General features: G+C 75.0%; 57 protein-coding genes (2 of these 57 only partly in view). 33 read left to right on the top strand and 24 right to left on the bottom strand.

The features are described from left to right. The 4 genes from G339_RS0123035 to G339_RS0123020 form a co-directional block, all read left to right on the top strand. On the top strand, nt 1-471 hold the final stretch of the coding sequence (locus G339_RS0123035) for a glucosyl-3-phosphoglycerate synthase (RefSeq protein WP_019633429.1). 504 nt of this gene lie to the left of the window's left edge; the window shows 471 of its 975 coding nt (coding positions 505-975); the start codon falls outside the window, past its left edge; it ends in the stop codon at nt 469-471. 208 nt (nt 472-679) lie between these two features. Beyond that, nucleotides 680-1,909 (top strand): acyl-CoA dehydrogenase family protein, encoded by a 1,230-nt coding sequence (locus tag G339_RS0123030; protein WP_019633428.1) that lies wholly within the window; start codon nt 680-682, stop codon nt 1,907-1,909. 273 nt (nt 1,910-2,182) lie between these two features. Continuing rightward, nucleotides 2,183-3,322, top strand: a complete 1,140-nt coding sequence (locus G339_RS0123025; protein WP_019633427.1) for an NAD(P)-dependent alcohol dehydrogenase — start codon at nt 2,183-2,185, stop codon at nt 3,320-3,322. Continuing rightward, the gene (locus G339_RS0123020) at nt 3,319-4,755 is read left to right on the top strand and encodes an aldehyde dehydrogenase family protein (RefSeq protein ID WP_019633426.1); all 1,437 of its coding nucleotides are present in this window, start codon (nt 3,319-3,321) and stop codon (nt 4,753-4,755) included. Before G339_RS0123025 ends, G339_RS0123020 begins: the two co-directional genes overlap by 4 nt. A 3-nt stretch (nt 4,756-4,758) precedes the next feature. Here the strand turns inward: G339_RS0123020 and G339_RS0123015 are convergent, their stop codons facing one another. From G339_RS0123015 to G339_RS34960, 3 genes are all read right to left on the bottom strand, one after another. Beyond that, a complete protein-coding gene (locus G339_RS0123015; RefSeq protein WP_019633425.1) occupies nt 4,759-6,117 on the bottom strand; it encodes a flavin monoamine oxidase family protein in 1,359 nt (452 codons plus the stop codon). A 210-nt stretch (nt 6,118-6,327) separates the two neighbouring features. Continuing rightward, a complete protein-coding gene (locus tag G339_RS34965) occupies nt 6,328-6,864 on the bottom strand; it encodes a DUF6545 domain-containing protein (protein WP_019633424.1) in 537 nt (178 codons plus the stop codon). Nucleotides 6,865-6,880: 16 nt separating this feature from the next. Then, nucleotides 6,881-7,261 carry a hypothetical protein gene (locus tag G339_RS34960; RefSeq protein WP_019633423.1) on the bottom strand — a complete coding sequence of 127 codons (381 nt, stop codon included), beginning with the start codon at nt 7,259-7,261 and terminating at the stop codon, nt 6,881-6,883. Between the two features lie 454 nt (nt 7,262-7,715). Here G339_RS34960 and G339_RS0123000 point away from each other — a divergent pair, with 454 nt between their 5' ends. The 11 genes from G339_RS0123000 to G339_RS0122950 are packed head-to-tail and all read left to right on the top strand — an operon-like array spanning nt 7,716 to nt 19,176. After that, nucleotides 7,716-9,140, top strand: coding sequence for a hypothetical protein (locus G339_RS0123000; protein ID WP_205625615.1), 1,425 nt, complete (start codon nt 7,716-7,718; stop codon nt 9,138-9,140). A gap of 46 nt (nt 9,141-9,186) precedes the next feature. Next, a complete protein-coding gene (locus tag G339_RS0122995) occupies nt 9,187-9,867 on the top strand; it encodes a hypothetical protein (RefSeq protein WP_019633421.1) in 681 nt (226 codons plus the stop codon). Nucleotides 9,868-9,879: 12 nt separating this feature from the next. Continuing rightward, nucleotides 9,880-10,560 carry a hypothetical protein gene (locus tag G339_RS0122990; RefSeq protein WP_019633420.1) on the top strand — a complete coding sequence of 227 codons (681 nt, stop codon included), beginning with the start codon at nt 9,880-9,882 and terminating at the stop codon, nt 10,558-10,560. Beyond that, nucleotides 10,557-11,297 carry an alpha/beta hydrolase family protein gene (locus tag G339_RS34955; RefSeq protein WP_019633419.1) on the top strand — a complete coding sequence of 247 codons (741 nt, stop codon included), beginning with the start codon at nt 10,557-10,559 and terminating at the stop codon, nt 11,295-11,297. The genes G339_RS0122990 and G339_RS34955 overlap by 4 nt, the downstream gene beginning before the upstream one ends. Continuing rightward, nucleotides 11,290-12,123 carry a formyltransferase family protein gene (locus G339_RS0122980; protein WP_019633418.1) on the top strand — a complete coding sequence of 278 codons (834 nt, stop codon included), beginning with the start codon at nt 11,290-11,292 and terminating at the stop codon, nt 12,121-12,123. Before G339_RS34955 ends, G339_RS0122980 begins: the two co-directional genes overlap by 8 nt. Next, complete coding sequence (locus tag G339_RS37050; RefSeq protein WP_019633417.1) at nt 12,120-13,058, top strand: nucleoside-diphosphate kinase; 939 nt, start codon at nt 12,120-12,122, stop codon at nt 13,056-13,058. The genes G339_RS0122980 and G339_RS37050 overlap by 4 nt, the downstream gene beginning before the upstream one ends. Beyond that, nucleotides 13,055-14,374, top strand: a complete 1,320-nt coding sequence (locus G339_RS0122970) for an aminotransferase class III-fold pyridoxal phosphate-dependent enzyme (RefSeq protein ID WP_019633416.1) — start codon at nt 13,055-13,057, stop codon at nt 14,372-14,374. Before G339_RS37050 ends, G339_RS0122970 begins: the two co-directional genes overlap by 4 nt. Beyond that, nucleotides 14,371-15,048: an HAD family hydrolase gene (locus G339_RS0122965; protein WP_019633415.1), complete on the top strand. Its 678-nt coding sequence runs from the start codon at nt 14,371-14,373 to the stop codon at nt 15,046-15,048. The genes G339_RS0122970 and G339_RS0122965 overlap by 4 nt, the downstream gene beginning before the upstream one ends. Then, complete coding sequence (locus G339_RS0122960) at nt 15,045-15,245, top strand: (2Fe-2S)-binding protein (protein WP_019633414.1); 201 nt, start codon at nt 15,045-15,047, stop codon at nt 15,243-15,245. Before G339_RS0122965 ends, G339_RS0122960 begins: the two co-directional genes overlap by 4 nt. Nucleotides 15,246-15,259: 14 nt before the next feature. Continuing rightward, on the top strand, nt 15,260-17,911 hold the full coding sequence (locus G339_RS0122955; RefSeq protein ID WP_019633413.1) for a phosphoenolpyruvate synthase: 2,652 nt from the start codon (nt 15,260-15,262) through the stop codon (nt 17,909-17,911). Beyond that, nucleotides 17,911-19,176: an aspartate aminotransferase family protein gene (locus tag G339_RS0122950; protein WP_019633412.1), complete on the top strand. Its 1,266-nt coding sequence runs from the start codon at nt 17,911-17,913 to the stop codon at nt 19,174-19,176. Before G339_RS0122955 ends, G339_RS0122950 begins: the two co-directional genes overlap by 1 nt. A 7-nt stretch (nt 19,177-19,183) precedes the next feature. On the opposite strand, the gene G339_RS34945 is transcribed toward G339_RS0122950, so the two are convergent. The 14 genes from G339_RS34945 to G339_RS34925 all read right to left on the bottom strand — a co-directional run bounded on the left by G339_RS34945 (nt 19,184) and on the right by G339_RS34925 (nt 33,734). After that, the gene (locus G339_RS34945) at nt 19,184-19,666 is read right to left on the bottom strand and encodes a helix-turn-helix domain-containing protein (protein WP_019633411.1); all 483 of its coding nucleotides are present in this window, start codon (nt 19,664-19,666) and stop codon (nt 19,184-19,186) included. Between the two features lie 240 nt (nt 19,667-19,906). Then, nucleotides 19,907-20,887: a 2,3-diaminopropionate biosynthesis protein SbnA gene (gene sbnA / locus G339_RS0122935; RefSeq protein ID WP_026341697.1), complete on the bottom strand. Its 981-nt coding sequence runs from the start codon at nt 20,885-20,887 to the stop codon at nt 19,907-19,909. Between the two features lie 48 nt (nt 20,888-20,935). After that, the gene (locus tag G339_RS0122930; RefSeq protein ID WP_019633409.1) at nt 20,936-21,856 is read right to left on the bottom strand and encodes a zinc-binding dehydrogenase; all 921 of its coding nucleotides are present in this window, start codon (nt 21,854-21,856) and stop codon (nt 20,936-20,938) included. Nucleotides 21,857-21,891: 35 nt separating this feature from the next. Next, a complete protein-coding gene (locus G339_RS0122925) occupies nt 21,892-22,905 on the bottom strand; it encodes a TauD/TfdA family dioxygenase (RefSeq protein WP_019633408.1) in 1,014 nt (337 codons plus the stop codon). Between the two features lie 11 nt (nt 22,906-22,916). Further along, a complete protein-coding gene (locus G339_RS34940; RefSeq protein ID WP_019633407.1) occupies nt 22,917-24,521 on the bottom strand; it encodes an acetate--CoA ligase in 1,605 nt (534 codons plus the stop codon). Continuing rightward, nucleotides 24,518-26,365: an FAD/NAD(P)-binding protein gene (locus tag G339_RS34935; RefSeq protein WP_033324011.1), complete on the bottom strand. Its 1,848-nt coding sequence runs from the start codon at nt 26,363-26,365 to the stop codon at nt 24,518-24,520. The genes G339_RS34940 and G339_RS34935 overlap by 4 nt, the downstream gene beginning before the upstream one ends. Further along, nucleotides 26,352-27,290: a DMT family transporter gene (locus G339_RS34930; RefSeq protein ID WP_019633405.1), complete on the bottom strand. Its 939-nt coding sequence runs from the start codon at nt 27,288-27,290 to the stop codon at nt 26,352-26,354. The genes G339_RS34935 and G339_RS34930 overlap by 14 nt, the downstream gene beginning before the upstream one ends. After that, nucleotides 27,287-28,582 carry a hypothetical protein gene (locus G339_RS0122905; protein ID WP_019633404.1) on the bottom strand — a complete coding sequence of 432 codons (1,296 nt, stop codon included), beginning with the start codon at nt 28,580-28,582 and terminating at the stop codon, nt 27,287-27,289. Before G339_RS0122905 ends, G339_RS34930 begins: the two co-directional genes overlap by 4 nt. After that, entirely contained in the window at nt 28,579-28,983 is a 405-nt protein-coding gene (locus G339_RS0122900) for a cobalamin B12-binding domain-containing protein (RefSeq protein WP_019633403.1), read from the bottom strand. Before G339_RS0122900 ends, G339_RS0122905 begins: the two co-directional genes overlap by 4 nt. Nucleotides 28,984-29,048: 65 nt before the next feature. Then, the gene (locus G339_RS0122895; RefSeq protein WP_019633402.1) at nt 29,049-30,020 is read right to left on the bottom strand and encodes an ornithine carbamoyltransferase; all 972 of its coding nucleotides are present in this window, start codon (nt 30,018-30,020) and stop codon (nt 29,049-29,051) included. A 32-nt stretch (nt 30,021-30,052) separates the two neighbouring features. Further along, nucleotides 30,053-30,970, bottom strand: coding sequence for a diiron oxygenase (locus G339_RS0122890; RefSeq protein WP_019633401.1), 918 nt, complete (start codon nt 30,968-30,970; stop codon nt 30,053-30,055). Between the two features lie 23 nt (nt 30,971-30,993). Continuing rightward, entirely contained in the window at nt 30,994-31,596 is a 603-nt protein-coding gene (locus G339_RS0122885) for a LysE family translocator (RefSeq protein ID WP_019633400.1), read from the bottom strand. 154 nt (nt 31,597-31,750) lie between these two features. Further along, nucleotides 31,751-32,863, bottom strand: coding sequence for a ferritin-like domain-containing protein (locus G339_RS0122880; protein WP_019633399.1), 1,113 nt, complete (start codon nt 32,861-32,863; stop codon nt 31,751-31,753). A 31-nt stretch (nt 32,864-32,894) separates the two neighbouring features. Next, nucleotides 32,895-33,734: a hypothetical protein gene (locus tag G339_RS34925; protein ID WP_019633398.1), complete on the bottom strand. Its 840-nt coding sequence runs from the start codon at nt 33,732-33,734 to the stop codon at nt 32,895-32,897. A 118-nt stretch (nt 33,735-33,852) separates the two neighbouring features. Here G339_RS34925 and G339_RS0122870 point away from each other — a divergent pair, with 118 nt between their 5' ends. The 12 genes from G339_RS0122870 to G339_RS0122815 all read left to right on the top strand — a co-directional run bounded on the left by G339_RS0122870 (nt 33,853) and on the right by G339_RS0122815 (nt 43,859). Further along, on the top strand, nt 33,853-34,884 hold the full coding sequence (locus tag G339_RS0122870; protein WP_019633397.1) for an NAD-dependent epimerase/dehydratase family protein: 1,032 nt from the start codon (nt 33,853-33,855) through the stop codon (nt 34,882-34,884). A 43-nt stretch (nt 34,885-34,927) separates the two neighbouring features. After that, complete coding sequence (locus tag G339_RS0122865; RefSeq protein ID WP_157407955.1) at nt 34,928-35,179, top strand: acyl carrier protein; 252 nt, start codon at nt 34,928-34,930, stop codon at nt 35,177-35,179. Beyond that, nucleotides 35,176-36,954, top strand: coding sequence for a fatty acyl-AMP ligase (locus tag G339_RS34920; protein ID WP_019633395.1), 1,779 nt, complete (start codon nt 35,176-35,178; stop codon nt 36,952-36,954). Before G339_RS0122865 ends, G339_RS34920 begins: the two co-directional genes overlap by 4 nt. Nucleotides 36,955-36,983: 29 nt before the next feature. Next, nucleotides 36,984-38,099, top strand: a complete 1,116-nt coding sequence (locus G339_RS0122855; RefSeq protein WP_019633394.1) for a hypothetical protein — start codon at nt 36,984-36,986, stop codon at nt 38,097-38,099. Then, entirely contained in the window at nt 38,096-38,602 is a 507-nt protein-coding gene (locus G339_RS0122850) for a hypothetical protein (RefSeq protein ID WP_157407954.1), read from the top strand. Before G339_RS0122855 ends, G339_RS0122850 begins: the two co-directional genes overlap by 4 nt. Further along, nucleotides 38,602-39,051 carry a type II toxin-antitoxin system RatA family toxin gene (locus tag G339_RS0122845; RefSeq protein ID WP_019633392.1) on the top strand — a complete coding sequence of 150 codons (450 nt, stop codon included), beginning with the start codon at nt 38,602-38,604 and terminating at the stop codon, nt 39,049-39,051. The genes G339_RS0122850 and G339_RS0122845 overlap by 1 nt, the downstream gene beginning before the upstream one ends. A gap of 97 nt (nt 39,052-39,148) precedes the next feature. Continuing rightward, a complete protein-coding gene (locus G339_RS0122840; protein WP_157407953.1) occupies nt 39,149-39,988 on the top strand; it encodes an acyl-CoA thioesterase in 840 nt (279 codons plus the stop codon). 18 nt (nt 39,989-40,006) lie between these two features. After that, the gene (locus tag G339_RS0122835; RefSeq protein WP_019633390.1) at nt 40,007-41,548 is read left to right on the top strand and encodes an MFS transporter; all 1,542 of its coding nucleotides are present in this window, start codon (nt 40,007-40,009) and stop codon (nt 41,546-41,548) included. 74 nt (nt 41,549-41,622) lie between these two features. Further along, a complete protein-coding gene (locus G339_RS34915) occupies nt 41,623-42,087 on the top strand; it encodes a phage holin family protein (RefSeq protein WP_019633389.1) in 465 nt (154 codons plus the stop codon). Continuing rightward, nucleotides 42,084-42,392, top strand: a complete 309-nt coding sequence (locus G339_RS0122825) for a DUF3618 domain-containing protein (protein ID WP_019633388.1) — start codon at nt 42,084-42,086, stop codon at nt 42,390-42,392. Before G339_RS34915 ends, G339_RS0122825 begins: the two co-directional genes overlap by 4 nt. Continuing rightward, a complete protein-coding gene (locus G339_RS0122820) occupies nt 42,389-43,312 on the top strand; it encodes a YihY/virulence factor BrkB family protein (protein WP_019633387.1) in 924 nt (307 codons plus the stop codon). The genes G339_RS0122825 and G339_RS0122820 overlap by 4 nt, the downstream gene beginning before the upstream one ends. A gap of 163 nt (nt 43,313-43,475) precedes the next feature. Next, a complete protein-coding gene (locus tag G339_RS0122815) occupies nt 43,476-43,859 on the top strand; it encodes a nuclear transport factor 2 family protein (protein ID WP_019633386.1) in 384 nt (127 codons plus the stop codon). Between the two features lie 90 nt (nt 43,860-43,949). Here the strand turns inward: G339_RS0122815 and G339_RS0122810 are convergent, their stop codons facing one another. Next, on the bottom strand, nt 43,950-44,456 hold the full coding sequence (locus G339_RS0122810; protein WP_019633385.1) for an acyl-CoA thioesterase: 507 nt from the start codon (nt 44,454-44,456) through the stop codon (nt 43,950-43,952). 260 nt (nt 44,457-44,716) lie between these two features. Between G339_RS0122810 and G339_RS0122805 the strand changes: the two genes are divergently transcribed. Then, nucleotides 44,717-45,394: a TetR family transcriptional regulator gene (locus G339_RS0122805; RefSeq protein ID WP_019633384.1), complete on the top strand. Its 678-nt coding sequence runs from the start codon at nt 44,717-44,719 to the stop codon at nt 45,392-45,394. An 8-nt stretch (nt 45,395-45,402) separates the two neighbouring features. Beyond that, on the top strand, nt 45,403-45,798 hold the full coding sequence (locus G339_RS0122800) for a phosphomannose isomerase type II C-terminal cupin domain (RefSeq protein ID WP_051107930.1): 396 nt from the start codon (nt 45,403-45,405) through the stop codon (nt 45,796-45,798). A gap of 58 nt (nt 45,799-45,856) precedes the next feature. On the opposite strand, the gene mctP is transcribed toward G339_RS0122800, so the two are convergent. From mctP to G339_RS0122785, 3 genes are all read right to left on the bottom strand, one after another. Then, entirely contained in the window at nt 45,857-47,467 is a 1,611-nt protein-coding gene (gene mctP / locus G339_RS0122795) for a monocarboxylate uptake permease MctP (protein WP_019633382.1), read from the bottom strand. A 4-nt stretch (nt 47,468-47,471) separates the two neighbouring features. Next, nucleotides 47,472-47,696: a DUF3311 domain-containing protein gene (locus G339_RS0122790; protein ID WP_019633381.1), complete on the bottom strand. Its 225-nt coding sequence runs from the start codon at nt 47,694-47,696 to the stop codon at nt 47,472-47,474. A 121-nt stretch (nt 47,697-47,817) separates the two neighbouring features. After that, a complete protein-coding gene (locus tag G339_RS0122785) occupies nt 47,818-48,390 on the bottom strand; it encodes a VOC family protein (protein WP_019633380.1) in 573 nt (190 codons plus the stop codon). Between the two features lie 263 nt (nt 48,391-48,653). On the opposite strand from G339_RS0122785, the gene G339_RS0122780 reads away from it, so the two are divergent. Together G339_RS0122780 and G339_RS0122775 are read left to right on the top strand one after the other, a co-directional pair. Further along, the gene (locus G339_RS0122780; protein WP_019633379.1) at nt 48,654-50,834 is read left to right on the top strand and encodes an anthranilate synthase component I; all 2,181 of its coding nucleotides are present in this window, start codon (nt 48,654-48,656) and stop codon (nt 50,832-50,834) included. A 64-nt stretch (nt 50,835-50,898) separates the two neighbouring features. Continuing rightward, nucleotides 50,899-51,810 carry an SDR family oxidoreductase gene (locus G339_RS0122775; protein ID WP_019633378.1) on the top strand — a complete coding sequence of 304 codons (912 nt, stop codon included), beginning with the start codon at nt 50,899-50,901 and terminating at the stop codon, nt 51,808-51,810. Here G339_RS0122775 and G339_RS0122770 read toward each other — a convergent pair. Together G339_RS0122770 and thyX are read right to left on the bottom strand one after the other, a co-directional pair. Next, entirely contained in the window at nt 51,801-52,769 is a 969-nt protein-coding gene (locus G339_RS0122770) for a helix-turn-helix transcriptional regulator (RefSeq protein WP_019633377.1), read from the bottom strand. The genes G339_RS0122775 and G339_RS0122770 overlap by 10 nt on opposite strands. 10 nt (nt 52,770-52,779) lie before the next feature. Continuing rightward, complete coding sequence (gene thyX, locus G339_RS0122765; RefSeq protein ID WP_019633376.1) at nt 52,780-53,577, bottom strand: FAD-dependent thymidylate synthase; 798 nt, start codon at nt 53,575-53,577, stop codon at nt 52,780-52,782. Nucleotides 53,578-53,709: 132 nt separating this feature from the next. Here thyX and G339_RS0122760 point away from each other — a divergent pair, with 132 nt between their 5' ends. After that, complete coding sequence (locus G339_RS0122760; protein WP_033324004.1) at nt 53,710-54,444, top strand: dienelactone hydrolase family protein; 735 nt, start codon at nt 53,710-53,712, stop codon at nt 54,442-54,444. Nucleotides 54,445-54,523: 79 nt separating this feature from the next. Beyond that, nucleotides 54,524-55,357 carry a helix-turn-helix transcriptional regulator gene (locus G339_RS0122755; RefSeq protein WP_019633374.1) on the top strand — a complete coding sequence of 278 codons (834 nt, stop codon included), beginning with the start codon at nt 54,524-54,526 and terminating at the stop codon, nt 55,355-55,357. A gap of 96 nt (nt 55,358-55,453) precedes the next feature. Here G339_RS0122755 and G339_RS0122750 read toward each other — a convergent pair whose 3' ends face one another. After that, nucleotides 55,454-56,079, bottom strand: partial view of a globin domain-containing protein gene (locus tag G339_RS0122750; RefSeq protein ID WP_019633373.1) — the 3' portion only. Its footprint extends 523 nt past the window's final position; the window shows 626 of its 1,149 coding nt (coding positions 524-1,149); its start codon lies beyond the right edge, outside the window; its stop codon occupies nt 55,454-55,456.

The following is a 56,079-nucleotide window of genomic DNA, read 5'->3' as shown; positions in this document are numbered from 1 at the left end:
GGTGGCGGCGGGCGGGTCACCGAGCTGGTCGCGCGCCCGCTCATCAACCTGCACTGGCCCGCGCTGGCCGGGGTCGTGCAGCCGCTCGGCGGCGAGTACGCGGCGCGGCGGTCGCTGCTGGAGCGGCTGCCGTTCGTCACCGGGTACGGCGTGGAGCTGGGGCTGCTGCTGGACGTCCTCCAGGAGGCCGGGCTCGACGCCATCGCGCAGGTCGACCTCGGCCGCCGCGTCCACTCCCACCAGTCGACCGAGGCGCTCGGCGCGATGTCCGGCCAGATCATGCTGACGGCGTGGTCGCGGCTCCAGCGGCACGGGCGGATGCTGCCGCTGGAGCCGCCCGCGACGCGGCTCACCCAGTTCCGGCGCGCGCCGGGCGGGCACGACCCGCGGGTGAGCGACGTCGGGGTGGGGGAGCGGCGGCCGATGATCGAGGTCCCGGAGTACGCGGCGCGGCGCTCGCTGCTGTCGTGACGGCGTGACGTGCGTCGCGCGGCCGCCGCCGGAGCCGCCGGGGATTGCGTCCCGGTGAGCGACGGCGGCGGCCGGTTGCGCGTTTTACAGCCAATATCCGGATTCCTCTCGCGGACCGCCTGTGACGCTGGCCACCGTGTTACCCGTGGTAACGCGCGCTGGTGCTACCGTTGGTAACACAGCGATATTGGAGAGAGGGTCAATAGAGATGACGAGCACCGAGGCAACCCCGTTCTCGCTGGACCTGAGCGAGGACGTCCGCGAGGTCAAGCAGTGGGTCCACGAGTTCGCCAAGGACGTCATCCGTCCCGCGGCCGAGGAGTGGGACGAGCGCGAGGAGACCCCCTGGCCGATCATCCAGGAGGCGGCCAAGGTCGGGATCTACTCCCTCGACTTCTTCGCGACCCAGTGGCTGGAGCCGAGCGGCCTCGGCGTGCCGGTCTCCTTCGAGGAGCTGTTCTGGGGCGACGCGGGCATCGGCCTGTCGATCGTCGGCACCGGCCTGGCCGCCGCGTCCGTCGCCGCCGTCGGCACGCCCGAGCAGGTCACCGAGTGGGTGCCGCAGATGTTCGGCACCGCCGACGACGTCAAGCTCGGCGCGTTCTGCGCCTCCGAGCCCGACGCGGGCTCCGACGTCGGGTCCATCCGCGCCCGCGCGAACTACGACGAGGCCAAGGACGAGTGGGTGCTGAACGGCACCAAGACCTGGGCCACCAACGGCGGCATCGCCGACATCCACGTCGTCGTGGCGTCCGTCCACCCCGACCTCGGCAGCCGCGGCCAGGCGAGCTTCATCATCCCGCCGAACACGCCGGGCCTGAAGCAGGGCCAGAAGTTCAAGAAGCACGGCATCCGCGCCTCCCACACCGCCGAGGTCGTCCTCGACAACGTGCGGGTGCCCGGCCACCTCATCGTCGGCGGCAAGGAGAAGTTCGACGAGCGCATCGCCCGCGTCCGCGAGGGCAAGCGCGCCAAGGGCCAGGCCGCGATGAAGACGTTCGAGACCACGCGCCCGACCGTCGGCGCGATGGCGCTCGGCGTCGCGCAGGCCGCCTACGACTACGCGCTCCAGTACGCCCAGGAGCGCGAGCAGTTCGGCCGCAAGATCGGCGACTTCCAGGCCATCGCGTTCAAGCTGGCCGACATGAAGTGCCAGATCGACGCCGCCCGCCTCATGGTCCACCGCGCCGCGTGGATGGCCCGCAACGGCAAGGACTTCACCTCCGCCGAGGGCTCGATGGCCAAGCTCATGGCGAGCGAGGCCGCCGTCCGCGTCACCGAGGAGGCCATCCAGATCCTCGGCGGCAACGGCTACACCCGCGAGTACCCGGTGGAGCGCATGCACCGCGACTCGAAGATCTTCACGATCTTCGAGGGCACCAGCGAGATCCAGCGCCTGGTCATCGGCCGCACGATCACGGGGCTGCCCATCCGCTAGTCCCCGACCTGCGGACTGTCCCCACCGCTCAGCTCGATCGCGCCACCCCCGGGGCCTGGACCGGACCGGTTCCAGGCCCCGGGGAGCGAGATCGGGAGACGCCGGGGAGATTCCGGCGGGGGTCGCAGGCGAGCTTTTCGGGACGTCAGGCCGCGAGCGGCGCTGGCGTCATGGTGCGCTGTCCTCCTATGCTGTTCGATAAGCGAGACAGTTGTCCTTTTATTCAGGACGCCGCGTCTCGAGTCGAACACCGCGCACCGGAGGAAGAAGCTCGTGCCCACCTCGACCACCGTCGCCGTGGCCCGCGCCGGTGAGGACGCCTTCCACTGGGCAGACGCCGTCCTCGAAGACCCGGGGCCCGGCGAGGTCCTCGTCCGCCTCGTCGCGACGGGTCTGTGCCACACGGACCTGTCCGTCCTGGCCGGGCGGCTGCCCACCCCGCTGCCCGCGGTGCTCGGCCACGAAGGCGCGGGCATCGTCGAGACCGTGGGCGCCGACGTGCGCGGCGTCGCGCCCGGCGACCGCGTCGTGCTGTCGTTCAACTCCTGCGGCGACTGCGCGTCCTGCCGCACCGGGCGGCCCACCGCGTGCGGCACGTACTTCCCCCTGAACTTCCGGGCGGCCCGTCCGGACGGCACCACCCCGATCCGCACGGCGGACGGCGAGCCGCTGGGCGGCCTGTTCTTCGGCCAGTCCTCCCTCGCGCGGCACGCGGTCGTCTCGGCCCAGAGCGTGGTCCGCGTCGACGCGGCCGACGACGACGAACTCGCGCTGCTGGCCCCCGTCGGCTGCGGCGTCCAGACCGGGGCCGGGGCCGTGCTCAACCTGCTCCGACCCCGGTACGGCGACAGCGTGGTCGTCTTCGGCGCGGGCGCGGTCGGCCTGTCCGCCGTGATGGCGGCCCGGCTCACGCCCGCCCGCGCGATCGTGGCCGTGGACGTCGTGCCGTCACGGCTCGCCCTGGCCGCCGAACTGGGGGCCACCCACACCATCGACAGCGGGCAGGAAGACCTCGGCCGCCGCCTCGCCGACCTGACCGGCTCCGGCGGCCCCGCCCACATCGTGGAGACCACCGGCGTGCCGGCCCTGCTGGAGTTCGCCGCCACGGCCGTCGCCGCGCCGGGGACCGTCGCCGTCATCGGCGCGCCGTCCGCCGGGAGCCGGGCGTCCTTCGACGTCAACGGCCTCATCGACGGGCGCACGATCCGCGGGGTCACCGAGGGCGGCAGCGACCGCGTCACGTTCATCCCCGCCCTCATCGACCTGGCCCGGCAGGGCCGCCTGCCCTACGCGCGGTTCGTCCGCCTCTACGGCGAGGACGAGCTGGACCGGGCCGTCGCCGACGCCCGCTCGGGACGCACGATCAAGCCGGTGATCCGCTTCGGCGGCGCCGCGAAGGGAGCCGGCCGATGAGCCTGCCGCACGCCCGGAACCTCGTCGGCGGCCGGTGGAGCGACGGCCGCGCGACGGGCACCGCCCACGCCCCGGCCACCGGGCGGGCGATCGGCACCTTCGCCGACGCGGACGCCGCCGACGCCCGCGACGCCGTCGACGCCGCCCGCCGCGCCTTCCGCGACACCGCCTGGGCCCACGACCGGCACCTGCGGGCCCGCGCGCTGCTCGAACTGGCGGATCGCATGTCCGCCCGCCGGGACGAACTGGTCCGCCTGCTCTCCCGCGAGAACGGGAAGCGACCGGGCGACGCGGCGATGGAGGTGGACGCCGCGATCCCCAAGCTCCGCTACAACGCCGCGCTGGCGCTGACCGACACGGGCCGGGCCGCCGAGACCAGCCCGCACAGCTACTCGATGACGCTCCACCAGCCGGTCGGCGTCGCCGCCGTCATCGTGCCGTGGAACTCCCCGGTCGTGCTCGCCGTGCGGTCGTTCGCCCCCGCGCTCGCCGCCGGCTGCACCGTGGTGATGAAGATGCCCGCGGAGACCGCGCTGACCAACGGACTGCTCTACGAGATCATCGCGGAGACCGCCGCGCTGCCCGCCGGTGTCGTCAACGCCTTCACCGAGTCGGGGAACGACGCGGCGCCGCTGCTCGTCGCGGACCCGGGCACCGACGTCGTCAGCTACACCGGCTCGACCGCAGTCGGCCGCGTCATCATGGCGGAGGCCGCCCGGCACCTGAAGGGCTGCTCGCTCGAACTGGGCGGCAAGTCCCCGATGGTCGTCTTCGACGACGCCGACCTGGACGCGGCGGTTCCCGTGCTGACCGCCGCCGTCACGACCTTCTCCGGTCAGTTCTGCATGGCGGGCAGCCGCGTCCTCGTCCAGCGGGCGGTGGCCGACGAACTGCGCGCGCGGCTCGTCGCGTCGCTCGAAGCGGTCCCGGTCGGCCCGGACGCGGACCCGGAGGCCGCGATGGGGCCGGTCATCGACCGGGCGCAGGCCGTCCGCATCGACCGGTTGGTCGCCGAGTCCGCCGCGTACGGACGGGTCCTCGTCCGCGGCGGGCTGCTGAACCCCGGCGGCGACGACGCCTACGTGCGGCCGAGCCTGGTCGAGGTGGACGATCCCGCGGCCCCGCTCGTCCAGCGGGAGGTGTTCGGGCCGGTCGCCACCTTCGAGGTGTTCGACGGCGAGGACGACGCCGTCCGCCGCGCGAACGCCACCGAGTACGGCCTCGCCGCCTCGGTCTGGAGCCGGGACGTCGACCGGCCCCTGCGGGTCGGACGGCGGATCGACGCCGGAACCGTCTGGATCAACGACTGGGGCGTGATCCGCGACCAGTTCGAGGAGGGCGGCTTCAAGCAGAGCGGGCTCGGCAGGCTCAACGGCCCGCGCGCGCTGGCCGAGTTCCAGGAGATCAAGCACCTGGTCCACACGCCCCGCTGACGTTCAGGCCCCGGCCAGGGCCGCGTCGACCTCCCGGGCGGCGCGGTGGCCGGACTCGACCGCGCCGTCGATGTAGCCGATCCAGCGGGTGGCGGTCTCGGTGCCCGCCCAGTGCAGCGGGCCGATCGGCGCGCGCAGCGCCGGGCCGAAGCGGGTCAGGGTGGACGGGGCGCAGAACGCGCCGTAGCAGCCGCGGGAGTACTCCTCCTCGGCCCAGTCCGTCTCCAGGTAGGCGACCGGGTCGGCGGCCTTCGGCCCGAAGTAGTGGACGAGGTCGGCCAGGACCCGCTCGCGCCGGTCGGCGGGGGAGAGCCGCGCGGCCGCGTCGGCGTGCGCGCCCTCCAGGAAGCCGACCAGGACGCCCGGGGCCCCGTCCGGCGGCGTGTTGTCGAAGACCGTGCCGACCGGGCGGCGGTCGCTGTTGGCCTGGCCGCTGAACCCGTCGCGCCGCCAGAACGGCTCCGCGTACACGACGTTGGTCTTGACGACGCGGCCCATCGGCATGCGCTGCGTGAGCTGGTCGCGGTCGCCCGGCAGGGCGGGCGTGTAGCGCAGCCGCCCGGCGAGCGCGGGCGGGACGGCGAGGACCGCGCGGCGCGCCCGGACGGGCGGCGCGTCGGCGAACTCGACGCGCACGTCGCCGGGCGTCCAGACCACGCCGGTGACCGGGCGGCCGAGGACGACCCGGTCGCCCAGGGCCTCGGCGAGCGCCAGCGCGATGCGCTGCGAGCCGCCGACGATCCGGTCCTGCTGCGCGCCGCCGCGCGTCTCGATGAGGGCGTCCAGGCCGCCCGCCGCGCCGATGTAGTGGCACGCCCACAGCGCCGACAGGTCGGCGGGCTCGGCGGCGAAGACGGCCTGCGCGGCGATCGTCAGGAAGGCGCGGCCGGAGCGGGTGGCCGCGTGCCGGGAGATCCACGTCGCGAACGTCTGCCCGTCGAGGCGGCGGGCGCCGTCCCACGCCCACGGCTCGGCGTTCGGGACGCGGGCGGCGAGCCGGTCCAGCCGGAGCTGCGCCTGCGCGATGTCCGCGAGGGCGAGCGGATTGAGCCGCGGGATGCGGCCGGTGTAGGCGCTGCGCCGCCCGGCGAACTCCGCGATGTGCCGCCCGGCCATGTGCGTCGGGAACGTCTTCAGGCCGAGGTCGGCGATCAGGTCGAGCACCCGGCGCTGGCCGGGGCCGACCCACTGCCCGCCGACCTCGATCGGCCCGCCGCCGGGCAGCTCGTCGTTGCGCAGCCGCCCGCCGACCCGGTCGCGGGCCTCCACGACCAGGACGTCGCGGCCGCGGCGGACGAGGTCGCGCGCGGCCGTCAGCCCGGCGACTCCCGCGCCCACGACCACCGTGTCGACGACGTGCATTGGCATCTCTCCCGGGGGGTCGGCCGACGCAATTGGAATCGGCGCCGGGCGGCTGTCGTGCGCATTGTCGATGACAGTTGTATTAGCTGGGGGCGGACCGCGTCCGGCCGAATGGGTTTCTGTTTCCCCCGGCCGCGCGGCCGCCATTTGAGGGCCGCCGATTGGACGGTCCATGAGGCCGTGGAAAGACGCCGCCGATATGAGAATGTTTCACCGGCCGTCGTCCCCGGTATGCGCGGGGCGGCGGCCCGGTGTTCGCGCGGCGCGCGCGAGCGGCGAATGGGAGAACGCGCGGGCCACCCGCTGGAGTTCCTCGGCCTCGGCGCGCAGGTCGTCGGACGCCAGGCGCAGCGCGCCGGGGGAGCGCGGCCGGACCGGGTCCGCGCCGCTCATGCGCTTGCGGAGCGAGACGGTGATGACCGCGGCCTCCACGGCGGCGTCGAGGTCCGGGCCGGAGAGGCCCCGCGCGCGGCCCGCGGCGCGGAAGGAGTCCAGGCAGGCGTCGTCCACGTAGGGCCGCGCCGCGAGCTGGCCGTCCCGGATCTCGATGATCCGCCGGTACAGGCAGATCCGCATCGAGCGGGCGTGGATGGGGAGCCGGATGTCGGGGAACGCCGCGTACATCGCGCGCCACAGCGGCCCCAGCCTGCGGAAGACGCGCCACTGGCGGTACGTCTCGGCGGCGGTGGGCGCGAGCGCGCCGAACGCGAGCGCGGCCAGGCGCGGCAGCGCCTCGGTGAGCCCCATCGCCGGGCGCGCGCGGTCAGCGGAGGGCGAGGACGAGGGTCGCGAAGTACTCGGCATCCATCTCTTCCCGGGTCGAGTAGACCGTCCGGCCGAGGACCCGCCTGACCAGCGCCGGGTCGACGTCGGGCAGGAGCCGCCGCGCGGTGTCGTCGGAGACCGGGGGGCCGTCGTGGCCGGCGAGGAGGTGGCCGACCTCGTGGAGCAGGATGTGGTCGCGGTGCAGGGGCGTCATGCCCTCGACGGAGAAGATGTAGTCCGTGCTGGTCGTCGAGACGCACAGGCCGCAGGGGAGCGCGGCGGTGTTGGCCAGCGCCGGCATGATGCGGATCTCCCGCCCGCGCCGCGCGGAGAGGCGGGCGCAGAACTCGGTGGAGTCCCACGGGACGGGGATGTCCAATCCGTTGATGATCGAACGCCAGCGCCGCCAATTCCGGCCCCGTGCTGCTAACATGCGGCTTCCTTTGCGTGTGTCCGGTCCGCGTGAGTCCTCGGGGGAAATGCCAGTGCCCGCCGGGCGCTGCGGGGACGCCTCGGGCCACTATACGTCGGCCGGGTGGCGATTCAAAGCGTGACCGCGGCCGGGGGCCGGAACGGTCGCCGCGCACCGGCGCCCCGAAAGATGCGCGCCGGGACGGCGAACGCGGTGGTGAAAGCGTTGTTCGACCGTTGAAAAAATGGCGGAATTGAAGCGGCGGGCGCGCGTTCCCGCGCGCGCGGACCGGCACGGACGGTAGCGGCGGCCCGGTCCGCTTCCGGGCTCCGCACGGGTCTTGACAGTGGATCGCGGGCGGACCTACGTTGAACACATCACTTATAAGTGATGACATGGTGGACGGTGCTGAGGAAAGGTGATGGCTGGTGTCTCTCGCGACGAGCGTGCCGGCGCGGGGCCGGACTGTCCCGGGCGGAACCCCGACCGCGGCGGCCGGCCGGTGACCGGCCCGGCGCGTACCGCGGCCGCCGCGCTGGGCGCGGCCGGACCCCGCCTCCAGGACGTGTCCTGGGACGGGAGCGGGCTCACCTTCGGCGCGGCCCGCGCGGCGGACGGCCCGGCGGCCGCGCTCGGCGACCGGCCCGGCTACTTCGTGGACGGCCTCCCGGTGGAGATCCACTGCCACGGCATGGAGGGCGTCGACTTCTCCGACTTCGACCTGCTCGACCTGGCCAAGCTCAACCTCACCGCCGCGCGCGAGGGCGTCCTGTGCGTTCCGACGCTGTACCTGCGCCGCGAACGGCTCGACGACTTCACCGCTTTCATGCGCCGCTTCGGCGAGGCGCGGCGGAGCGGCGAGCTGCCGTTCGTCCCGGGCGTCGCGCTGGAGGGCCCGCTGCTGGCGAGCCACGGCGGCACGCCCGCCGCGACGGTGTGGCCGCCCACCCGGCACGAGTGGGAGGCCATCGCCCGGTGCGGCGAGCACGGCCTGCGCTACGTCGTCGTCTCGCCGGACGCGTTCACGCCCGCGTCCGGCCTGCGCGACCGCTCGACCGTGGACCACCCGGACCTCGCCTGGATCGTCACGCTGCTCGTGGAGAGCGGGGTGCAGCCCGCGCTCGGCCACTACACCAAGGACGACCCGGCCGGTTCGGCGCGGCTCACCGAGGAACTGGTCGAGATCGCCTGGCGGGCGGACACCGACCGGACGGGCCCGCGCGTGATCACCGACCACCTCTTCAACGACATGCCGCTGAAGATCCGGCACGCGTTCCGCACGCGGCGGGCGCGGGCCGCCCGCGACGCGCTGCTGGCGTCCTACGACCTCCCGTCCTGGAACCTGGCCGACCTCGACGAGCAGGTCGGCGAGGTCCCGGCGGCGATCATGCGGCTCTGCCGCGCGGGCCGGGTGGCGGCCTGCATCAACTTCGACGGCGAGCACGTCGACACCGCCGTCGCCGCCCGCGCCGCCGAAATCATGGGCTGGCGCAACGTGATGCTGATGACCGACCGCTGCGACTCGGCGCGGCTCGGCGGCCAGCCGCTCCACCAGGGCGACGAGGGGTCGCTGTGGTACCAGGAGGGCGGCGTCGTCGCCGCCGGGTCGCAGCCCATCGACCGGCAGATCGGCAACGCGCTCTCCGCGGGCCTGCCCCCCGAGGGCGTGTGGAACCTGGTGTCCTTCACCGCCTACCGCGCCCTCGGCCTCGACCGCGACCCGTGGGCCGCGCCGGACCGCGCGGGCTGCTTCGTGGCCGCCTCCGACGCCGTGCCCGACGCCGTCCCCGGGACGCCGCGCCGCTGGGAGCGGACCGCCGTCCTGTCCGGGTCGCGGACGCACTAGCTGACTCGACGCCCCGCGTGCGCGCGGGGAGAAGGTTGGGATCGTCATGATCGACGTGCTGGACAAGCTCGACCTCGACTGGTCCGATCTCGCCCGGACCCACCGGACCACCCGCGACCTGCTCGAAGAGCTGGCGGCCGACAAGGACGCGCTCCGCGCGCTGGTGGACCGCGTCCGCGAGGAGCCGTCCCTGATGGCGATGTGCGAGCGGCACCGGCTGCTCGACAAGATCGTCGTCTACGACGGCGGCGAGCGCGGCTTCCGGCTGCGGCTTCACATCTCCACGCGCGAGCACCGGGACCGGCCGCACGACCACCGGTTCTCCTTCACCAGCCGCATCCTCAGCGGCCACTACCGGCACACCCGGCACGAGCTGGAGGGGGAGCTGGACCCGTCTGTCCCCTGGCACGTGCAGGACGACGCGGACGCGGTGCTGTCCGACTGCCGCGCCGTGCCGCGGTTCGTCACCCGGCAGACGGCGGGCAGCACCTACTCGCTGCACCACACCGAGGTCCACACGACGTTCACCACGCCCGACACGGTGTCGCTGTTCCTGCGCGGCCCCGCCGAGAAGGACCGGTCGCTGATCACCGAGCGGGAGACCGGCCGCCTGTGGTGGCGCTACGGCGCGGAGAAGGAGAAGCCCGAACGGCGGTCGCGCAAGACGATGCGGCCCGCGGAGTTCGAAGACCTGGTGGACGGGCTCCGCCGGCTCGCGATCATCTGAAGGGACGGGGCGATGACCACTGCGACGCGACCGAACGAGGCGGACGTCCTGGACGTCATGCGCGGCCTGCCCGCCGTCGACTGGGACGACGTGGAGGCGGCGGCGACCGCCACGGCGGGTATCGCGCGGCGGATCGGCGACGACGCCGACCTGCTCCGCGCGCTCGTCGACCGGGTGCCGCGCGTCCCCGAGCTGCGGGACAAGTGCGAGTGCCACGCGCTGGACGACAAGATCGTCATCTGGGACGAGCCGGACAAGGGCCTGCGCATCCGGCTGCGCCTGGCCAACGACGAGCAGTACGAGCGGGTCCACAACCACCGCTACTCGTTCACCGCCTACCTGCTGCACGGCACGTACTTCCACACGCTGTACGACACCGACCAGCCACTGGACGAGACCGCCGACGTGACCCGCTTCTGGCCGCGCATGATCCGCGAGGAGCGGACGGGCGACGTCCTCACCCTCGACCACCAGCAGCTCCACACCACGCTCACCTCGCCCAGCACGATCTCGCTGATGATCCAGAGCCCGGCCCGCAAGCGCCGCGCGTTCATGATCCGGCGCAGCGACGGGCACGTCTGGTACCGCCTCGGGGCCGCCGACGAGGACGCCGACCGCCGCCGCGAGGTCCGGATGCCCGACGAGCGCTTCGCCTTCTGGCGGGAGCGGCTGAGCGACCTCGGCATCCTGTGAGCGCGGACGTCCCCGCCGCGACCGGCGCGCGGACCGGCCGGGCGGAGTACGGCCCGCACCCCGACCAGTTCGTGGAGCTGACCTGGCCGCACGGCGGCACGGGCCCGGGCGTCCTGCTCGTCCACGGCGGGTTCTGGCGGCGTGAGCGGACGGTCGCGGACCTGCGCGGCCCGGCGCGGGAACTCGCCCGGCACGGCGCCGTCGTCGGGAACGTCGAGTTCCGGACCGTCGAGTCGGGCGGGACCTGGCCCGGCTGCCTGGACGACGTCGTGGCGGCCGCCGAACGCTTCTGGCGGCGGACGGGCGTCGACCCCGCGCGCACCGTCCTCGCCGGGCACTCCGCGGGCGGCCACCTCGCGCTGCTCGCGGCGGCGCGGCTGCCCGGCCTCGGCGCGGTCGCGGCCCTGGCCGCCGTGTCCGACACCGTCGCCGCGCACGGCGCGGGCCTCGGCGACGGCGCGGTCGCCGGGCTCGTCGCGGGGACGGGCGCGCGGATCGCCGACACCTCGCCCGCGCACCGGCCGCCGCCGCCCTGCCCGGTGCTGCTGATGCACGGCACCGAGGACCAGACCGTCCCGGTCGAGTACTCGCGCCGGTACGCGGCGCGGAACCCCGGCGCGCGCCTGGTGGAGATCCCGGGCGCGCGGCACATGCATCTCGTCAAGCCCGAGCGCCCCGCGTGGCGCGACGTGCGGCAGCACGTGCTCGCGTTGACCGAGGAGGTCGCCGATGGCTGAACCCGGACGCCCGGCCGTCCCGCCGCTGCTCGCCGGGCGCGGCCGCCCGCTGCGGGTCGCGGCGCTGGTGTCGGCGACCGGCGGGAACCTGGCGACGCTGTGCGGGCTGGCGCGGGACCGGCCCGACCTCGTCCGCGTCGTGCTGGCGGCGTCGGACCGGCGCGCGTGCCCGGCCCTGGACCTCGCGCGGCGCGAGGGCGTCGAGACGTGGCCGGGCGACTTCGCCGCCGAGTGCGGCAGCTACCGCGCCGCCGTCACCGAGGCCGACCGGGAGCGCTACCGCGAGCGCGCGGAGGCGTTCCACGACCGGCTCTGCGACCGGATCACCGCGTACGAACGGCGCGAGGGGGAGATCGACCTGGTCGTCCTGGCCTACCACCGCTGGATTCACGGCCGGTTCCTCGCCAAGTTCCGCGACCGCATCGTCAACCAGCACCCCGGAGACCTGGCGAGCCTCGGGCCGGACGGCGAGCGGTCGCTGCGCGGCCTCGACCCCGTCGGGACGGCCCTGCGGCGCGGCGACCCCGCCACGCGCACCTCGATGTTCCTCGTGGACGCGACGCACGACGGCGGCGCGGTCCTCGCGCGCGGCCCGTGGGTCGCGGCGGGCGCGGACCGGTCCGACGCGCACGGCCACGAGGCGCGCCAGAAGGAGCTGAGCGACCGGCCCGTCCTGCGCTGGTGCGTCACCGCGCTGGCCGAGGGGCGGCTGGCCGTCGACCGGGACCGGCGGCACGCGGACGGCAGCCCGGTCGTGCTGGCGGACGGCGTCCCGACCCCGCTCGGCGGCGTGGACCTCGCCGAACAGGAGGTGACGGCGCGATGACCGCGCTCGCCCCGGCCGCGTTCAGCGACACCGACCCGGACGTGCTCGCCCGGCTGACCCGCGCGCCCGACAAGGCGCGGCTGTACGCCGTCGACCCGTACACGCGGCTCGGACTGCGCCGCCTGCCCGTCGAGACGGCGCTGCGCACGACGTTCGTCGTCTGCAAGCCCGACGCGGTCGCGGGACGGCGCATCCGCCCGACCCTCGCCGCCCTGACCGACGCCGGGTTCGCCGTCGCCGCGTCCTTCGCCTTCCGGTTCACCCCGCTGCTCACCCGCGAGGTGTGGCGCTACCAGTTCAACATCGCGAGCTGGGACCGCGCCGACGTCGTGGACCTGCTGCTGCCCGGCGGCGACAGCCTCCTGCTCCTGCTCGCCGACCGCCGCTGGACGGACGGCGCGCTGCCCGCCGCGTGCCGCCTGGCCGCGATGAAGGGCAACGCCGACCCGGCCGCGCGCGGCCCCGGCGCGCTGCGCAGCCTGCTGCGCGGCCCGACGACGCTGTTCAACTTCCTGCACACCGCCGACGAACCGGCCGACGTGGTGCGCGAGCTGGCGCTGCTGGAGACGGCCACCGGCCTCCCGCTCCTCGCCGCCGCGACGTCCGACCCGGCGCCGGACGGCCCGGACGCGCTGATCGCCCGCCTGGAGGCCGCCCAGCCCGCCCACGACCTCGACGCAGAGCGGAGCTGGCGGCGGCTCGCCGACCGCGCGGCCGAGCCCGTCGCCGCGCTCGCCCGCCGCCGGCTCGCGGGCGACCGGTCGGTCGGCTGGCGCGACCTGCTCGCCGCGACCGGCCCCCGCCCGCCGCGCGACGCGCTGTGGGACCTGCTGTCCGTCGCGACGGCCGAGATCGAGTGCAACGTGCCGGGGCTCGCCCCGGTCCTGCCCACCGTCCCCGCGCGGGAGTGGCTGGCGGAAGGAGCGGCCCGTTGATCGGGACATCACGGACCATCCCGGACGGCCTCATCGCGGGCGACCTTGTGTACCGCACCCCGCCCGACGCCCGGTTCGTCGGCGGCGACGGCGTCCGGCTCTACGACGACACCGGCCGCGAGTACCTGGACGCCGAGGCCGCCAACGGCGCGGCCGCGTTCGGCTACGACCGGACGCTGCTGGCCGAGGCGGCGCTGCGCGCGGCGGAGCTGCCCGCCGTCCCGTCGTTCTGCGAGTCGGAGCTGCGGCTGCGCGTCACGCGGCGGCTGGCGGCGCTGTTCGACTCCGTCGTCGGCGTGCCGGGGCGCGTCGCGTGCGACCTCGGCGGCGCGCAGGGCATCGAGATGGCGCTGCGCGTCGTGGCGGCGAACCGGGGGTCCGGCCCGATCCTGGCGTTCCAGGGCGGGTACCACGGCCGCTCGCCGTTCACCGCGCATCTGAGCGCGAGCGCGCGGTACCGGGCGGTGCAGCCGTGGCCCGGACCCGAGGTCGTCCGCCTGCCCTACCCGGACTGCGGGACGTGCTCGTTCCGGCCCGCCGGGGGCGGCTGCAACCCGGCGTGCTCGGCGGCGGTCCAGCGGCTCGGCGCGGACGACCTGTTCGGGCTGCCCGGCGCCGCCGCCGAGCGCGGCGTCGCGGCGCTGATCCTGGAACCGATGCTCAACGTCGGCGGCTGCGTCCTGCCCGACAGCGGGCACGTGCGGCGCGTGGTGGAGCACGTCCGGTCGCTCGGCGGGCTCATCGTCGTCGACGAGATCTTCACCGGCATGCACCGCCTCGGCCCCCGGTGGGGCTTCGAGCTGCACGGCATCGAACCGGACATCGTCGTGGCGAGCAAGGCGCTCACCAACGGGATCACCCCGCTGAGCTGCGTCTGGGCGCGCGAGCCGCTGGCGGACCCGGCGGTGGTGCCGCCCGGCAGCCACTCGTCCACGTTCGCGGGCAACCAGTTCTCGCTCGCGGTGGCGGAGACCGTCCTCGACCGCTTCGATGGACTGCGGCAGCCCGCCGCGGTCGTCGAGGCCCTCGGCGCGCGCCTCGCCGCGGAACTGGAGCCGCTGCGCGAGCGCGCCGCGGTGGCCGACGTCGTCGTGGCGGGCGCGGTGGCGCGCGTCGAGCTGACCGGCCCGCACGCCGCCCGGGTGCGCGCCCTGGCGGCCGGGCCCGGCCGGCCGCGCGGGCTGCTGCTCGCCAGTACGGGGATGGCGCCCGCGACGGTCATCCTCCATCCGCCGCTGACGACGACGGCGGAGGAGGTCCGGTCGATGGCGGGTCTGCTGGCCGACGCCCTCAACGAACTGGAACGGGAACGATGAGCTCACAGCACCCCTTCGGCGCGTGGACCCCGAAGGCGGTCGTGTTCGACTGCGACGGCCTCCTGGTGGACACCGAGCCCTGCTGGACCGTCGCCGAGACGGAGCTGTTCGCGCGCCGGGGGTTCCCCTTCGGCGCCGAGCAGAAGGCGCTGGTCATCGGCAAGTCGATGGCGGACGTCGCCGTCGCCATCGCCGAATACACGCGGCACGGCGGCGACCCCGCCGAACTGGAGCTGGAGCTGCGGACGCTCGTCACCGAGGCCGTCCGCGCCAAGGCGGCGGCGATGCCGGGCGCGGCCGACGTCGCCGCGCTGGTGGCGGGCCTGGTGCCCGTCGCCGTCGCCAGCAACTCGCCGCGCGCGCTGCTGGAGACCGCGCTCGCCTGCGGCGGCCTGGACGGGCTGTTCGCCGTCAGCCTCGCCGCCGACGACGTGGAGCGCCCCAAACCCGCGCCCGACCTCTACCTGGCGGCGTGCCGCCGCCTCGGCGCCGCGCCCGCCGACACGCTGGCGTTCGAGGACTCCATGACCGGGCTGCGGTCCGCCCGCGCGGCGGGCCTGCGCACGGTCGGCGTCCCGACGCTCGACCACGAGGAGTTCCCGGCGGACTTCACCGTCGCGTCACTGCACGACCCGGCGCTGCTCGCCTGGATCGAGACCTGGGGGGACCGATGAACGACGACGACCCGGTCGTCTGCGTCTGCCGCGAGGTGACCGAGGACGCGATCGTCGCGCTGATCCGCGCCGGGCACCGCTCGGTCGCGGAGATCCGCGCGGCGAGCGGCGCGTCCGGCGGCTGCGGGGGATGCGCCGACGACATCGCCGAGCTCGTCGAGGACGAGGCGGGGGTCTCCCCGTCCCGCCTTTCCTGAGAACTGGAGACCACATGGCCGTGCTGAGCGTGGAGAGTTCCGAGGACCAGGTGCGGCGGCTCGCCGGCGGCAAGGGGCGCAACCTCTTCGAGCTGACGCGGTCGGGCGCGGCGGTGCCGCCGTGGGCGGTCGTCGGGTCGGACGTGTTCGCCGCGTTCCTGGCGGACGCGGGCCTCGCCGACCGGCTGGCCGCGCTGTTCGCCGGCGTCGGGCTGGACGGCGCGGCGGAGGCCGCCGCGGCGGCGGCGGAGCTGGTGCGCGCCGCGCCCGTCCCGCCGGCCGCCGCGGCGGCCGTCCGGGAGGCGTACGCGCGGGTCGGCGGCGGGCCGGTCGCGGTGCGGTCGTCGGGCGCGGACGAGGACGGCGCGGAACTGTCCTACGCCGGGCAGTTCTCGTCGTTCCTGAACGTCGAGGGCCTGGACGACGTCGTGGACCGCGTCCGCGCGTGCTGGGCGTCGGCGTACTCGGCGCGGTCGGTGGAGTACCGCGTCCTGCACGGCCTGCCGCCCGCCGCCGGCGGACTCGCCGTGGTCGTCCAGCGCCTGGTCCCGGCCGACGCCAGCGGCGTGGCCTTCACCGCCGACCCGGTGACCGGGCGCGCGGACGAGTACCTGGTCAGCGCGGTCTACGGGCTCGGGGAGGGCCTGGTCTCCGGCGCGGTGGACGCGGACACGCTGGTCCTCGCGGCGGCGGACGGCGCGGTCCTGCGGCGGACGGTCGGGGAGAAGGCCGAACGCGTCGACCCCGCGCCGGACGGCTCGGGCTGCGCCGTGTCGCCCGTCCCGGACGCCGACCGCGGCCGCCTCGCGCTGGAACCCGCCCGGGTCGAGGCGGTGTGGAAGGCCGCCCGGCGCGTCACCGACCTCTTCGGCGCGCCGCAGGACATCGAGTGGTGCTTCGCCGACGGCGAGCTGTGGATTCTTCAGAGCAGGCCCATCACCGCGCTCGCGCCGCCGCGCGGTGAACTGCACGTCTGGGACAACTCCAACATCATCGAGAGCTTCAACGGCGTCGTCTCGCCGCTGACGTACACGTTCGCGAAAGGCGTCTACGCCCGCGTCTACGGGAAGTACGCCGAAGCGCTCGGCGTGCCCCGCGCCCAACTGGAGCAGATGGACGAATGGCTGTCCTGCATGCTCGGATATTTCCACGGGCGGGTGTACTACAACTTACTCCACTGGTACCGGATGGTGCGGATAGCGCCGTTCTACCGGATGAACCGCAAGGTCTTCGAGAAGACCCTCGGCGTCTCCGAATCGCTGGAAGACGAACTGGCGGACGAACTGCGCCCCTTCACGTTCGACTCCCGGCCCCGCGCCGCCGCGCACGCCGTGCGGTCGGGCGCGCTGTTCGCCTGGCGGTTCGCCGTCCTGCGGATCTCGGTGAACCGGTTCCTGAAGATGTTCTCCGAGGTCTACGCGGACTTCGAGCGGGCCGACCCCGCCGAGCTGACGGCCGACGAGGCGTTCCGCCTCTACCAGCGCCTCGAACGCGAACTGCTCGACCGCTGGGGCCCGATGATGGTCATCGAGGCGTCCATCCTGCCCGCCCTCGGCGTCCTGCACGTGCTGAGCGGCCGGTGGCTGCCGGACGCGCCCGAATGGTTCCTGTGGGCGGTGTGCAGCCCCAAGGAGGATCTGGAATCGGCCGGTCCCGCGTACCGCATGGAGGAGCTGGCGGCGACCGCGCGCGCGGACGCGAGGCTGCGCGCGCTGATCGAGGAAACCCCCGACGGTGAAACGTACGAAGCGCTGCGAGACGCGGGCTACGACGATTTCCTGCGCGAAATAGACGCCTACATCAAGGAATACGGCTACCGCAGCATCGACGAACTCAAACTGGAGGTGCCCGACCTGCGCGAGGAGCCGTCCGGGTTCTTCCCGATGCTGCGCAGCGCGCTGCCCGGGACGCGGAACGCGCCGCGCTCCGACGCCGCCGAGCGGTACCTGGACGACCGTCTCGGCGGCCCGCGCCGCTGGGCGTACGAGATCGTCCGCCGCAAGGTCCGCCACTCGCTGCGCGACCGCGAACGCGTCCGCTTCGCCCGCACCCGCGCGTTCGGCATGGCCAAGCGGCTGCTCCGGCAGACCGGCCGCGACCTCGCGCGCCGGGGCGTGCTGGAGGACTGGCGGGACGTGTTCCTGCTCCGGATGGACGAACTGCGCGGCTGCTTCGACGGGACCGTCGCGCACACCGAGATCCCGTTCCTCGTCCGGCTGCGCCGCGAGCGGCAGGAGGCCGACCGGGACCGCCGCGCGCCGTCCCGGTTCCGCACGCGCGGGCCCGTCCACGCGCGCGGGAACCTCGACGCGTGGGAGCCCGGCGGCGCGGCGGCCGGGGCGGACGGCGACGAGCTCGTCGGCATCGCGTCCTGCCCCGGCCGGGTCGAGGGCACCGCGAAGGTGGTCGAGAAGCCGCACGACCTGGACGGCGACATCCTCGTCGCCTACCGCACCGACCCCGGCTGGGTCGCGGTGCTGCCGACCGCGTCGGCGCTGCTCATCGAGCGCGGCAGCCCCGTCACGCACGTGGCGATCGTCGCGCGGGAGCTGGGCGTGCCGACGATCGTCCAGATCCCCCGGCTGACCGACCGCGTGAAGACCGGGATGCGGTTGTCCGTGGACGGCGCGACCGGCCGCGTCCGCATCATCGAGGGGGCGGACTGATGGACGCCCTGCTCTCCGGCACGGTGTTCGACACGGTGCGGGACCGCGTCTCCCCCGGCCTCGCGCTCGGCTACAAGATGCTCGGCCGGGGCGCGCACGAGGTCGCGGCGACGGGCGCGACGGTGCGGCTGTCGGACGGCCGCACGATGGTCGACTTCGGCTCGTACGCGGTCACCCTGCTCGGCCACCGGCCCGCGCCGGTCGTCGCGGCCGTCGAGGCGCAGCTCCGCACGATGCCCACGGCGACGCGGGCGCTCGCCAACCCGGTCGTGGCGGGGTTCGTGGAGGACCTGGTCGCGCTGACGGCCGCCGCGACGCCCGGCACCGGGCCCGCCCTGGACCGCGTCTGGCTCGGCAGCGACGGCGCGGACGCCGTCGAGGTCGCGACGAAGCTGGCCCGCCGCGTCACCGGGCGGCCGCGCCTGCTCGCCGTCGCGGGCGGCTTCCACGGCAAGACGCTCGGCGCGCTCGCCCTCACGCACGCGCCCGCGTTCCGCGCCGGGCTGGAGCCGCTGCTGTCGTCCGTCACGCACCTGGCACCGGACGACCCGGACGCGGTCGCCCGCGAGACGGCCGCCGGGGACGTCGCCGCGCTCGTCGTCGAACCGGTCCAGGGCGAGCGCGGCGCGCACCCGCTGCCGCCGCGCGTCGCGGAGCGGTGGGCGGCCGACGCCCGCGCCGCCGGGGCGTTCCTGGTCAGCGACGAGATCCAGGTCGGGCTGCGCCGCTGCGGCGAGGTGTCGGTCGCGCTCGCGCGCGGCTGGCGGCCGGACGCGGTCCTGTTCGGCAAGGCCCTCGGCGGCGGCGTCATGCCGCTGTCGGGCGTCGTGGCGAGCGCCGAGCTGCACGCGCCGCTCGCCAAGGACCCGACCTGGCATTCGGCGACGTTCGGCGGCCATCCGCTGTCGTGCGCGGCGGGCCGCGCGGCGCTGCGGGAGATCGAGGACCGCGCGGCGGACGGCCGCGCGGTCGGCCGCGCCGTCGAGCGGGGCCTGCGCGAACTCGCGGCCCGCCACCCCGACGTCGTCACCGCCGTGCGCGGCACCGGGCTGCTGTGGGCGCTGGACTGCGCGACGCCCGCCGTCGCCGGGGCGGTGTTCACCGAGCTGGCCGAGCACGGGCTGCTGGTGTCGCCGTGCCTGAGCGCGCCGGGCACGATCCGGCTGCTGCCGCCGATGGTCGCGACCGGCGCGGAGACCGACCGGGCGTTCGACGCGCTCGACCGGGCCTGCGCGGCGGCGGCCGCCTACCTGGGCGACGGGTGACGGACCGTCAGCCGACCGGTTCGCCGTCGCCGTCGGCGCCGTCGGCGGCGCGGGGGCGGCGGCGCTCCAGCCGCGCCGTGCTCTCGATGAGGTCGCCCACCATCTCGCGGGCCTCGGCCGACAGCGAGAAGAACGCCCGCAGGTGCGTGCGGCGGACGCCGTTGTCGCGGAGCAGCGCCAGCAGCTCGATCTGGTCGTTGACGTCCGCGGCCGTCTCGTCGTGGAAGAAGTAGGCGGGGGAGACCCCGAAGAACGCCGCCAGCGCCTCGATGAGCCGCTTGGTGGGGTTGTCGGCGCGGCCGGTGCGCAGCTTCCACAGCGTGTTGTGGGAGACCTTCTCGCCGGTGACGCGCTCGATCTCGACGGACGCCTCCTCGTAGGAGTACGGGCCGCGCCCCGCCGGGTAGACCGTCCGGAAGAGGAAGTCGATCTTGTCGGCGAGCGACGGCGCCGCGTCGGCGGCCGGTCGCGGCCGAGCCGGGTCGCCCATCGGACGGCCCCCCTTCGTGCGTCGGGTCGTGCGCCGGGTCCTGGCTCGTCGACGCGAGGGCAGTGTACGGCGCGGTCTCCGGACGCGCCGCCGCGCGGACCCGTCACCGGGGCGGCGCGGAGGTCGGCGACGGCGCGGAAAGCGTAGACATCATACCCGGTGGGGCACCGCGTAACCGGCGGGGCACGGAGGGGGAGAGGCGCGGGGGCGGCCCCGCCGCGCGGCGGGGCCGCCGTGCCGCTACGTCGGCAGGCTCTCGATCAGGTCCGGGCCGGGGGCCGCGATCCCGAAGTGCTCGCGCAGCCAGGAGTCCTCGTAGAGCGTGTCGAGGTAGCGCTCGCCGAAGTCGGGGGAGAGGGCGACGGCGACCGGCTCCCGGTCGAGCGGGTGCTCGGCCAGCCAGCCCTCGGCGCCCGCGACGACCGTGCCGGTGGACCCGCCGAACAGCAGGCCGCGCGCGGACAGCCGGTGCGCGGTCCGGACGGTGTCCTCCTCGCGGACGTGGACGACGTCGTCCACCAGCGACGCGTCCAGCAGTTCGGGCCGGGCGCTGGTCCCGAGGCCCGGGATCATGCGGCGCGCGGGCCGCCCGCCGAACGTCACCGAGCCCACCGCGTCCACGGCGACGACCGCGACCTGCGGCCGGTGCTCGCGGAAGTAGCGGGCGCAGCCCATCAGGGTGCCGGTGGTCCCGGCCCCGACGAACAGCACGTCGAGGTCGGGGAACTGCCGGTGGACGGCCGGGGCCGTCTCCTCGTAGTGCGCCCGCCAGTTGTTCGGGTTGGCGTACTGGTTGGGCCAGAAGTACCGCTCGTCGGCGCACAGCTCGCGGACGAGCGCGATGCGGCTCCCCAGGTAGCCCCCGGCCGCGTCGGGCTCGCGGACGACCAGCACCCGCGCGCCGAGCGCCCGCATCAGGTTGGCCGACGCCTCGTTGCAGCGCGGGTCGGTGACGCACACGAAGCGGTGGCCCCGGTCGGCCGCGATGACGCTCAGCGCGACGCCGAGGTTGCCCGACGACGACTCCACGATGACCGATCCGGGGCCGAGGACGCCGTCCTGCTCGGCCGCCAGGATCATCCGCCGCGCGGCCTTGAGCTTCACCGAGCCCGCGAAGTTGAACCCCTCGCACTTGAGGAAGAGGGGGATGCCGGTGCTCGGGCGTAAATCCACGTAGAGGTCATTGACGTTGAAATCCTGCGGTGCAGTGATGATAGGCACGCTTCCGCCAGAAAGAAGAAGGCCGGTGTCGCGGCGGACACCGCCGGGTCAGTCCACGGTGAGCACGGCGTTGCCGCGAATCCCGCGGTCGCGCAGGTCGCGCAGGACCTTGGAGGTCTCCGTCCAGCTCCCCGTCCGGCCGATCTCGGGGTGGAGGCGGCCGGCCGCGACGAGCCGGACGAGCGTCGCGAGGTCGTCGCCGTCCGGGACGTCGGAGTCGGTGTAGTCGAACCGGCGGATCGTCGCGGACGTCGGCCCGGAGAAGAACCGGAAGAAGTCCAGCGTCACCGGGCGGCGGCTCGCCTGCCCGAACCAGACCAGCGTGCCGCGCGGGGCGACGCGGTCCAGCGCGGCTTGCAGCTCCTCGCCGCCGATGCCCTCCAGCGCGAGGTCGAACGGGCCCTCGGCGTCCGCGACGTCGTGGACGACGGCGTCCGCGCCCAGCTCGACGAGCCGTGCGGCGCGCTCGGGCGTCGCGGACACGGCCGTGACGTCCGCGCCCGCCCCGGCGGCGAGCTCCACCAGGTAGTGGCCGACGCCGCCGGACGCGCCCGTCACCAGGACCCGCGCGCCCGCCAGCGCGCCCGCCGTCCGCAGGACGCGCAGCGCGGTGAGGCCCGCGAGCGGCAGCGCGGCGGCGGTCTCGAACGGGATCTGGTCGGGCAGCGCGGCGACGGCGTCGGTGGACACCGCGACGTACTCGGCCCAGCCGGACGCGGGCGGGTGCGCGACGACGCGCGCGCCCTCGGCCGGGCCCGACCCGTCGGCGGCCGCCGCGACGACGACCCCCGCGACGTCCTTGCCGGGCCGCCACGTGGGCCGGGGCTTCTCCAGCAGGAACGTCTCGCCGCGGTTCGGCGAGAACGCGGCCACCTCGACCAGCACCTCGCCGGGGCCCGGCTCGGGGCGTTCGACGTCGCCGAACGCCACGGAGTCGTCGGCGTCCCCGGTCGGCAGCAGTGCCTTCATGCGTTTCCTCCTCGGTCGGTTCTGGGGTGGGGAGTTCAGTGGTGGATGCGGCGGACGCCGGTGGACCGGTGCCGCTGCTCCCACAGCGAGCGGCGCACGTAGGTGCGCTGCAGCCAGCGGTCGCGGCCGTCGAACGCCGCGTGGAACGGGTCGCGCGCGTGCAGTCCCTTGCGGTTGTTGATCAGCAGCGCGTCGCCGGGCCGCAGCAGCGTGCCGAACGCGACGTCGTCGCGCTGGCAGACCTCCTGCAGCGCCCGCCACGCGGCCTCGGCGCGCGCGTTGAGCGGCCGGACGCCGTTCGCGGACGCGGCGATCTCCGGCCGGTCCGCGGGCCCGGACAGGACGGGCACGGGCGAGGACCACACGTCGCGGCCGTCCGCGTGCTCGCGGCAGTACGTGCCGGGGGCGTTCATCCGGAAGTCGGGTTCGCGCAGCGCCGCCGCGTCGCGCGGGTCGAGCGCCGCGACGGCCGCGCGGGCGGACGCGTAGAACGTGGCCCCGCGCCCGTCCGGGCTCGCCTTGACGCACACCAGGATCAGGAAGTCCGGGTTGGTGACGTTGTAGCGGCCGCAGTCGTCGTAGGTGATGTCGTTGTGGAAGTTGAGGAACACCGACGAGCTCTGGTTGGTCTGGGAGCGCTGCCCGCTGTCCACCGGGACGATGTCGTGGATCAGGCGGCCGTCCTTCTCGGTGGTGTAGCCCGCCGGTTCGCCGATGAGCTGGGTGAGGCCGAGCAGGACGCCCTCGGAGACGAACGTCGTCTTGCCGCGCGCGGGGCCGCCGTCCACCGGCGTGGGCGGCAGTTCCGCGTCGGTCGGCAGGCCGCGCAGCAGCAGCGCGGCGGGCGCGTCGGGGTAGCGGCCGAAGTCGCGGATCTCGCCGAGCGCGGCGGGCGGGAGCGCGGCGAACAGGGGGTAGAGGGCGAGCAGCGCCGCGTCGATGTCGTCGGCGGGGTCGGGGCGTCCGCGCAGGCCGTCCGCCAGGGCGCGGCGGGCGGACTCGGGGAGGTCCAGGACGGCGGTGTCGGTGTCGGCGGTCGTGGTGGGCACGGCGGTTCCTTTCAGCGCAGGGAGCGGCGGCTGATCTTGCCCGTCGCGGTCCGGGGGATCTCCCCGACCTCGATCGGGCCGGGACGGGCGTGCGCGGCGAGCCGCGCGTCGGCGTGGGCGCGGATCGCCGCGCGCAGGTCCGCCGAGTCGCGCGCGCCCGGCCGCAGCACCAGCACGGCGCGCGGCACCGGCACGCCGCCGACCGTCGCCGGGACGACGGCGGCCTCCCGGACGGCCGGGTGCGCGACCAGGGCGTGCTCGATCTCCACGGGCGAGACGAGGTGGCCGCGCGACCGGAACAGGTCGTCGCGGCGGCCGACGAAGTACAGGACGCCGTCCGCGTCGCGGCGGGCGAGGTCCCCGGTGCGGTACAGGCCGTCGTGGACCACCGGCCGCGCGGCGCCCGCGTCGTCGAGGTACCCGGCGGTGAGGCCGGGCGCTCCCGCGCTGACGTCCACGCAGATTTCGCCCGCGTCGCCGAGCGCGCCGGTGTCGGGGTCGCGGAGGACGATGCGGTAGCCGGGGAGGGGCCGTCCGAGCGCGCCGGGCGGGTGGTCGTCGCCGGGCGCGTTGCCGATCATGGCGGTGGCCTCGGTCTGGCCGTATCCGTCGCGGACGCGGACGCCGGTCCGGTCGCGCAGGGCCGCCGCGACGGACGGGCTGAGCGGTTCGCCGGAGCTGGTGGCCTCCCGCAGCCGCAGCGCGCCGCCGGGGAGCGGCCCGGCGGCCAGCGCCCGCCACAGGAACGGCGGCGCGCACAGGCTCGTCACGCGGTGCCGGTCGAGGATCGCCAGGAGCCCGGCGGGGTCGGGCGGGGACGCGGCCGCGACGACGGTCGCCCCGGCGGTCCACGGCACGAACAGGTTCGACCACGAGTGCTTCGCCCAGCCGGGGCCGGACAGGTTGCAGTGGACGTCACCGGGCCGCAGGCCGGAGAAGTACAAGCTCGACAGGTGGCCCACCGGATAGCTGCCGTAGGTGTGCAGGACCATCTTCGGCCGGGACGTCGTGCCCGACGTGAAGTAGATCATCAGCGGGTCGCCGGCGGCGACCGGCACCGGGCGGGGCGCGGCGTCGCCGGGGTCCTCGCGCAGCGTCCGCCAGCCGGGCCGGTCGCCGTCCAGCAGGGCGCGGTCGGCGGCGGGCACCTCGGCCAGCCGGGCCGCGTCCGGCGCTGCGGCGACCAGGAGCCGCACGCGCGCCCGCCGCGCCCGGTCCGCGACGGACGGCGCGGGCAGGTCCGTCCCGCAGGGCGCGAGGACGGCCCCGGTCTTCATCGCGGCGAGCATCAGCTCCCACAGTTCGGGCCGGTTGTCCAGGACGGTCATCACCACGTCGCCCTTGCCGACGCCGATCTCCTGGAGCCACCCGGCGCGCGCGTCGCTGCCGCGCGCCAACTCCCCGAAGGTGCGCGTGCGCGCGGTCCCGTCCGGTTCCGCGACGATCAGCGCGGTCCGGTAGGGCTGCTCGCGGGCGAGCGCGTCGAACCAGTCCGTCGCCCAGTTGAACGAACCCGGCGCGGGCCAGGTGAACGCGGCGTTCGCGGCGGTGTGGTCCGTCCGCAGGTCGAGGAGCAGGTCGCGGGCCGCGCGGAACGCGGCGGCGGGATCGGTCACGCCGGGCCCTCCTCGCCGAGCAGCGCGGCGGCGATCCGGTCGCCGGTGCGGAAGAACAGGTCGTCGCCGCCGGGCCGGCCCATGCCGACGAACGTGAACCAGGTGACGCCCTCGGTGGGGACGCCGAGGCAGTACAGCGTCGGGTCGGCGGTCCCGTCGGCGCGGACGGCGCGGTGGTGCTCGGCGGTGACGTGGACGCCGCCCGTCCGGTGCGTCTCCCCGGTCGCCGGGTCGGTGACGGCGTGCCCGGTCAGGTGGCCGTCGCGGACGAGCCCCCGGATCAGCGGCGAGTCGTCCTCGCCGAAGAACGGGGCCGGGACCAGCGCGTCGATCAGCACCGGCGCGGCCGCCGCCGAGCCCCGGACCGCCGGGCTCTCCCCGGTGAACCGGTCCGAAGCCGTCCCGAACCGCGCCCCCGGCCCGAGGACGCGGACGACGCCCGCGTCGATCAGCGCCAGCAACTGCTCGACGCGGACGCGCGGCGGCCCCGCCGCGACGGCGCCGTGCAGCGAGGTGAACGCGGCCAGGTCCGCCGCGTGGCTGCGCGGCGTCAGCCCGCCGTGGTCGACGGCCCGCCGGATCACCGCCCGCAGGTCGCGCAGCACGTCGACGGCCGCCTTCACCGGACCGTCGACGTTGCCGAGGCGCGCCGCCGCGAGGTCCGCGCGCAGCAGGTCGCGCAGCGCGTCGTGGAAGCGCGCCGGGTCGGCGAACGAGCGCCCGTCGAACGGGCGGCCCATGCGCTTCCAGTCCAGCCGGTCGCCCGCCAGGCCGTGCGCCGCGGCGGCCGCCTCCGGTTCGGCGCCGGTGCGCGCGGTGCGGTCGTAGGCGTCGGCGGCGGCCTCGCCGTCGCGCAGCCGGGCGAGGGCCCGCCGGTACGCGAACTGGATCTCGGCGTCGATCAGCGGTTCGACCTCGGCCGCGAAGTCGAGCTGCCCCGATCCGGTGCGGGTCAGCGCGTCCCGGCGCAGCGCCGCGACGGCGTCGGGGGTGAGGTAGGCGGGCCGGTGCCTGCCGCGCAGTCCCTTCTGGTTCTGCGCGCGGGCGAGGAACGGGACGCCCGCGCGCGAGCCCGCGACGATCCGGGGCTCGTCGCCGGACCGCAGGTAGCGCAGTGCGCCGGTCGCGTCGGCCTTGAAGTCGCCGCCGCGTCCCTGGGTGAGGCCGAGGACGGTGTCGTAGAACGACAGCCCGAGCCCCCGGATCAGGACGGTCTCGCCGCCGGGGACGCCGGAGAGGTCCAGGTCGGCGGGGGAATCGGCCCGTAAATAAGCCAGGCCGGGGCGATCCTGTGCGAACCGGGCGAAGGCCGCCTGCTCGGCGGTGGGGCGGCGGCGCGGGTGGCCGGTGGCGAGCACGACCGCGTCCGCCCGGTGGCGCGCGCCGCCGGACGTCGCCAGCTCCCATCCGCCGTCCCGCCGGACGAGCCCGGTCACCTCGACCGCGTGGACGGCGACCGACACCGGTTCGCGCGCGGACGCGGCCATGCCGTTCAGCGCGTCCCGCAGGTACTCGCCGTACACGCCGCGCGGCACGTGGTCGTCGAACCGGTGCCGCGCCCCGCCCGGCCGCTCGTTGAGCCACCGCAGCAGCGACGGGCGATCGGCCCCGTCCCCGGCCGGGTCGGGGGAGAAGATGCTGGTCTGCCCGGCGGAGGTGTTCATCGTCAGCCACGGCGGCTGCCCGGCCCGCCAGATCCGCCCGCCGTCGCCCGCCGCCGGGTCGAACAGCTCGATCCGGACGGGCCGGGGCGCGGCCCGCAGCCGGACCAGCAGGCGGTCCAGGACGGACAGGCCGCGCGGGCCCGTCCCGATCACGGCGATGCGCTGTTCAACCGCGTTCATGCTCGGCTCCCGTGCGGTCGCGGACGGTCCGGGTCGCGGCGAACGTGCCCGCCGCGGTGATGGCGAGCCCGGCGAGGACGGCGCCGCCGACCGGCCGCCCGAGGGCGAGCCAGGCCAGCAGCGCGGTGGTCGGGGGGACGAGGTAGAAGACGCTGCCGGTCGCCGCCGCCGTCCCCCGGCGCAGCAGCGCGAAGTAGATGCACACGCCGCCGACCGCGTTGACGAGCGCCAGCCACGCGATCTCCGCGACGACGGGCGCGGCCGATCCGGCGCGGACCGCGAACCCCTCGGCGAACCACGCGACGGGCCCGAGCACCGCGACGGTCGCCAGCAGTTGCAGCGAGCTGACCACCCGCAGGTCGTAGGACGTCTGCCAGCGCCGCTGCAGCACGGTCCCGAGCGACAGCGCGCACAGCGCCGCGCCCGTCACCGCGTACGCGGCCGTGTCCGACGCCGCCCCGAGCCGTCCCCACAGCGCGGTCACGACCCCGGCGGCGCCGATCGCCAGCCCGGCGACCTGGACGCGCCGCAGCGGCTCGGCCAGGAACCCGGCCGCCAGCAGCCCGGTCAGCACCGGGCTGATCCCGATGATCAGCGCGGACAGCCCCGGCGGGACGCCGTGCGCCATCCCGTAGTACACCGCGCCCTGGTGGACGGCCTGGATGAGGAAGCCCGGCACGACGACCCGGACCAGCTCGCGCGGCGTCCGCGGCCACGCGGCGCGCGCCGCGACGGCCGCCCCGGTCACCGCGACGGCCGCGACGCCGAACCGGAAGAAGTTGACGGTGAACGGGCCCATGTGCGTGAGCGCGCGGCTGCCCGCGACGAACCCGGTGCTCCACACGCAGACGAACGCGGCGCGCAGGAGGCGGTCCAGCGGCGACGTCCCCGCCGCCGCGCGCGGCTCGGCCGCGACGGCGGTCACCGCGCGGCCCCCGCGCCGAGCCCGTCGAGCGCGCCGAGCGCGCCGAGCCCGTCGAACCGGCGGCTGTTGAAGGACAGCATCGCCAGCAGCCCGTCCGCCGTCGGCGCGCCGCCCGGCCCGTCCGCCGCGACGGGCATCGCGCCCGCCGCCGCCCACGCGAGCCGCCCGTCGGCGGCCAGCGACGGGCGGCTGGCGTTGGCGTTGTCGGGGTGGATGCAGAACGGCACGTCGAGCACGCCGCGCCGGAACGCCTCGACCAGCGCGCCGCCGACGCCCGGGGCGAGCCGCAGCGTCGCGCGGACGAGTCCGGCCGCCTCCGCGCTGACCCGCGCGGTCTCGGCGCGGTCGGGCGCGTCCACGCCGTCGCGGGCGAGTTCGACCGCGTACCGGTGCGCGGCCTCCAGCGCCTCGACGTTCTCCTCGATCGTCGGGATGCGTCGCGCCTCGGCGCTGGTCTTGACGATGAGGCGGTCCGCGCCGCCCGCCCGCGCGACGGCGACGCTGACCTCCGAGAGCCGCCGCGCGCCGGCCGCCGACGCGGGGAAGACGCCCATGAACGTGTAGAGCACGACGTGCCAGTCCACGTCGCCCAGGAACTCGCCCGCGAGCGCGCGCAGCGCCGCGACCGCGCAGGCGTCCTGCGCCGCGTTGGTCTGCTGCGCGTAGCTGAGCGACACGCTGCGCACGCCGTGCTCCCGGAAGAACAGCGCCTCCAGCACGCTGATCGCGACCAGCAGCGACGGCGGGCAGAGCTGGCCGAGCATGCAGCCGCCGAACGTCTCGACGTGCCCGCCCGGCTCGGCGGCGAGGGCGCGGCACGCCCGCGCCCAGGCGTCGGCCGTGGTCGTGATCGGCCGCCGCCCGTACGGCAGCGAGTAGGAGACGGGGCCGCCCTCGGTGGCGCGGAGCCCGGCGGCGGCCATGCCCGCGATGACGGGTCCGGGGAGCGGCGTCCCGTGCCTGACCTGGACGGGAAAGTCGTCGTCCACAACCCCGTCGAGCATTTGCCGTGTCGTCTCGGGCGCGTACGCCAGGAGCGGGAAGCCGTTGAGGCGGCTCGCGTCCGACTCGACGGCCCGCCGCGCCGCGTCGTGGTCGCCGACGCGGGTGAAGCTGTCGAGCGTCATCGTCCCGACCGTCACCGCGTCGGCGGCCCGCACGCGCTCCAGGCCGCGCCGCATCGCGGCGACGTCCCCGAACCCCATCCGGGGCTGGACGACCAGGTGCCCCTCGGCCGACCGCCGCCGAACGTACGCCGAGAACACGCCGGCCGGAGCGCCGCGCGGCGTCATCGCCCGACTCGCGCGAGCCGCCCGCAGTACGCGGTGAACCGGTCGATCGGCTCGTCGGCGGTGAACACCGCGTCGAACCCGGCGGCCAGCAGGCCCGGCGCGTACCGCCGGTTGCCGGGCCCGAGCGTGCCGAGCTGCCCGCCGACGACGACGGGGAGCCCGCGCAGCTCCGGCCGCGCGCGCAGCGCCGCGACCAGCCCCGGGGCCTCCAGGTTCGCCATGCCGTTGACGCTGCTGACGACGACCAGGTCCGGCCGGTCCAGCGCGCATTCCTCGACGACCTTCGCGACCGGGACGCACGCGCCGAGGTTCGTCACCTCGTGCCCCATCTCCTCCAGCAGGAGCTGGAGGTAGACGAGGTTCCAGGTGTGCGAGTCGGACGCGATCGTGGTGACCAGCACCCGGAGTCCTCCGCCGGCGTCGGGCCGGAGGCCGGGGGATAAGGGAGAGGCGGACAGCATCGCGCTCACCCGTCCCGCCGAGCCACGGACTCCAGCACGGCCATCGCGCTCGTCAGCTTCGCCTCGGCCTGGACCCACGCGAGGCTGCGCGCGCCGTCCAGCACGTCCGCCGCGACCTCGTCGCCCCGGTGCGCGGGCAGGTCGTGCAGGAACACCGCGTCGGGCCACCGCCGCATCAGCGCCGCGTCCACGTGGTACGGGCGGAAGACCTGCCGCCAGGACGCGTCCGGCTTCGCCGTGCCCGTCGTCTGCCAGCGCGTGGTGTAGACGGCGTCCACGTCGCGCGGCAGGTCGTCGTGCGCGTGGGTCTGCTCGATCCGCGACCCGGTCCGCGCCGCCGCCGCGCGGGCCGCCGCCAGGTGCTTCTCGCCGAGCCCGTACCCCGGCGGCGTGAGCAGCGTCAGCCGGCACTCCGGCAGCCGGGCCAGCGCCAGCGCCAGCGCCGACGCGGTGTTGTTGCCCTCCCCGACGTACAGCACCGACAGGCCGCGCAGCGCGCCGAACCGCAGGCGCAGCGCCGTCAGGTCCGCGACGGCCTGCGTCGGGTGCTCCTCGGCGGCCATCGCGTTGACGACGGGCAGGCCGGAGTGGCGGGCGAACCGGCGCAGGTCGTCCAGCGGCCCCGCCGTGCGGGCCACCAGGACGTCCAGCATCCGGCCGAACACCCGCGCGGTGTCCTCCAGCGACTCGCCGGTCGCCAGTTGCAGCTCGCCCGGCCCGTACGCCATGACCTGCGCGCCGAGCCGGAGCGCGGCCGTGGCGAACGCCGTCCGGGTGCGGGTGGACGTGCGGGTGAACAGGGTGCCGACGATGCGGCCGCGCAGCGGCGCGTCGTGGTCGGCGCGGTCGGCGTAGAACGCGCAGGAGCGCTCGACCAGCCGGTCGAGCTCGGCGGCGGTCAGGTCGTCGACGGACAGTAATCCGCGCTCGGGGCCTTCGGGCGGCGCGCCGAGGCGGAGGGACGTGGTCTGGAGCATGGCTTCTCCCGGTCGGATGGTTGCGGAGCGGTTCAGACGAGCCCGAGCGCGGCGAACCCCTCCCGCGCCTCGGCCCCGTCCAGGACCCCCGTGCGCTCGAAGAGCTGCACCGTGTGCCGCGACGCGCGGTTCACCTGCTCGCGCACCGCGCTCGGGGAGTAGACGTCGTGGACGACCTCGTCGGCCGCCTTCTCGTCCAGCCCGGCCAGCAGCAGCGACGCGCGGACCGGCGCGGTGTCGGGGGCGAGGCTGTGGTGGACGAGCCCGGGGAGGCAGCGGGCCGTGCGCGCCCGCAGGCCGGGGCCGAGCGAGGCCCACAGGTCGGTGAAGAACCGGGAGAAGTAGGCGTGGTGCCGTCCTTCGTCCTCGGCGTGGTCGCGGACGATGTCGCGCACGACCGTGATGACGTTCCGGTCGTTCGGGATGCCGCGCAGGATCGAGGTCACCAGCGTCTCGAACACGATGACCTGGAGCAGTTCGGCGAGCGCCGCGTCGCCGGGCAGCGCGTCGCTCCCGATGGCGTCGAGCTGGCGCAGGAACGGGTCGAAGTCCCCGACCCGCGCCTCGATGCCGGTGCCGCGTTCCACCTGCGCGATGACGTCGAAGGAGTACAGCGCGTGGTACCCCTCGTCGCAGTAGATCTTGAAGGCGTCCATGCGCGACTCGGTCGTCGTGGCGAGGCCGAGCCGGTTGTTGGCGATCCGCTCCGCCGCGCGGTTGACGACGCGCGTCTCGAAATGGGCCGTGAACGCCAGGTACTGGTAGAGGTGCCGCGCGACGACCTCGCGCCGCCGCTCCGGACCTAACCGCGCGACGTGCGGGTGGTCGAGGTAGGGGATCAGCTTCTCGGAGAACAGCGCGCGGCCCGCGCGCAGGTCGCCGGCCAGCACCCGCCGCGGGTCGGTGCGCACGCCCGCGCTGTCGTACCAGTCGGCCAGGGGGGATTTCACGATGTGTCCTTCCCGAGGGATCGTCACGCCACGGCCGCGGCGGCCGCGCCGACGCCGAGGACGCAGAACGCCGACCCGGTGACGATGTTCAGCGCGCGCCGCCACCCCGGCCGCTGGAACGCCGCCCGCGCCCGCAGCGCGAGCAGCGAGTAGGCCAGCAGGCAGGCGAAGCTCAGCGCGATGTGGATGCCGGCGAGCAGGCCGCCCCACGCGACGGTGTGGCCGTGCGCGGGCAGGAACTGCGGCAGGAACGAGAGGTAGAAGATCCCGACCTTGGGATTGGTGAGGCTGGTGAGCGCGCCGCGCCGCCACGTCCCGCCGACGGGCCGGGGGGCGGTGTCCGCCGACCGGGCCTCCCACAGCGTGCGGACGCCGAGGAACACCAGGTACACCGCGCCGATGATCTTCAGCGCGGTGAACGCGCCGTCGTGCGCGCGCAGCAGCAGGACCAGCCCGGCGAGCGAGGCGAACGCCCAGACGGTGAGGCCGCAGCACACGCCCGCGGCGGTGGCCGTCGAACTGCGGCCGCCGCCGCGCAGCGCGTTGTCCACGACGACGAGCGTGTCGGCGCCGGGCGCGACGACGATCACGCCCGCGACCGCGACGTAGCCCGCGAGGTCGACCACCGGGCTGGCCCCCTTTCCGGTCCCGGCCGCGCCCGCGCGGGCGCGGCCGGGTTCGCGCGTTCCCCGTCACCCGGCCCCGGCTGCGGTGATGCGCCTGCCCGCTCGCATCACTTTAAGGTGATGAGGCGAGCGTAGAAAGCGCTTGATCCGGTTGTCAACCGGCATTTCGGGCTGGCGGCTCATCGCCCCGGCCGAGCGTGATCGCCGCCTCGACCTCGGCCCGCCGGACCGCCAGCTCCCGCTCGTCCCGCTCGCGGTCGTAGGTCTCCGCGACCTGCTCGTCCTGGCGCATCAGCTCCTCCAGGTCGGCCTTGGCGTGGTCGAGGACGCCCATGTCCGCGTACGCGTCCCGCACCCGGTCGCCCCACAGCCCGATGTCCCGGACGACCGGCACGATCCGGCTGAGCAGGTGCGACTGGAACAGCAGGAACACCTCCGACCGGTCGACGTACGCGGCGCACTCCGCGACCGGGAGCCCCAGCCGCTCGTAGACCTCCAGGCCCTTGAACCGCTCGCGCATGAGGTAGCAGCCTTCGACGACGAACTCCTCGCGCTCGGCGCGCTCCTTCTCGGTCAGCTCGGCGTAGTAGTCCTTGAGGGCGAGGCGGCCGAACGCGACGTGCCGCGCCTCGTCCTGCATGACGTACGCCAGGAGCTGCTTGACGAGCGGGTTCGGCGCGATGTCCCGGTAGAGGCCGAACGCGGCCAGCGCCAGCCCCTCGATGAGCACCTGCATGCCGAGGTAGGGCAGGTCCCAGCGGCCGTCGCTCAGCGACTCCTCCAGCAGCCGCGCGAGGTCCCGGTTGATCGGGTACTCCGCGCCGATCTTCTCGCGGACGAACCGGGCGAAGATCTCGACGTGGCGTGCCTCGTCCATCGTCTGCGTTGCAGCGTAGAACTTGGAGTCCAGGTCGGGCACCGACTCCACGATGCGCGCCGACACGTTGAGCGCGCCCTGCTCGCCGTGCAGGAACTGGCTGAACAGCCACGAGTTCTGGTCCCGGACGAGTTCCGTGCGCGCGGACTCGGGCATCCGGTCCCACAGCTCGGACCCGTGCAGCGGGTGGAACGAGTCCGGCATGCCCGCGGCGTTGTCGGGGTCCACCTCCACGTCCCAGTCGATGCGGGTGCGGGCGTCCCACTGCTTGTCCTTGCCCTTCTGGTACAGGCCGAGCAGGCGCTCGCGGCCCGCGTCGTAGTCCCAGGTGAAGCGCGTGGCTCCGGCCAGGGGCACATCCCAGGTGGCGGGGCGGTCGGTGGCGGTCATCGGTCTTCCTCTCGTGCCGGGGGAGCGGGGGTCAGAACGGAGGGTCGGACGCGGCCAGCTCCAGCAGCAGGCCGAGCACCATCAGGCCGGGGAACGGCAGGCCGCACCAGCGCGGGCGGCCCGCGTCCCGCAGCCGCAGCAGCGCGCCCGCGGCGAGCGCCAGGCTGAGGGCGCAGCCGTAGGCCGCGTACGCCGCCGAGAGCCCGGCGGCGTGCGCGAGCGCGACGACGACCGCCGCGTGGGCGAGCGCGAAGCCGCCGATCCGGAGCCGGTCGCGCCGCCAGCGCCGCGCCGCCGCCTCCGGCGGTTCGCCGGGGCTGACGCGGCCGATGCGGCGCGATTCCTTCCAGATCTCGTAGAGCAGCAGCGGTTCGGCGACGACGAGGAACGTGGAACCCGCCGACAGCGAACCGCCCGTCGCCGCCTCCCACCGGACGGCGACCGACAGCAGTGCCAGCGCGGGCCCGCCGTCGCACAGCGGGACGCGGCCGAACAGCAGCGCGTCCGGCCACCGGGTGAGGACGGCCGCGCCGACCGCCATCACGGCGGTCGGGAGCAGGACGGACGCCAGGACGCGCGGTCCGGAGTCCGGCGCGGCGGCGAGCGCGAGGACGGCGGCCGTGGTCGCGGCGAGGCCGAGCAGGAGCCCGCGCCGCCCGCTGGAGCGGGCTTCCGCGTCGTCGAGCAGGCGCGTCTGGAGGAACAGCAGCGTGCAGGCCGCGCTGGCCGTCAGCGCGGGCCAGCCCGCGGTGGAGGCGTCCGCGCCGGCCCGGCCGCACAGGAGGTACGTCAGGAACGCGACCGTCGCGAGCGCGACCGCGTGGGAGGGCGGGAACCGGTCCCGGAGGTACGCGAGGGCGGCGCCGCCCACACCCCGCCGACGGGGTTGACAATGCGCGACGGCCCGGCCTAAATTCCAGAACACATCACCTATAGTAAGGCAACCCGGCCAATTTATCTCTCATAGGTGATGGCGATGGGGGGTTCGGATGGGCGACGGCGCGCGGAGCGTGCTGGTCACCGGCGCGACCGGCCTGGTCGGGTTCGAGGTCGCCGACCGGCTGCGCGGGCGTCCCGGCGTCGCGGTCACCGCGACGAGCCGCCGCCCCGGGACGGCCCCGCCGGACGCGGTGCCGTGGACCATCGGCGGCGAGCCCCGCCCGGCGCGGCTCGACCGGCACTGGGACGTCATCGTCCACACCGCCGCCGACGTCCGCTGGACCATGACGCCCGAGCAGGCGCACCGCGCCAACGTCGCGACCGTCGCCGCGTTGCGGCCGCTGATCTCGGCGGACACCCACCTCGTCCACGTCTCCACCGCCTACGCCGGGGGACTGCGCGGCGACGTCTCGTCCGACGACCCGGCCGACTACCGGAACACCTACGAATGGTCCAAGGCGGGCGCGGAACGGCTCGTCCGCGAACTGCCCGGCCCGGTGACCGTCGTGCGGCCGCCGCTCATCGTCGGCCGCCGCGCGGACGGCCGCGCGGCGCGCTTCGCGGGCATGTATACGATCCTGCGCGGCATCGCCGCCGGATCGGTGCCCGTCCTGGCCGCCGAGCCCGACGCGCTCGTGGACGTCGTCCCGGTGGACGACCTCGGCGACCTGCTCGTCGAGACCGCGCTGCGCCCGCCGGACGGCGGGACCGCGCCGGTCGTCCTCGCGGGCGGCGACCGCGCCCCGAGCGTCCGCGCCGCCGTCGAGGCGATGCTCGACGGCCTCAACGCCTGGCGCGCCGAACGCGGCATCGAGCGGCTGGTCGCCCCCCGCGTCGTCCCGCCGGAGAGCTGGCACCGGTTCTTCCTCCCGTTCGCGCGCGAGCACCTGACCGCCCGGCAGAACCGGATGATCGACCTGCTGCGCGTCTTCGAGCCCTACTTCTCCCTCACCGGGCCGCTGGTCCCGACGCGGCGGGTCACCGGCGTCGAGGACTGCGTCCGCGCGTCCGCCGCGTACTGGGCGGACCGCAACCCGCGGCTGGCGTCGCTGCGCCCCCGGCCGTGGCGCGGCGCGGACTGATCGCGGACCGACCACCTTCTGGACATCGACCGAAAGGCGTGACGTGACCGAAGCAGAGGTCAGGGAACGGGTGAGCGCGCTCGTGCTCGACGCGGCCCCCGTCAAGACACCCGCCGCGGACGGCTCGCTGGACCTCGGCGGCGACCTCGGGTACGACTCGCTCGGCCGCGAGGAGCTGGCGGCCCTGCTGGAGGACGAGTTCGCGGGGCTCCGCATCCCCGACGGCGTGTTCGTCCCCCGGACGCTCGGCGAGGTCGAGGCGCTGGTCCTCGGCCTGCTGGAGGCGTCGGCGTGACGGCGGGCGGAACGCTCCCGCCGCGCGCGGGCCTGGCCGGCACCCTCGCGGACGTCCTCGCCCGCCGCGCCGAGGCGACGCCGGACCGCCTCGCGTTCTCCTTCCTGGACGACGACCTGCGCGAGGAACGCCGGTTCACCTACGCCGACCTGTACGCCCGCGCCGCCCGCCTCGGCGCGGCGCTGCGCGCGGGACTGCCGCCCGGCGCGCGCGTCCTGCTGCTCCTGCCGCCCGGCCCCGACTACGTCGTGGCGGTCTTCGGCTGCTTCCACGCCGGAGCCGTCGCGGTGTCGGCCGCCCCGCCGTCGCCCGCGCAACTGGACCGGGCGCTGCCCCGGCTCCGGTCGATCGTGGCGGACGCGCGGGTCTCGGGCGTCGTCACCAACGCGCTGGTCCGGTCGTTCGTGGACGGCCTCGCGCCGCTCACCGACGACGGCCGCCCCCTGCTCTGGCTCGATGCCGAGGACGCTGGGCGGCCCGGCGGCCCGCTGCTCCCGCCCACCCCCACCGATCCGGACACCTCCGCGTTCCTGCAGTACACCTCCGGCTCGACGGCCGATCCGCGCGGCGTGATGGTCGGCCACCGGAACCTGCTCGCCAACTGCGCCGCGCTGGTGGAGACCTACGGGGCCGACGCGGACTCCGTCCTGTTCAGTTGGCTGCCGCCGTACCACGACATGGGGCTGATCGGCGGCGTCCTGCAGCCCGTGTACGTCGGCGCGCCCTGCCACGTCGTGTCGCCGGTCGCGGTCATCCGCCGCCCCCGGCGCTGGCTGGAGGGCATGTCGCGGTTCCGCGCGACGATCTCCGGCGGCCCGAACTTCATGTACGACCGGTGCGTCCTGCGCTGCCCGCCCGACCTCGCGGAGACCCTCGACCTGTCGCACTGGCGGGTCGCGGTCAACGGCGCCGAGCCCGTGCGGGCCGCGACGATGGAGGCGTTCGCCGCCGCGTTCGCCCCCGCCGGGTTCCGCGCCGAGGCGTTCGCGCCGAGCTACGGCCTGGCCGAGGCGACGCTGGTCGTCACCGCGAGCCGACGCGGCCCGGCCGTCCGCCGGTTCGACGCGGCCGAGCTGCGCGCGGGGCGGGCTCGTCCGGCGGACGACGGCGTCCCGCTGGCCGGGAACGGCGAGGTCATCGCGGACCACACCGTCCGGATCGTCGACCCGGAGACCCTGGCCCCCTGCCCGGACGGCGTGATCGGAGAAGTGTGGGTCCAGGGCCCGAGCGTCGCGCTCGGCTACTGGGACGACCCGCGCACGACGTCCGCGACGTTCCGCGCCCGGATCGCGGGCGACCCGGGGGCGGGCGACTTCCTGCGCAGCGGCGACCTCGGGTTCCTGCGCGACGGCGAGCTGTTCGTGACGGGCCGCCGGAAAGAGGTCCTGATCATCAACGGCGCGAACCACCACCCGCACGACCTGGAGGCCGCCGCCGAGCGCGGCGAGCCGCGGCTGCGCCCGCACTGCGGCGCGGCCTTCACCGTCGAGGGCGCGGGCGCGGCCCGCGTCGTCCTGGTGCTGGAGGCCGCCGGGGACCGCCCCGACGCGGGCTGGGCGGACGTCGTCGCCGGGGTCCGCGAGCGGGTCGCGGCCGACACCGGCGTGCCGGTCGAGGCCGTCGTCCTGGTCGGGCCGCGCGCCGTCCCGAAGACGACGAGCGGGAAGATCCAGCGCCTCCGCTGCCGCGACCGGCTGCTGTCCGGCGACCTGCCGGTCGTCGCCGCGTGGAGCGCGGGCGACCCGCCGTTCCGCACGGCGGGACAGACGCTCTGAGACCCACGCAGGCGAAGGAGGCGGACGAGATGGTGAACGACACGACGGTCCTGGCCGAGGACGAACGGCTGGCCGACCTCGAACGGAGGCTGCGCGCCTACCACGGCGTGTCCCTCGACGAGGTGCTGGAGGTGGTCGGCTACCTCCAGAACCCCGGCGACCTCGTGCTCGCCGGGGGCTCGCTGGCCCTCGGCCTCGGCAACCGGCTGAGCGACTTCGACCTGGTGGTGTGCGGCGCGGACACCGCGTCGTCGCGGGTGCCGCTGGAGCACTGGGTGAAGACGCTGCGCGTCGACGCCTGGACCCGCTCGCACGCGGCTATCGAGAAGCTGTTCGGCCACGCCGTCGCGGCGCTGGACGGTACGCGTCCGATCCAGGGCTCGTTCGGCACGACGGAAGAGGAGCAGCAGCTCAAACTGCTGCACCGCATCGCGTTCGGCATCCGGCTGGACGGCCCGCGGCTCGACCTCGGGTCCGTCGGCGACCCCCGCGAGATCGCCCGGGACCTGCTCATCCGCGAGTACGCCGAGCGGATGCACGAGTCCGCGCTGATCGCGCAGCTCGCCCTGCGGGCCGGGCGGGTGCTGGCGGCGACGTCGAACGCGCGGCTCGCCGTCGAGGAGTGCCTGCACATGCTGCTCGCGGCCGGGGGCGTCCCGTTCACCGGCGACAAGTGGCTGTACGAGCGGCTGCAGGGCGTCGCGCCCGGGCTCGTCCCGCTGCACGACCGCTTCTCGGTGCTCGCGGAGTCGGGGGAGGCCGAGTACGTCGCCGCCGCCGTCGACCTGTGCGCGGGCCTGTCCGGGCGCGACCTCGGCGTGGACGCCCTCATCGACGCCGTCACCTGGTCCGCGACGCCGCTGCGCGGCCTGACGGCGAGCGGCGACCGCTTCCTCGTCGCGCCCGAGATCGGCGGCATGTGGCACCTCGACGCCGACGAGTTCGCGGCCTGGCAGGGGCTGGAGGGCCGGTCGGAGTCGGCGTGGCGCGGCGCGGACTGCACGCGGCCGGAGACCGACCTGCTCGTCCGCCTCTACGAACGCGGCCTGGTCGAGATGACGTGGGACCGCGGCATCCCCGTCGCGGAGCTGACGGCGCTCGCGGACCTGGCCGGATTTCAGGACGAAGGGAACCCCGACCGGTGAGAACTCTCGACGTGGACGCGCGGCGGTACGTCTGGTGCAAGGGGCAGGCCGTGTGGCGCACGAGCCTGCTCATCACCGGCGACTTCGAGGACCTGCGCGGCGCCGTCGCGGACGGCCAGGCGGGCCTGGCCCGCTACTCCGCCCGCAAGATCGGGCAGAACTGCGCCATCGTCCTCAACCTGGTGCTGTTCTACGAGCGGCCGCTGCCCCCGACGCGGATGCGGATCTCCTGGGCGCTGGACCGCCTCGCGGACCACGAGCTGGGCCGCGACTGCGCGGCCCTGGTCCGCGCCAGCCTCGACACGCCGATGGACGAGCTGCTGGAGACCACCGGCCGCCTGGTCGCGGGCGTGCGCGAGGTCGTCGGCGATGTCCCCAACCCCATCTCGCCGGACGGCTACTTCCCCGCCCTGGCGACCGCGCGCGACTGGCTGAAACTGGCCGAGGCGGTCGGCGAACAGGGCTTCCTCCCCGTGGAGTGGACGAGTCAGGAGGCGCACTGATGCCCGACATCGCGGTGGACATGGAGATCGCCGCCCCGGCGGACCGGGTGTGGAGCACGGTCGTCGACATCGAGCGCTACCCGGCGTCGATGAGCAGCGTCCGCTGGGTGCGGCTGCTCGCGGACGACGGACGGGACCGCCGCAGCCGGTGGTCGATCACGCTCAAGGGCTCGATCCTCGAATGGGAGGAGACCGAGACGCTCGACCACGACGCTCGCGTCCTGGCGTTCGACCAGGTCTCCGGCGACATGGAGGTCTTCACCGGCGCGTGGCGCGTCGACGCGGTCGACGCCGGGCGCACCCGCGTGACCCTCACGATCGACTTCGAGATCGGAATTCCCCTGCTCGCGGAAATGCTCAACCCGGTGGCGCAGCGCTCGCTCCGGCAGAACTGCGAGGAGATGCTGCGCGGCATCGAACGCGATTCCGTGGCGGTCGGCTCCGCCTGACCGGGGCCACATTCGGCCGCCGCGCCGCGCGGCGGCCGGATTCCCGCCCCCGCGGCGGCGCGGTATCGTGGCGAAAAAATCGAGGGGGTCCGCTTTGGTGGATTTGGATATCGCGTCCGCGGTCACCGGGGCCGACGGCGAATGGACCGCGGAAATCGACGAGTCCACGCAGATCTGGGGGCCGAACGGGGGATTCCTCGCCGTCCTGATGCTGCGCGCCGCCGGGCGGCACATGGACGGCGGACTGCGCCCGGCGAGCGTGGACTGCCATTTCGTCAGCTCGCCCCGGCCCGGAACGGTGCGGCTCACCACCACGACGCTGCGCCGCACCGCCCGCACCCACTCGGTGCGGGTCGTGATGTCCCAGAACGACCGGCCGGTGGTCCACGGCCTGGTCTGGGGCGTCGCCGACGGCCTCGACGGGCTCCCTGAGCGCTCGCTGGCCTCGCCGGGCGGCCCGCCGCCCGAGACGCTGCCGACGATCCAGGAGATCCTCGGCCCCGGGCACGCCGGCCGGAAAGAGAAATTCTGGGACCTCTTCGAGGAACGCCCGGTCGATACGCGGGAGCACGAGGAATGGCCGGAAAAGCCCTGGGACGAAGCGCTCTACCGCGCGTGGCTGCGTTTCCGGCCGCGCCCGAGGTTCGACGATCCCTTCGTGGACGCGGGCCGCACGGTGATCGCGATCGACGTCTACCCGTTCATGGCCGCGATCGGCGTCCTCGGCCCCGACCGGATCACCCACTTCGCGCCGACGCTGTCGTTGTCGGTGTCGTTCCACCGACCGCAGGCGGCGGATTCGGAATGGCTGCTGATGCACGCCGACAGCCCGTCGTCGGCGGCCGGGCTGCTCGCGGGACGCGGCCGGATCTGGGGGGAGCGCGGTGAACTCGTCGCGACCGGAGAGGCGCGGATGCTCTGCCGCCCGATCGGCTGAGGACGGCGGGCGGACGGCATGAGGTTCACGCGGCGGCAGCGCCTGGTCCTCGGCGTCCTGGTCTTCTCGCAACTGCTCGTCTGGATCGACACGACCATTCTCGGTCTCGCGCTGGAGATCCTGGCCGACCCCGCCCGGGGCTTCGGCGCGGCCCCGAGCGACCTGCAGTGGGCCATCGGCGCGTACACCCTCACGTTCGCGACGCTGATGTTCGCCGCCGGTGCGCTCGGCGACCGGTTCGGCCACCGCAGGACGCTCGTCGCGGGCATGGCCGTCTTCGGCGCCGCGTCGCTCGGCGCCGCCTACGCGGACGGCCCCGGCCAGCTCATCGCCGCGCGGGCGCTGATGGGGGTCGGCGGCGCGCTCGTGATGCCCGCCAGCATGGCCGTCCTGACCTGGGTCTTCCCCGGCGAGGCCCGCGCGGCGGCGCTCGGGATCTTCTCCGCGTCCAGCGGCGTCGGCCTGGCGGCCGGGCCGATCGTCGCCGGGCTGCTGCTCCAGCGGTTCTGGTGGGGCTCGATCTTCCTGATCAACGTGCCGGTGGCGGTCCTCGGGATCGTCGGCGTGCTGCTCGTCGTCCCCGAGTGCCGGCCCCCGGCGGGCCGCCGGTTCGACCCGGCCGGGCTCGTCCTGTCCGCCGCCGGGCTCGGGCTCGTCTCGTACGGCCTGATCAGCGCGGGCCGGGCGACGGAGTTCGACGCGGCGCGCGTCCTCGGCCCGGTGCTCGCCGGAGCCGCGCTGCTCGCCGCGTTCGTCGCCGTCGAACTGCGCCTCGCCCGCCCGAGCTTCGACCCGCGGCTCTTCCGGCGGCGGCACTTCGCCGCCGGGCACCTCGCGCTCGCCGCCGTGTTCCTCGCCGTCGCCGGGCACGGGTTCGTCGCCGCGTTCTACCTCCAGGGCGCGCGCGGCTTCACGCCGCTGGCCGCCGGGCTGGCGGGCGCGCCGTCCGCGCTCGGCGTCATGCTCGGCGCGCCGCTGGCCACCCGGCTGGCGCGGCGCTGGTCGGCGCGGCCGGTGACGGCGGCGGCCATGACGGCGGCCGCGGCGTTCTTCGCGCTGTTCGGGACGTTCGGGCTCCACACCGCGCTGGTCTGGTACGAGATCGTCGTCTTCGCGCAGGGCTTCACGATCGGCATGGTCATCGCGCCGGTCACCTCGGCGGTGCTGCGCTCCCTGCCGCTGGAGCAGGCGGGCGCGGCCGCCGCGGTGAACAACACCGTCCGGCAGGTCGGCGGCCTGCTCGGCATCGCGCTCATCGGCGCGGTCCTGGCGATCGTGTACCGGCACGGCGTCGCGGACGCGGTGAGCGGCCTCGCCCCGGACCTGCGCGAACGGGCGGCCGTCTCCGCCGAGTCGGCGCGGGACGTCGCCGCGTCCGGCCGCGCCCCCGGCCTCGCCGCCGCCGCCGACGCCGCGTTCGTCCGCGCCATGCGCGTCTGCTGCCTGTGGACGGCGGCGGTCCTGCTGGCCGGCGCGGCGGTCCTCGGCGCGCTCCTGCGGGTCCGCGCGGCGGCCCCCGCCCGGGGCGAGGCGGCCGAGTCGGCGGCCGCCGCGGGCTGAGCCGCCGGACGGGCGGTGCATGAACGCCGCGAGGCGGGGCAGGCGTGCGTGAAGACGCACGGAGGTGAACAACGATGACGTCCATCAAGCCCGACCTCGACGGGCACGCCCGCGCCTCGACCGCGGACCGGGCCAACGACCGGGCCAACGACCGGGCCAACGACGGCGCCGGGGACCTGGTCCGCCGGGCGGCGCAGCAGACGTCGGAGCTGATGCGCGCCGAGCTCCGGCTCGCCGTCGCCGAGGTCAAGGAGAAGGGCAAGCACGCCGGACTCGGCGCCGGGATGTTCGGCGGCGCCGGACTCGTGGCGCTGTACGGCGTCGGCGCGCTCGCCGCCGCCGCCATCGCCGCGCTCGCGCTCGTCCTGCCGGTGTGGGCGGCCGCGCTGATCATCGCCGCGGTGCTGTTCGCCGGCGCGGGCGCGCTCGCGCTGCTCGGCAAGCGGCAGACGGACCGCGCGGTCCCGCCGGTGCCGACCGACGCGCTGCGCGAGACCCGCAGGGACGTGACCGAGGTCCGCGAGAGGAGCCACCGATGACCCGCGAGCTGTCCGAGGCCGCCCACGAGGGCGCGGCCGCCACGCCCGACGAGCTGCGCGCCGAGATCGAGCGGGCCCGCGCCGACCTCGGCGACACCGTCGCGGCGCTCGCCGCCAAGGCCGACGTGAAGGCGCGCGTGAAGGACCGCGCGGGCGAGCTGCGCGAGCGGGCCGCCGAACGGGCCCGGGCGACCGGCGCGGAGACCCGCTCCGCCGCGACGCGCGGACCCGCGCTCGGGGCGGTCGCGGTCGGCGCGGGCGTCCTGGCCGCCGGGATCGCCGCCTGGCTCACCCGCCGCCGGTGACGGCCGCCGCCCCGGCGGACGCGCCCGCGGCGACCTGGCGGGCGGCCGCCGTCCGCGCCGTGAAGAGCTACGGCCCGGATGGGCTGCCCGACCGGGCCGCCGCGCTCACCTACTACGGCGTGCTCGCGCTGTTCCCGGCGATGCTGGCGCTGGTGTCCCTCGTCGGCCTGGCCGGGACATCGGCGGTGGACGGGCTGATCGACGAGGTGCGGCGCAGTGCGCCCGCCGCGATCCGGCCCGTCCTCATCAACGGCCTCACCGAACTGCGCGACGGCCGGGCGACCGCGGGCGTGGCGGGCCTCATCGGCCTGCTCGGCGCGCTGTGGTCGGCGTCCGGCTACGTCGCCGCGTTCATGCGCGCCGCGAACGCCGTCTACGCGATGCCCGAGGGACGGCCGCTGACCCGGACGCTGCCGGTGCGCGTCGGGATCACGGTCGTGACGCTGGTCCTGCTCGCGGTGTCGGCCGTCGCGGTCGTCGTGTCCGGGCCGCTCGCGCGCCGCGCGGGCGACGCGATCGGCGCGGGCTCCACGGCCGTCCTCGTCTGGGACGTCGCCAAGTGGCCGGTGCTGCTCGTCGTGGTGAGCCTGGTGTTCGCGCTGCTGTACTGGGCCGCGCCCAACGTCCGCCGCCGGTTCCGGTGGGTGAGCCCCGGCGCGCTGCTGGCGCTCGGGCTCTGGCTCGTCGCGTCCGCCGCGTTCGCGGTGTACGTCGTGAACTTCGGCAGCTACAACAAGACCTACGGCAGCATCGCCGGAGTCGTCGTCTTCCTGGTCTGGCTGTGGATCTCCAACCTCGCGCTGCTGCTGGGCGCGGAGTTCGACGCCGAGCTGGAGCGCGGCCGCGCCGTCGCGGCGGGCCGCCCGCCGGACGCCGAGCCGTTCGCCGAACCCCGCGACACCCGCAAGTTCCCGGACTGACGCCCCGTGGCCGAATGCGGTCCCCCGCGGCGCGTCCGCCTCGGAAATTGTCACCCCTGGACAATCCAGGACAGGGAAAACTGATGGGGCGAACAGCGCTGATCGGCCCGGAGCGGCTTAGACTCCCACCACTCACCACCCCTGGATCACGAGGCGGACAGCAGTGGCCCCAGTCGACGGCACGCTCCGGCAGCAGTCTCCAGACCAGATCGCGCGGCGGTACTACGCCCTCGTGGACGCGCAGGAGGTGGACGCGCTCGTCGCGCTGTTCCATCCGGCCGTGCGCTACGAGCGCCAGGGGACGCCCGAGATCGTGGGGATCGACGCGCTGCGCCGGTTCTACGAGGGGGAGCGGGTCATCGCGAGCGGCAGCCACCATCTGGAGCAGGTGCTGGCCGACGGGGACTGGGTCGCGGTCCGGGGCCGCTTCGACGGCGTCCTGCGCGACGGGGAGCGGGTCGAGGTGCGGTTCACCGACTGGTGGCACTTCGACCGGGCGGGCCTGGTCGACCGGCGCGAGAGCCTGTTCCCGGGCCGCAGCGTCTGACGGGCGGTGCCTGACGGGCGGTGGCTGACGGGCGGTGGCTGACGGGCCGGCGCGCCCGGGCGGCGGGGGGATCGCGGCCGCCCGCGCCGCTCAGCCGTAGCCGATGCCCCACCGGTCGCCGCCCGGCGCGGCGAGCGGGACGGCGCCCGGGTCGCGGTGCGCGGGCGGCAGGCCCGGCCGCAGGAAGTCGCCCTCCTGGGGGCCGGACTCCAGCAGCAGCTTGCGCTCCAGGTCGTCGAACGGGCGCTTGGCCCCGGTCGCGGGGTCGACGTTGACCACGGTCATCGCTCCTTCCACGGCGGGTCCGGCCCCGCCGCCGGTGACCTCGAAGCGGTAGCTGAGGGACGTGCGCCCGACCGCCGTCACCCGCAGGCCCGTCCGGACGACCTCGTGCCGCCACAGGCGGCTGCGGTAGGTCGCGTCGTAGCGGACGCGCGGCATGACGGGCAGGTGGTCGAGGCCCACCCGGTGCAGGAGGGTCTGCTCGGCGGCCTCGACCCAGCGGATCGCCGTCGAGTGGTGGTAGTGGCCGGTGACGTCGGTGTCGCACAGCTCGACGCGGTGCAGCACGCTGACGCTGGCCGGTTCGCCCGGCATGGATTCACCTCGTTCTTCAGGCAGGGAGTGGGGAGCTCGTTGACGAGCGGAACGCTCTTGCTCACCGAGAGCAAGCAACATGTGACCGTCTGTATATCACGCTGCGCGTGTCGCGGGGGAACCGCGCGCGCCGCCCGCAGGCCAGTGGTGTTGTCACCGGGTAACACCCCGAGTACCGTTCGGTCCATGCCACCGACCCGCGGCCACGACCGCCCGCTCCCCGCGTCCCCGGCCGCCCGGAGACGCCCGGCGGACCGGCCATGACGGGCGGTCGCACGGGCACCGGCACTGGCACCGGCACGGGTAACGGCAAGGCGGCCCCCGTCCGCGCCCCGCGCCGCGACCCCGGCCGCCGCCGCGCGCTGCTGGAGGCCGCGGACCGCGTCATCCGGCGCGAGGGCCCGGAGGCGTCGATGGCCGCCATCGCGGCCGAGGCGGGCATCAGCAAGCCCATCCTGTACCGCCACTTCGGCGACAAGAGCGGCCTGTACCAGGCGCTCGCCGAACGCCACACGCGCAAGCTGATCGAGGGCATCAGGGCCGAGTTCTCCCGCACCGGGTCGCCGCTGGCCCGCGTCCGGTCCACCATCGACACCTACCTGACGACGGTCTCGGAGAACCTGGACCTGTACCGCTTCCTCATGCACCGCGCGAGCGCCGAGGACGCCGCGACGCACAGCGCGATGAGCACGATGATCCGCGAGGTGAGCCGCCAGCTCGCCGAGGTGCTGTTCACCGAGGGCGCGATGCTCGACCAGGACCGGGCCTACGTCTGGGGCCACGCGCTGGTCGGTATGGTGCAGACGGCGGGAGACTGGTGGCTGGACCACCCCGAGGTCCCGCGCGAGACCGTCGTGGACGGCCTCGCCGACCTCATCCTCGGCGGGCTGCCCGCCGCGTCCGAGGGCCGCGTGCTCGACCTGTTCCACGAACGATGAACCCCGAGGTGACCGTGCCGACCCCCGTGCCGACCCCCGCCCCCGCGCCCGTCCCCGCGCGGCCCGACGTCCTCACCGACCACCGGCCGTGGGGCAGGTTCGAGCAGTTCACGCTGAACGAGCCGTCGACCGTCAAGCTGATCCACGTCGACGCGGGCCAGCGGCTGAGCCTGCAGCGGCACCGCGACCGCGACGAGCTGTGGGTGGCGCTGGACCCCGGCGCGGTGTTCGAGGTGGCGGGCCGCCGCATCCTGCCGGAGGTGGGGGAGCGCGTCCTGATCCGCGCGGGCGAGACGCACCGGCTGGGCTCGTCGGGCCCGGCCGTGCGGATCATGGAGATCGCGTTCGGCGACTTCGACGAGGACGACATCGAGCGCCTGGAGGACTCCTACGGGCGCGCGTGAGACCGGCGCGTGAGCGAGGGGGACCGGCGGCCGCCGGTCCCCCTCGCCGCGTCCGGCGTCAGGCGCCCGCCGCGAGGTCGAGGTCCTTGACGCGCGGATCGCCCTCGTCGGCGAGGTAGTCGGCGTCCCGCGTCGCGTCGGCCCCGTCCGGGGCGCTCGCGGCGCGCAGCGCGACCGTCGCGGCGACGGCCACGACCAGGTTGACGGCCAGCGCGAGCATCCCGACGTACACGGTCGTCCCGGTGTCGAACCCGAGGTCGCTCAGCGGATAGGCCGACCCGCCGAAGTGCTCCTTGTGCTTGGCCGGATTCGGAATCCGGTACAGCATCCACAGCCCGGCGGCCAGACCCGCCGCCCAGCCTGCGACGAGCCCCCAGCGGTGGAACCACCGGGTGACGAGCCCGAGCCCGACCGACGGCAGCGTCTGCAGGATGATGACCCCGCCGATGAGCTGCAGGTCGATGGAGAACTGCGGGTCGAGCAGCAGGATGCACGCCACCGCGCCGACCTTGACGACCAGCGACGCCAGCTTGCTGACGCGCGCCTCCTCCCGCTCGCTCGCGCCGGGCCGCAGGAACTCGGTGTAGATGTTGCGGGTGAACAGGTTCGCCGCCGCGATCGACATGATCGCCGCCGGGACGAGCGCGCCGATCCCGATCGCCGCGTAGGCGACCCCGGCGAACCAGCTCGGGAACATCTGGTCGAACAGCAGCGGCACGACGGTGTTGGTGTCGGGCGTCCCGCCGTCCTTCAGCGGCGTCACGCCCGCCGCGACGGCCATGAGCCCGAGCAGCGCGATGAGGCCGAGGACGAGGCTGTACGCGGGCAGCGCGGACATGTTCCGCTTGATCGTGCCCCGGTTGCGGCTCGCGAGCGCGCCGGTGACGCTGTGCGGGTAGAGGAACAGCGCGAGCGCGGAGCCGAGCGCGAGCATCGCGTAGTTGACGCGGCCGCTGCCGCCGAGCGTGATCCCGTCCGCCGGGGCGGGCGTCTTGGCGAACTTCGTCTGCGCCGCGTCGAAGATGTGGTTCCAGCCGCCGAGCTTGGCGGGCAGGTACAGCACCGCGACGATGACGACGAGGTAGATCAGCGCGTCCTTCACGAACGCGATGAGCGCGGGCGCGCGCAGCCCCGACTGGTAGGTGTACGCGGCGAGGACGCCGAACGCGATGACGAGCGGCCAGTGCCCGCCGACCTCCATCGACTTCAGCACCGCCTCGATGCCGACGAGCTGCAGCGCGATGTACGGCATCGTCGCGACGATCCCGGTGACCGCGACGGCCAGCGCGAGCGCGGGCGACCCGAACCGCGCCCGGACGAAGTCGGCGGGCGTCACGAACCCGTGGACGTGCGACACCGACCACAGCCGGACCAGCACGAGGAACACCAGCGGGTACACGACGATCGTGTACGGCACCGCGTAGAACCCCGCCGCGCCCGCCCCGAACACCAGCGCGGGCACCGCGACGAACGTGTAGGCGGTGTAGAGGTCGCCGCCGATGAGGAACCAGGTGATCCAGCTCCCGAACGAGCGGCCGCCGAGGCCCCACTCGTCGAGCGTGTCCAGACCGCCGCCGCGCCGCCACCGCGCCGCGTAGAAGCCGAGGCCGCTGACGAGCAGGAACAGCGCGCCGAACACGACGAGTTCGACGATGTGCGCGTCCGACACCGGCTCAGCCCCGCTTCCGCGTCGCGCGGTACACGACGAGCGTGCAGACGACCCCGACCGGGATGAACGCGAACTGGATCCAGTAGAAGGCGGGGAATCCGGCCACGCGCGGGCCGTCGCGGTCGAAGAGCGGGACGGTCAGCGGCAGGACGATCGGGACGAGCAGCAGCCAGTTCCAGGGGCTCCGATCGGTTCGCCGGTTCTGCGGTGGTGCGTCCTTCTCGGTCATGCGGGTGGCCTCCTCGTGCGTCCGGGGGCGGGCGGCGCGAGGGTATCCACGGACCGGTCACGGACCGGTCTCGGCCGCGTCGCGACTCGACGGGCCGTTCTGTCAGGAGTCGGGACGCGGGTCAGGTCGCGGGCGGCCCCGTGCGGTCGGCGGCGGTCTTCGGCTCGTGCCGGACGTCGCCGGGCAGCCCGCCCGGCCGCCGCCGCCACGCGGCGAACTCCACGAGGACGCCGTCCGGGTCCTTGAAGTAGATCGACCGGACGAACACGCCGTCGTGGACGTCGCGCGCGACGCCGAACTCGCTGTCGTCGTGGTTGAGGACGACGCCCACGTCGATCCCCTTGGCGACGAGCCGGTCGCGGTACTCCTCGATCCGCTCCGGCGGCACGTCGAACGCGACGTGGTTCATCGACCCGATCGCCGACACCAGCTCGCCCCGGTCGGGCAGGTCCTTCGGCGCGCTGACGCCGGGGACGGGCTCGGGCGCGTCCGGGAACCAGAAGAACGCGAGCGCGTCCCCGCCGCCGCAGTCGAAGAAGAAGTGCTGGCCCCAGCCCATCGGCAGCTCGATCGTCTTGATCAGCGGCATGCCGAGGACGCCCTGGTAGAAGTCCACGGTCGCCTTCATGTCCCGGCAGACGAGGGCGAGGTGGTTCACCCCGCGCAGCTCGAACTCGGTGTTCGCCCCGGCCACGGCCGTCCCTCCGGTGAGATAAGTGATTGCTTTTGTCTCATCCTCGCAGCATCCGACCCGGAACTGAACCCCCGCGCGGCGACTTGGCCGCGCCCCGGCGACCGGGTAGGGTCGGCGCATGCGAACCGGTCATCGCCAGTGGTGGTGGCGCCGCTGAGGCGCCGCCGGTTCTCGCACGCATGACATCCAGCGACCGCCTCCGCCCCGGCGGTCGCTTCGCGTATCCGGCCGTGGGCGGGGGCCCGACACGAGGGGCCACCACGGTGGACACCACCGAGCAGCACCCGGCGACCCAGCTCTTCACCACCGAGCGCTTCACCACGGGCGGGGGCGTCCGCGTCACCCGCACGGCCGCGCCGGTCGATCCCGAGCGCAAGTCCGACGTCCTGAACGCGCTCGTCGCCGCCGTGGGGGAGCGGCGCGGCGGTGTCCTGTCCTCCGGGATGGAGTATCCCGGCCGCTACAGCCGCTGGCACATGGCCTATGTCGACCCGTGCCTGGAGGTCGTCGCGCGCGGCCGCGACGTCGCGGTCACCGCGCTGAACGCGCGCGGCGCGGTGCTGCTGCCCGCCGTCGCGCGGGCCCTCGCCCCGGTCGCCGAGGCCCGCGACGCCGGTCCCCGCCGCGTCGCGGTGTACGTCCCGCCCTCGGACGAGTTCTTCACCGAGGAGGAGCGCAGCCGCCGCCCCACCGTCTTCACCGCGCTCCGCGCGATCGTGGACCTGTTCCGCTGCGACGACCCGCACCTCGGCCTGTACGGCGCGTTCGGCTACGACCTGTCGCTGCAGTTCGAGCCGCTGCGCACCCGGCTGGAGCGCCCCGAGGACCAGCGCGACCTCGTCCTGCACCTCGCGGACGAGATGGTCGTCGTGGACCGCAAGCGCGAGACCTCCCACCGCATGTCCTACGACTTCGCGACGCCGGACGGCGGCGACACCGCCGGGCTGCCGCGCGGCACCGACCCGGTGCCGGTCCGCGAGCCCGCGCCGCTGCCGCCGCAGCCCGTCCCCGGCGTGTACGCCGAGATGGTGCGCGGCGCGAAGGAGCGGTTCGTGCGCGGCGACCTGTTCGAGGTGACGCCGGGCCACGCGATGTACGGCCGCTGCTCGTCGCCCGCCGCGTTCTTCGAGCGGCTGCGCGAGTCCAACCCGGCGCCGTTCGAGTTCATGTTCAACCTCGGCGACGGCGAGTACCTGGTCGGCGCGTCGCCGGAGATGTTCGTGCGCGTGTCCGGCGACCGCGTCGAGACGTGCCCGATCGCGGGGACGATCCGGCGCGGCGCGGACGCGCTGGAGGACGCCGAGCAGATCCGCACGATCCTCTCGTCCGCCAAGGACGAGTCCGAGCTGACCATGTGTACGGACGTCGACCGCAACGACAAGTCGCGGATCTGCGTTCCGGGCAGCGTGAAGGTCCTCGGCCGCCGCCAGATCGAGATGTACTCGCGCCTGATCCACACCGTCGACCACATCGAGGGCCGGCTGCGCCCCGGGTTCGACGCGTTCGACGCGTTCCTCACCCACATGTGGGCGGTGACGGTGACGGGCGCGCCGAAGACGTGGGCGATGCAGTTCATCGAGGACCACGAGGACGCCCCGCGCCGCTGGTACGGCGGTGCGGTCGGCTGCGTCGGCTTCGACGGCTCGATGAACACGGGCCTGACGCTGCGGACCGCGCAGATCCGCGACGGCGTCGCGACGGTCCGGGCGGGCGCGACGCTGCTGTACGACTCCGACCCCGAGGAGGAGGAGCGCGAGACGCACCTGAAGGCGAGCGCGCTGCTGGGCGCCCTCGCCGACGCCGAGCGCGCCGCCGCCGCGACGGCCCCCGGGCCCGCGCCCGCGCCCGCCGAGCGGCCCGGCGCGGGGATGAAGGTCCTGCTGGTCGACCACGAGGACTCGTTCGTCAACACCCTCGCCGACTACTTCCGGCAGCAGGGCGCGGACGTGGTGACGCTGCGGCACGGCTTCCCCGAGCGGATGCTGGACGAGCAGGCGCCCGACCTGGTCGTCCTGTCGCCGGGGCCGGGCCGTCCGGAGGACTTCGCGACCGGCGCGCTGCTGGACGCCCTGGACGCGCGGGGCCTGCCGGTGTTCGGCGTGTGCCTCGGCCTCCAGGCGATGGTCGAGCACGCGGGCGGCGAGCTGGCGCTGCTGCCCGAGCCCGCGCACGGCAAGCCCGGCGAGGTGAAGGTCGCGGGCGGCGCGCTGTTCGCGGGCCTGCCGGACCAGTTCACCGCCGCCCGCTACCACTCGCTGCACGCCACCCCGGACCGGGTGCGCGGGTTCGAGGTGACGGCGCTGACCGGCGACGTGGTGATGGCGGTCGAGGACCGGACGCGGCGGCGGTGGGCGGTGCAGTTCCACCCGGAGTCGATCCTGACGGCGGCGGGCGACGCGGGGCACACGATCGTCGGGAACGTGCTGCGGCTCGCCCGGTCCTGATCCGGGCGGACCGGCCCGGGAAACATGACACTCGTTGGCATGTTTCCCGGGCAGCATGGTCCGCATGGAATCCACTGCGAAGATCTGCCTGGTCGCGGGGGCGACGCGCGGCGCGGGCCGGGGCATCGCCACCGCGCTCGGCGAGGCCGGGCACGTCGTCTACTGCACCGGTCGCACGACCCGCGAGCACCGCTCGGAGATGAACCGGTCCGAGACGATCGAGGAGACCGCCGAGCGCGTCACGGCGGCGGGCGGCACCGGCGTCGCCGTCCCCACCGACCACCTCGACCCGGACGCCGTGTCGGCGCTCGTGGCGCGCATCCGGTCCGAGCACGGCCGGCTGGACGTGCTCGTCAACGACATCTGGGGCGGCGACTCGCTGTTCGAGTTCGACAAGCCGCTGTGGGAGCAGCCGCTGGAGGACGGGCTGCGCCTGCTGCGCCTCGCCGTCGACACCCACCTCATCACCAGCCACCGGGCGCTGCCGCTGCTGCTGGAGAACCCCGGCGGGCTCGTCGTGGAGGTCACCGACGGGACGGCCGAGTTCAACGCCAAGTACCGCAAGGAGTGCGGGCCGTTCTTCGACATCGCCAAGTCGGCGGTGATCCGGCTGGCCAACGCGCAGGCCGTCGAGATCGGCCCGCTCGGCGGGACGGCGCTGTCGATCACGCCCGGCTTCCTGCGGTCGGAGGCGATGCTGGAGCACTTCGGCGTCACCGAGGAGAACTGGCAGGAGGGCGCGGCGAAGGACCACCACTTCGCGCTGTCGGAGACGCCGATGTACGTGGGCCGGGCCGTCGCCGCGCTCGCCGCCGACCCCCTGAAGGAGCGCTGGAACGGCGCGTCGGTGTCGTCGGGGGAACTGGCGAAGGAGTTCGGGTTCACCGACGTGGACGGCAGCCGCCCGGACGTGTGGCGCTACATCAACGAGATCACGCTGGCCGGCAAGACCGCCGACACGGCGGGCTACCGGTAGAGGGCCGCGAGCCGCGCGCCCGCCTCGGCGAGGCGGGCGCGCAGCGCCGCCGGCGCGAGCACCTCGGCCTCCGGGCCGAGGCGCAGCAGCTCGTGGAAGGCGATGTCCGCGGACTCGACGGGCAGCGTCGTCCGCACCCAGCCGTCCGCGTCCGGCTCCCCGGCGGCCTCGGCCGCGCACCGCGCCGCGTACCCGTCCACCGCGTGCCGCAGGACGCGCAGGCCCGCCGGGCTCAGCCGCAGCTCGACGCGCTCGCGGAACATCGCGCGCAGGAACGCGTCCGCGTGCCCGGCCCAGTACGCGGCCAGGTCGAACGCGGCGTCGCGCTCGAACACCGCGCCCGTCGCGCGGACGGCGGCGACGCGGTCCGCGCGGTAGGTGCGGAGCTGCCCGCCGACCGCCGCGACCAGGTACCAGGTGGCGTTCTTCAGCACGAGGCCGTACGGGTCGGCGGTCCGCTCCACCTCCTCGCCGGACGGCCGCCGGTAGCGCAGCTCCACCACCGCGTCGTCCCACACCGCGCGGGCCAGCTCCGGCAGCGGCGCGGGCGGCGGGGGAGCGGTGTGCCAGCCGGACGCGTCCAGGTGGAACCGCTGCGCCGCGCGGGCGGGCGCGTCCCGCAGCGCGGCGGGCAGCGCCGCGACGACCTTCAGCTCGGCCGCCGACACCGCCTCGCCCAGGCCCATGTCGGCGACCGGGCCGGGCAGGCCCGCCAGGAACAGCGCCTCGGCCTCGGCGCGGCTCAGCCCGGTCAGCCGCGTGCGGTACCCGTCCAGCAGCCGGAACCCGCCGTGCCTGCCCCGGTCGGCGTAGACCGGGACGCCCGCCGCCGACAGCGCCTCGACGTCGCGGTGGACGGTCCGCTCGGAGACCTCCAGCTCGGCGGCCAGCTCCGCCGCCGTCATCGACCCGCGCGCCTGCAGCAGCAGGACGAGCGAGATCAGCCGCGCCGCGCGCACGGGCGTCCGCTCAGACCTTGCGCCAGCGCGGCACCCACGCGCCGTCCTCGACCTCGTAGTCGCCGAACAGCGCGGGGGCCTCGGCGCGCATCAGCTCGCCGATCCTCCCGAACAGCAGCCGGATTTCTTCCTCGGCCCCCTCGGCGGTGCGCGCCTCGATGGTGTGGCGGAGCGTGCGGACGTTCGCCGTCCACACCAGGCCGGTGCCGACGCCCTCGGGCGCGAACCGGCGCATGAACGACGTGCGGTGCTTCTTCTCCTTGAAGGGCACGCCCTCGTCGTCGAGGCCGAAGTGGTCGGCCATCCAGAGCTGGAACTCCTCCATCTGCTCCAGCATCGCGGTCGCGCGCTTCATCAGCTCGGCGTCCTCGCGCGCCCACTCGGGGAACCAGAACGGGATGTCCTGGAGGCGCACGAACCGCATCGACTCCTGCGAGATCGCGACGCCCGGCCGGTGCCGGACCAGCTCGTGGGTGAGGACGCGGCTGACGTTGTGCAGGACGAAGCTGAAGCTGACGTGCTCCAGCACCGACCCGTGCATGCTCCGCAGGATGTTCCGCAGGTACTCGTCCTGGTCGGTGCGGACGCGCACGACGTTGGGGTTCAGCCCCGGCTCCCACGACCGGTAGCACAGCCGCCCGGCGAACTCCGCGAGGTTCTGCGGGTCGTTCAGCTCCGCGTCGAGGTCGCCCCGGTCCAGGCGCTCCAGCCAGCTCCCGCCGCCGACGTCACTCAGGTACCGGGCGACCTCGGCGTAGTCGAGTTCCGGCTTGGCCACGAGGAACACCTCGGGTTCGACGCTCTTCACTGCACTCCCTCTGGTCGCGACGACCCTCAAGGTAACCAGGTCGCGGCGGTGTCCGCGACGTGACGCACGCGACGCGGCGGGGTCCGGCCATCCGCTGGCCCCGGGCGCGGCGCTGCGCCAGGGTGGAGCGCCATGACAGACATTTCCATTTCCGTGGGCGGCGTCGAGCGGCCCGCCTACCTCGCCGTCCCGGCGGGGGAGGGGCCGTGGCCCGCCGTCGTCGTGGTGTTCGAGTCGTTCGGCGCGAACGCCGACATGCGGGCGCAGGCCGACCGGCTCGCCGCGCACGGCTACCTGGCGCTGATGCCGGACCTGTACGACGGGAAGCCGTGGATCCGCTGCGTCCGCAAGGCGTTCCGCGACCTGCTCGCGCGGCGCGGCCCGAGTTTCGCGTTCATCGAGGCGGCGCGGGCGTGGCTGGCCGCGCGGCCGGACTGCACCGGTCGGGTCGGGGTGATCGGGTTCTGCATGGGCGGCGGGTTCGCGCTGGTCGCTGCGGCGAAGTACGACTTCGACGCGGCGGCCGTCAACTACGGCATCCTGCCCCGGCACGCGGAGGAGGTGCTGGCAGGGGCGTGCCCGATCGTGGCGAGCTACGGGAAGAAGGACCGCTCGCTGATCGGCGCGGCCCGCAGGCTGGACCGGACGCTGACGGTGCTGGGCGTCGAGCACGACGTGAAGGAGTACCCGGAGGCGGGGCACAGCTTCCTCACCGGGACGGACCAGGTCGTCCCCGCGCCGCTCGGGCCGGTCGCGAAGGTCCTGATGGGCATCGGCGAGGGGCTGGAGCGGGCGGACGACGCGTGGGAGCGGATCTTCGCGTTCTTCGGCACCCATCTGGCCGGACAAAACGGATCTACAACGTAAAGGCGTCGGGCGGCGGCCATGACCTCGGACGTCATGGCCGCGATGACCGCTTCGCGGCTACGGTGACGCCGTGACCACGATGACCACCGTTTCGCTCGCGGACGTCCGCCCGGTGGGGGACCACCTGCGGGAGTGGCGGCGCCGCCGCCGGATGAGCCAGCTCGAACTCGCCGCCGAGGCCGACGTGTCCACCCGGCACCTCAGCTTCCTGGAGACGGGCCGGTCCGCGCCGAGCCGGGAGATGGTGCTGCGCCTCGCCGAGCACCTGGACGTCCCGCTGCGCGACCGGAACCTGATGCTCGTCGCCGCCGGGTACGCGCCGGTGTACGCCGAGACGCCGATCGAGGAGCCCCGGATGGACGCGGTGCGCGCCGCGCTGCGGCAGGTGCTGGCCGGCCACGAGCCGTACCCGGCGGTCGTGGTGGACCGGTTCTGGAACCTGGTGGAGTCCAACGAGGCGGCGGGGCTGTTCCTCCAAGGGGCGCCGGCGGAGCTGCTGCGTCCGCCGCTGAACGTCCTGCGGCTGAGCATGCACCCGGCGGGGATGGCGCGGAACGTCGTCAACCTGCCGGAGTGGCGCGCGCACATGATCGGGCGGCTGCGCCGCCATGTGGCGCTGACCGGGGACGCGGCGCTCACCGCCCTGTACCGGGAGCTGCGCGACTACCCCGACGCGGGGCCGCCCGGCGACGCGTTCCCGCCGCCCGCCGGGAACGAGGTGCTGGTGCCGCTGCGGATGCGGGTGGACGGGCGGGAGCTGTCGTTCTTCAGCACGATCGCGACGTTCGGCAGCCCGCTGGACATCACGGTCGCGGAGCTGGCGATCGAGTCGTTCTATCCCGCCGACGCGGCGACGGGGGAGTTCCTGCGGGAGGGCGCCGCCGCGCGGCGGCGCCCTCCCGCGGACGGGTGAGGCCCCGACCTGCCCGCGCCACAGGCCGGGGCCGTCCTCCCCCTCCGGCGCCCGGTGCGGCTCCCCTCCGCGCCGGGCCGGTCTCGGTGCGTCCGGTCAGGCGTGCGCGACGGCCCGCGGGTCGCGGGGCACGACGGTGTCGCCGTGGGACGCCAGGTCGTGGCGGACGCGCTCGGGCGGGACGCCGGAGCGGTCGAGGACGTCGAGGGTGCGGCGGACCATCTCGGGGGGTCCGGCGACCAGGACGTCGTGGTCCTCGAGGTCGGGGACGTCCTCCAGCAGGCCGGGCAGCGCGTCGGGCAGCGGGCCGAGGGTGTCGCCGGGGACGGCGGTGACCTCGACGCGGTCGTGCGCGGCCTCCAGGAAGCGCAGGTCGGGCAGGTCATAGAGGTCGTCGCCGGTGCGCGCGCCGGCGTAGAGCCGGACGGCGCGGCCGTCGTCCGCGGCGGCGGCGTGCTGGGCGACGGCCTTGAGCGGGGCGAGTCCGGTGCCGCCCGCGAGCAGCAGCAGGTCGCGGCCCGCGCGCTCGGGGGCGAGGTCGCCGGCGGGCGGGCCGAGCAGGACGGTGTCGCCCGCGCGGGTCTCGCGGACGAGCGCGCCGCTGACCCAGCCGCCGGGGACGGACCGGACGTGGAGCCGCAGCGTGCCGTCGGGGCGCGGCGCGTTGGCGATGGAGTAGGGCCGCCAGACGCGGGGCCAGCGGGACGTCTGGACGGCGGCGT

This window comes from Actinomadura atramentaria DSM 43919 (assembly GCF_000381885.1).
In the GTDB taxonomy this organism is placed as follows: Bacteria; Actinomycetota; Actinomycetes; order Streptosporangiales; family Streptosporangiaceae; genus Spirillospora; species Spirillospora atramentaria.
Note: the sequence above shows the minus strand (reverse complement) of the source record. Positions and strands in the feature narration are given on the sequence as shown.

Excerpts from the sequence above, each read along its gene's own strand:
- G339_RS0122845 (WP_019633392.1), top strand. The coding sequence starts at position 38,602 with ATGCCCGACATCGCGGTGGACATGGAGATCGCCGCCCCGGCGGACCGG.
- G339_RS0122880 (WP_019633399.1), bottom strand. The coding sequence starts at position 32,863 with ATGACCGCCACCGACCGCCCCGCCACCTGGGATGTGCCCCTGGCCGGA.
- G339_RS0122960 (WP_019633414.1), top strand. The coding sequence starts at position 15,045 with ATGAACGACGACGACCCGGTCGTCTGCGTCTGCCGCGAGGTGACCGAG.
- G339_RS0122805 (WP_019633384.1), top strand. The coding sequence starts at position 44,717 with ATGACGGGCGGTCGCACGGGCACCGGCACTGGCACCGGCACGGGTAAC.
- G339_RS0122870 (WP_019633397.1), top strand. The coding sequence starts at position 33,853 with ATGGGCGACGGCGCGCGGAGCGTGCTGGTCACCGGCGCGACCGGCCTG.
- G339_RS34965 (WP_019633424.1), bottom strand. The coding sequence starts at position 6,864 with ATGGGGCTCACCGAGGCGCTGCCGCGCCTGGCCGCGCTCGCGTTCGGC.
- G339_RS34945 (WP_019633411.1), bottom strand. The coding sequence starts at position 19,666 with ATGGGCGACCCGGCTCGGCCGCGACCGGCCGCCGACGCGGCGCCGTCG.
- G339_RS0122775 (WP_019633378.1), top strand. The coding sequence starts at position 50,899 with ATGGAATCCACTGCGAAGATCTGCCTGGTCGCGGGGGCGACGCGCGGC.
- G339_RS0122905 (WP_019633404.1), bottom strand. The coding sequence starts at position 28,582 with ATGACGCCGCGCGGCGCTCCGGCCGGCGTGTTCTCGGCGTACGTTCGG.
- G339_RS34935 (WP_033324011.1), bottom strand. The coding sequence starts at position 26,365 with ATGAACGCGGTTGAACAGCGCATCGCCGTGATCGGGACGGGCCCGCGC.
- G339_RS0122835 (WP_019633390.1), top strand. The coding sequence starts at position 40,007 with ATGAGGTTCACGCGGCGGCAGCGCCTGGTCCTCGGCGTCCTGGTCTTC.
- G339_RS0122955 (WP_019633413.1), top strand. The coding sequence starts at position 15,260 with ATGGCCGTGCTGAGCGTGGAGAGTTCCGAGGACCAGGTGCGGCGGCTC.
- G339_RS0123030 (WP_019633428.1), top strand. The coding sequence starts at position 680 with ATGACGAGCACCGAGGCAACCCCGTTCTCGCTGGACCTGAGCGAGGAC.
- G339_RS0123000 (WP_205625615.1), top strand. The coding sequence starts at position 7,716 with ATGGCTGGTGTCTCTCGCGACGAGCGTGCCGGCGCGGGGCCGGACTGT.
- G339_RS34915 (WP_019633389.1), top strand. The coding sequence starts at position 41,623 with ATGACGTCCATCAAGCCCGACCTCGACGGGCACGCCCGCGCCTCGACC.
- G339_RS0122895 (WP_019633402.1), bottom strand. The coding sequence starts at position 30,020 with ATGCTCCAGACCACGTCCCTCCGCCTCGGCGCGCCGCCCGAAGGCCCC.
- G339_RS0123015 (WP_019633425.1), bottom strand. The coding sequence starts at position 6,117 with ATGCACGTCGTCGACACGGTGGTCGTGGGCGCGGGAGTCGCCGGGCTG.
- G339_RS0122980 (WP_019633418.1), top strand. The coding sequence starts at position 11,290 with ATGGCTGAACCCGGACGCCCGGCCGTCCCGCCGCTGCTCGCCGGGCGC.
- G339_RS0122965 (WP_019633415.1), top strand. The coding sequence starts at position 14,371 with ATGAGCTCACAGCACCCCTTCGGCGCGTGGACCCCGAAGGCGGTCGTG.
- G339_RS0122790 (WP_019633381.1), bottom strand. The coding sequence starts at position 47,696 with ATGACCGAGAAGGACGCACCACCGCAGAACCGGCGAACCGATCGGAGC.
- G339_RS0122755 (WP_019633374.1), top strand. The coding sequence starts at position 54,524 with ATGACCACCGTTTCGCTCGCGGACGTCCGCCCGGTGGGGGACCACCTG.
- G339_RS0122930 (WP_019633409.1), bottom strand. The coding sequence starts at position 21,856 with ATGAAGGCACTGCTGCCGACCGGGGACGCCGACGACTCCGTGGCGTTC.
- G339_RS0122990 (WP_019633420.1), top strand. The coding sequence starts at position 9,880 with ATGACCACTGCGACGCGACCGAACGAGGCGGACGTCCTGGACGTCATG.
- G339_RS0123020 (WP_019633426.1), top strand. The coding sequence starts at position 3,319 with ATGAGCCTGCCGCACGCCCGGAACCTCGTCGGCGGCCGGTGGAGCGAC.
- G339_RS0122950 (WP_019633412.1), top strand. The coding sequence starts at position 17,911 with ATGGACGCCCTGCTCTCCGGCACGGTGTTCGACACGGTGCGGGACCGC.
- G339_RS0122855 (WP_019633394.1), top strand. The coding sequence starts at position 36,984 with ATGGTGAACGACACGACGGTCCTGGCCGAGGACGAACGGCTGGCCGAC.
- G339_RS0122995 (WP_019633421.1), top strand. The coding sequence starts at position 9,187 with ATGATCGACGTGCTGGACAAGCTCGACCTCGACTGGTCCGATCTCGCC.
- G339_RS0122760 (WP_033324004.1), top strand. The coding sequence starts at position 53,710 with ATGACAGACATTTCCATTTCCGTGGGCGGCGTCGAGCGGCCCGCCTAC.
- G339_RS0122810 (WP_019633385.1), bottom strand. The coding sequence starts at position 44,456 with ATGCCGGGCGAACCGGCCAGCGTCAGCGTGCTGCACCGCGTCGAGCTG.
- G339_RS37050 (WP_019633417.1), top strand. The coding sequence starts at position 12,120 with ATGACCGCGCTCGCCCCGGCCGCGTTCAGCGACACCGACCCGGACGTG.
- G339_RS0122825 (WP_019633388.1), top strand. The coding sequence starts at position 42,084 with ATGACCCGCGAGCTGTCCGAGGCCGCCCACGAGGGCGCGGCCGCCACG.